Source organism: Flavobacterium aestuarii, from assembly GCF_040049115.1.
Classification (GTDB): Bacteria; Bacteroidota; Bacteroidia; order Flavobacteriales; family Flavobacteriaceae; genus Flavobacterium; species Flavobacterium aestuarii.
Window position 1 is genome coordinate 1 of the sequence record NZ_JBDLZZ010000015.1, and the last position, 57,671, is coordinate 57,671.

Consider the following 57,671-nt stretch of genomic DNA (forward strand, 5'->3'; position numbering starts at 1 on the left):
TTTGCCCTTCAAATACTCCCATATTTACTGATTTTAAAGACTTAAATATACAGAAATTAAATGACTAGCTCAATTAAATTTTTCGAAAAATGCTTTTTCTTTTAATAAATGGACGATTTTCGAAAAATTGGTTATTTCCTTTTCAAATAAATCAAAAGCTTTATTGGTAATCGTTACGACTGTAGCATCTGTTACAGCCATAACGGATTCATCAGAAGGAGTTTTGTCTGAAAAACTTTCCATCGCAACAGCAAAATGTCCCTCGCTTGTAAAGTACGGTATGTATTCATTTCCTTCGGAATCTATTTTCATTACCTTGAAAACACCTTCCAATACGAAACCAATCTTTTTACAGATTTTATCCTTTTCACAGTATACTTCTCCTTTTTTCAGGTTTTCTATAAACAAATGCTGTTTCATAAACATTTGCTCTTCTTCTGAAATTGGAAGAATGGAATTAAAAACAGATAAAAGCTGATTCATGATTTAGAATAAATTTAGGTCATAAAAATACCGCAAATTCACAAATTTTACATCTCAAAAAACTGAAATAATCTGCGAATTTGCGGTAAAATATAATCTGGTGAAACTTTGCAGTTACATCCTATAAATTAGAAAAGAAATCATTCCCTTTATCATCAGTAATAATAAAAGCAGGGAAATCTTTGATCGTGATTTTGCGAACAGCTTCCATTCCTAATTCTTCGAAATCAACAACTTCAACTGAAAGAATGTTTTCTTTGGCCAAGATAGCTGCTGGCCCTCCGATGGAACCCAAATAGAATCCGCCGTAGGTTTTACAGGCATTCATTACGTCTTTGGTTCTGTTTCCTTTGGCAAGCATTACCATGCTTCCTCCATTCTTTTGGAATTCCTCAACATAAACGTCCATACGGCCAGCCGTTGTTGGCCCAAAACTTCCCGAAGCCATTCCTTCTGGTGTTTTTGCAGGTCCTGCGTAATAGATTGGGTGATTTTTAAAGTATTCCGGCATCGGTTTACCGGCATCCAGTAATTCCTTGATTTTAGCGTGAGCAATATCACGGGCAACGATTAAAGTTCCGTTTAATTTCAATCGTGTTTTGATTGGGTATTGAGATAATTTTTTAAGAATATCGGCCATCGGCTGATTCAAGTCAACCTCTACTGCTTCTTCCAAATGCGGCGGTGTTTCAGGCAGCAGACGTTTTGGATTTACTTCCAATTGCTCTACAAAAATACCGTCTTTGGTGATTTTTCCTTTGATATTTCTGTCGGCCGAGCAGGAAACGCCCAATCCAACCGGGCAGGAAGCAGCGTGTCGCGGTAAACGGATTACACGAACGTCATGCGTAAAATATTTTCCTCCAAACTGTGCTCCGATAGCACTCTGCTGGCAGATTAGCTGTACTCTTTTTTCCCACTCCAAATCACGGAAAGCCTGACCAGCCATGTTTCCAGATGTCGGTAAATTGTCAAAATAACCTGCAGATGCTTTTTTCACAGCAGCCAGATTCGCTTCCGCAGAAGTTCCTCCAATCACTAAAGCCAAATGGTAAGGCGGACAAGCTGAAGTTCCTAAATCCATTATTTTCGCACGAATGAAGGCATCAAGTGATTTTTCGTTCAATAATGATTTTGTCTGCTGGTACAAATAGGTTTTATTCGCCGATCCTCCTCCTTTTGCCAAAAACAAAAACTCATAAGAAGCTCCTTTTTTAGCATAAATATCAATTTGTGCCGGAAGATTTGAACCTGAGTTTTTTTCCTCAAACATGCTGATTGGCACAATCTGAGAATAACGCAGGTTACGTTCCTGATAGGTATTAAAAATCCCTTTAGAAAGCCATTCGGCATCATCGGCTCCTGTATATACGTTTTCGCCTTTTTTGGCCATTACAATCGCTGTTCCTGTATCCTGACAAGAAGGTAATTCTCCATCAATAGCCACAGCAGCATTCTGCAATAAATTATAGGCCACAAAGCGGTCGTTATCGGTTGCTTCGGGATCATCAAGAATTGCTCTTAATTTTTCCAAATGCGAAGTACGAAGCATAAACGAAACATCTTTCAAAGCTTCCTGAGCCAAAAGTTCCAAGCCTTTTGGGTCAACAGTAAGAATTTCTCTGTCTCCAAGCTGTTCTGTTTTTACAAAATCCGAAGTGATTTTACGGTATTGTGTATCGTCTTTTAAAATAGGATAAGGATCCTGGTATATAAAGTCCATAGTTTTTTTTTAATGATTGCCAAATATAAGGATTGTTCAAATAATCTTAACTGATTTATATCACGTTCGGTAAAGAAATTATTAAAAAATTAAGATTGATTGTCTGTTTTTTGGGGTATTAGATTTAGTGTTTCATAACAAGTTCAGTTCTGCCATCGGTTACACACGAGGGATTACAATATCATAAGTTTTAATTCACTCTCGCAGAGACGCTGAGCCGCAAAGTTAAGATTGGATTTCTTTGCGGCTTTGCGACTTTGTGAGATTTATTTTGGACAAACTCTAGCTAGGAATTCTTGTGGCTAATTAAATGTTTCGCTAGATAGATTTTTTTGTAATTTTACTAAAACGCTATTTTATCAAACCAGTAATTTATTGTATAATAGCTAAATAGCGATAATAAAAAATGTAAAACTAAATAATAATTTAACAAAAATGGGAACTAAAAAAGAGCTGTTACAAGAAAAAAGTACCGAATTATTTCAGATATTAAAAACCCGTTTTGAAAAAAATAGCGACAGACACAAAGATCTCGAATGGAAAAGCATACAAGCAAAACTGGAAGCCAATCCTGAAAAATTATGGTCTCTTAATGAAATGGAAATAACTGGCGGAGAACCAGACGTTGTTGCATATGATAAGAATACAGGCGAATATATTTTCGTCGACTGCTCCGTAGAAAGTCCTTCTGGCCGAAGAAGCTACTGCTATGACCGTGAAGCTCTAGATAAAAGAAAAGAAAATAAACCCAAAGAGACCGTTATCGACGCAGCATCAGCAATGGGCGTTGAGCTTTTAACCGAAGATCAATATCGTGACCTGCAAAAACTAGGAAAGTTTGACAATAAAACATCCAGCTGGATTGTAACACCAGCTGATATCAGAAAACTTGGCGGTGCTCTTTTCTGCGATTTTAGATACGGAACGGTGTTCGTATATCACAATGGCGCAGATTCCTACTATGCAGCAAGAGGATTTAGAGGTTCGCTACGAGTTTAGAACTTATATCAGTTTATTTTCTAAAAACCAAATTATGTACTCATTCCGAATATTATTTAAATTAAGTGAATTCCAAAGATTTGTATCATTAGGTAATATTTTTTGCAGAATTAAATTTACATCCAAGTTAACTATTTGATAGCTTTTGTTTTGTTTAATTTCTACTTTATGATCTGACTTATTGATTTGAGCATAATTTATTGAAATTGGCTGACCGCAATTTTTAAAAAAATCTAAAGTGTAAATTTTATTTTCTTCTTTAAAAGAAGTAATAATTCTTAAACTATTCCAAGCATCTACTGTTAGTAAAGTATTGTTTATGTTTGATTTCTCAATTTTTACAAACTCTTCTAAATACTTATAAGCTTGTATTTGAGAATAAATATTTTCAATATCTTTCTTTAGATAGTGATCACTCTTTTTAGCAATTTCAATAATTTCACTTTTTGTTGGTTTTGTGAAATTTTGCTTTAAATATTCTTCAGTAAAATTTTCTTTATTAATGTTTAATGATGTTAATAGATTTTGTATCTCATTTTTTGACACAAATTTATATTTTGAAGTTTTTAAGATTGTGGAATCTTTTGAGAAAATTTTGCCATTTGTTTTTTCATCAATTTTTAAATGTTTTGAAATTTTAAAATCACCTTTTTCGGTTTTAGTCAATTCAAATATTTCAACTCTTGAATAAACACCATTTTTTCCCCAAGAATTACTTCCTTTAGAATAGGTCAAATTGATTTTACTGATATTTTCAACGTTTTGCGAAAAAATGATTTGTCCCAAAAGGATTAAAATGATTTGAATAAAATTTTTCATAGGATTCGATTATCACCTTACGTAGTATGATAATATAATTTAAATTTTTAGAATAGAGTTATATTCCGCTGTTGTATTCAGAACACTGACTGCTTTTTTAATTTCAGGATTGTTTTTGATGTAATAATCATAAAGACCTTCCTGATATTGATAGCGTTTGATGATTTCGTCCAATAATAACCCTTTTATTTCCTTTTGATTTTTATCCAATAAGGCATTCTCCGATTTTTGAAGCGCAGTAAGAAGCTGCTGGTATTCCAGCGTAATGGCTTCATCCAGTTTTTCTTTTTTGGCGGCAGCCAAAGTGTTTTTCAAAGCGATTTCGGTTTCAGTATCAAAATTGAATTTTTGCGCTTTTAGATATTGTTTGAAATCGGCATAATCCGCATCAGTGATAACGGGAATTTTAGTTCCTAAATTTGGATTTTTGTAATAATATTTGGTTGCATAATCAAAAATACCGTCATTTTTTAATAACGCATTAGCGATTGGACTTGTTTTGGTTTCTTCCATTTCGATATCAGGCAAAATTCCGCCGCCATCATAAACCGTTCTTCCTTTTCGGGTTTTAAAAGCATTGTAATTTTTAGAATCAGTTCGTGTTGCTACACCATTTTTGTCTTTATGTGCATAATCCAAAGCTTGAATACATCTGCCGGAAGGCGTGTAATAACGCGAAATAGTCACTTTCAGCTGAGTTCCATAAGTCAGATCCACAGGTCTCTGCACCAACCCTTTTCCAAAACTGCGGCTTCCCAAAACAACAGCACGATCTAAATCCTGTAGCGCTCCTGAAACAATTTCAGAGGCAGAGGCGCTTCGCCCGTTTACTAAAATCACTAAAGGAATTGTCGTATCCACAGGTTCCTGCGAAGTTTTATAGGTGTTGTTGTGTTTTTCAATTTTGGATTTGGTAGTAACTATTACTTCATTTCTAGGCACAAAAAGATTACAGATGTTTACCGCTTCATTTAATAATCCTCCAGGATTTCCTCTTAAGTCCAAAACGATTCTTTCGGCTCCTTGCCTTTTTAATTGTTCTAATGCGTCTCTAGTTTCATTTGAAGCTTTTCTGTTGAAGTGAGCCAATACGATGTAACCTGTTTTGTCATCAATTTTGGCAAAATAAGGAACCGATTTGATTTCGACTTCATCCAGTACAATTACAGCCGAATATGGTTTTCCCTGGCGAATGTATTTTACATCGATTTTTGTGTTTTTAGATCCTTTGAAAAGCTGTGAAGCATCGTCCTTGAAGTCGGCCAAAGGTGTATCACCAATCTGAATGATTTCGTCACCGGCTTTGAGTCCAGCTTTATCGGCTGGGAAATTTTTATACGGTTCTTTTAAAATCAGTTTGTCGTTTTCGCGAGTGATTAATGCACCAATTCCGGTATATTCGCCTGTATTATTGATTTTAAACTTAAGTACTTCCTGCTCATTAAAATATACGGTATAGGGATCAAGAGAACTCAGCATTCCTTTAACGGCGTTGTTCATCAGCTCGGCGGGAGTTGTTTCGTCGACATAATTTTTGTTCAATTCTTTGAACAGCGTCGTGAAAATTTCCAATTGTTTGGCAATCTCAAAATAGTCGTCCTTGAAACTTACACCCACAAACAAAAATGCAGATGCAACAACTGGAATAATGAATTTTTTTTGGAAAAAGGTATGCATGATTATGTGTTTTTTTTCTTGAATCGTTTTCTTATAAAATAAAATAGGGCAACTGCTAAAATAATAAAAGGCCAAATTTCCAGTAACCACAAAAAGAAAGTCGAAATACCATAAAAACCAGATTTGATTGAGTTCCAAATTTTGGCTCCATAAGAAATGGTAACACCGCTTTCTTCAGCAATTGTTTTATAGAATTCTATTGTGACAGTGCTCAACGAGACTTGGCTTTGCATGTATCTCAATTGACCTTCTTTTGCCTCAATTTCTTCTCTGATAGCCGAAAGCTGTGCTTCAATTGCCAGCATTTCAGACATTTTGTTGGCTTTTGCCAAAAGTTCAAGATACCTGTTTTCAAGTTTCTTTTTGGCTTTTAATCGGGCATCAATATCGATGTATTCTTCCGTTACATCTTGTGAATTAATCTCTTTATTGTCAAAATAGTCTACTCCATTCGAAATGTCTTTTATGAAAGAATCAAAATTATCACTTGGAATGCGAACCGTTATTCGTCTGTAAATGGAAGCATATTCTTTTCCTTGACTATCGTTCTGTATAAAGGCTTTTCCTTTTTTTACGGCATTTTTTATCTGTTCATAGGTAGTTTCCAGATTATCGGTTTGAAATCTAAGATTGCCAGTCCTGATTATTTTTTTCTCAATGACTTTATCTTTTTCATTTGGTGATACGGAATAATCATCAGAGTTTACAGACTCTGCTTTTGCTGGTAATTTTACTGCTTGTATTGACATATCGGCAGAAACTTCGGCCTCAGCTTTTTTACAGCTTAATGCAACAAAAAATAAAAGAGCAATTATTAATTTTGATTTCATAGGAGCATAATTTATTTTAAAAATACAAAATTAATTTAGATTACAACTAAGCGATAGAATTGCTCTATGAAATGGATATTTATTCGGATTGTTCTTCTTCTTTTTTTATCTGCAGTGCAAATTTCTCAAACAACTGTACCGTTTTGGTATTGATTTCTTCAAAAGTCAAACGGTCCTTGCATTGGTAAAAAAGCATAAACGAATACGGCTGGTCCAGATTATCTAAGAGTAAATGTTTGTTGAGTCTGTAAGTTTCGCGTAATACTCTTTTGAAATAATTACGATCTACGGCTTTCTTGAAATATTTTTTGGAAACCGAAACGCCTATTTTTATTTTTTCGCCTTCGCCAAAAGTTCCCGTATTATAAACCAGCCGCAACGGATATTTAGCCACCGATTTGCCTTCGGTAAATAATAAGCCGATGGTAATTTTGCTTTTGAGTTTTTCGTTTTTAGGATACGTGAAGTTCATTTTAAAAAATAACGCTGTTATAGCAGGCAAATGTACAATTAAACACTAAATTGAATAATTGTTATAGTTTAAAATTGAACAATAAAAGGAGATTTATTATTTTTGAGTATAATTTTTATTGTAATGAAGAAGATTTTATTATACCTCATAACATCAATATACTATTCGGTTTATTTTGTAATAATGTGTGTTATGCAGCCCATCGAATGGATTGCTTTTAAGCTTTTTGGAAATACCGGATTGCAGGCAGTTTTTAATTCTGTAGCTTTTATCAGTTTAAAATGCAATCATATTTTAGGAACCCGTTTTTCTTTTGAAAACATAGATTATATTCCAAAAAATGTTCCGGTTATATTTGTAGCCAATCATCAGAGCTTGTTAGACACTGCTGGGATTATCTGGTATCTGCGAAAGTTTAATTGTCTTTTTGTTACTAAAAAAGAACTGGCAAAGGGGATTCCGAGTGTTTCTTATTTTCTGCGCAATGCAAGATATGTACTTATTGACCGAAGCAATCCCAAACAGGCTATTCCACAGATAAAATCATTAGCAGAATATATTGAAAAAGAAAACGTTTCAGCGGTTATTTTTCCCGAAGGAACCCGAAGCAAAGACGGAAAACCAAAAGAATTTGCCGAGAGCGGACTTAAAATTTTATGTAAGTATGCACCTTCTGCCTACATTGTTCCGATAACTATCAATGATTCCTGGAAAGTGTACCGATACGGTTATTTTCCGTTAAGTTTTGGAAATCATATTAAATTTACTGTTCATAAGCCGTTAAAAGTGGGTGATTTTTCATTTGATGAAATAAAGAAAAAGACTGAGGATGCTATTGTTCAGGATATAAAGATTTAAAAATCTGTTTAGTATCGGCTTTTATTTTTATTTAAGATTGAACTAAAGTCTTAATCAAAATCCAGCTGTTTTGGAAAAAGACTATAAGTAAAGTATAATTTACTACTTTTGCACTAAATTTAATAGTATGCAGAAGTTAATTTCGTATCCCTTATCTTTTATTGTCTTAATATTGGTATTGTTGACTTTGGTGGTATTTCACCCAATTCAATGGATTTGTCTGAACGTATTTGGTTATCAGGCGCATAAAAAAAGTGTCGATTATCTCAATTTTGTACTGCTGAAAATCGTTATACTTCTAGGAACAACTTTTACTTTTGAAAACAGGGAAAGTATCCCGAAAGGAGTGCCTATTATTTTTGTAGCCAATCATCAGAGTCTTTATGATATCATTATGTCGATTTGGTATTTAAGAAGATTTCATCCAAAATTTGTAAGTAAAAAAGAATTAGCAAAAGGGATTCCGAGTGTTTCCTATAATCTGAGACACGGCGGATCAGTAGTTATAGATAGAAAAAACCCAAAGCAAGCGATACCAGAGATCAAAAAAATAGCTGAATATATAGAAAAGCATACCCGCTCAGCAGTCATTTTCCCAGAAGGAACCCGAAGCAAAGACGGTAAACCAAAGGAATTTGCAGAAACAGGTTTAAAAATATTATGCAAAAATGCGCCATCGGCATATATAGTTCCCATAAGTATCAATAATTCATGGAAACTCGTAAAATATGGAACTTTTCCCTATGGTTTGGGAAATCATATTACCTTTGTAGTGCACGAAGCATTTGCAGTAAAAGATTTTGAGTTTAAAGAGATCATGGAAAAAACCGAATCGGTTATTGTAAACGGAATAAAAATTTAATAATAAATACAATGTCTATAAAAAACATTCGTCTGGAAGTAATGCAGTTTCTGGAAAACAAGGTTGACAGTTTTGTGGATCAATACCTGATACCTGTAGAAAAGATTTGGCAGCCTTCTGACTTTTTGCCCAACTCTGAAAGCGATAATTTCCTTGAAGAAGTAAAGGAACTTAGAGAAATTTCCAAAGATCTTCCTTATGATTTTTGGGTTGCTATGGTTGGAGATATGATTACCGAAGAAGCCCTGCCAACCTACGAAAACTGGCTGATGGAAGTAGAAGGAGTTGATAATGAAGGCAGAAACGGCTGGTCAAAATGGGTTCGTGAATGGACTGGTGAAGAGAACCGTCACGGAGACTTATTGAATAAATACCTGTATTTGTCAGGCCGTGTGAACATGCGTGAAATCGAAATGACTACTCAGCACTTAATCAACGATGGTTTTGATATTGGAACCGGAAGAGATCCTTATAAAAACTTCGTTTACACTAGTTTTCAGGAATTAGCGACTTATATTTCTCATAACCGTGTGTCGCAGTTGGCCAAAAGCTACGGAGATAAGAAATTATCCAAAATGTGCAAAATGATTGCTGGCGATGAAATGCGCCACCACCATGCGTATAGCCATTTTGTTACCGAAATTTTTAAAGTGGATCCAAGCGAAATGATGCTGGCTTTTCAATACATGATGAAACAGAAAATCGTTATGCCTGCTCACTTCCTGAGAGAATCCGGAGAAAAAATAAGTTCTGCCTTTGTACATTTTTCTGATTCGGCACAGCGAATTGGGGTTTATACCGCAAGTGATTATGTTGATATCATGCAGAAATTAATTGAAAAGTGGGAGATTGACAAAATTGGAAGTTTAACTGATGAAGCGGAGAAAGCCCGTGATTACTTAATGAAACTGCCTGCTAGAATGGCTAAAATTTCGGAAAGGTTAGTAATCCCAACAGAATCATTTCAATTTAAATGGGTAGAACCGGCAAGATTGTAGATTTAAGATTGCAGAACTCAGTTTTTAGATTTTTTTAAAATTGAGATTGCAATTGATTTTTGATATTAAACTTAACATTGCTGATTTTTGAGGTTCATACTTTAAAAATCAGCTTTTTTTATAAATACAGACAGCTATGAGTAATCCCGATTTAATAAATAAAACGATTCTTTTTGTAAAGGAAAAGTTAGAAAATGCCGAAGGAGGACACGATTGGTTTCACATCCAGCGCGTTTATAAAAATGCATTACTAATTGCCAGTGGTGAAACCTGCGATGAGACCGTTGTCAAACTTGGAGCTTTGCTTCACGATATCGCCGATAGTAAATTTCATGACGGTGATGAAACCGTTGGGCCAAAAGTTGCTCGTGAGTTTTTAGAAAAAGAAGGTGCTTCAGAAGATACGATTGCACATGTTGTCCAGATTATAGATAACATCTCTTTTAAGGGTGGAAATAACGAAAAGACCTTCTCGTCTATAGAATTGGATATCGTTCAGGATGCGGATCGTTTGGACGCTATTGGAGCCATTGGAATAGCCAGAGCTTTCAACTATGGCGGATTCAAGAACAGAGCGATGCATAATCCTCAAATTTCCCCAAATTTGAGTATGACCAAAGAGGAATACAAAAACAGTCAGGCACCAACAATCAATCATTTCTATGAAAAGTTATTATTGCTAAAAGACAAAATGAATACTCACACAGGAAAAGAAATTGCCCAAAAAAGACATGATTACATGCAGGGATTTTTAGCGCAGTTTTACGCAGAATGGGATGGGGAATTGTAGATATTAGAATTCAGATTGCAGAGTTCAGATAGCAGGTTTTTCTTGAATCGTTTAAATTTGAATGAATTGCCGTAGAGATGCACCGCAGTGCATCTCAGATATTGATTTCAAAATTTTAAAACCAAATAATTATGTCAGACAATAATTTAAAATGTTCCGAAGCCCAAATGCGGATCCGGAAACCGGCTTCCGAAGTTTTTCAGGCATTTATTGATCCTGAAGTGACCAAATATTTTTGGTTTACTAAAGGCAGTGACAAATTAGAAGTGGGGAAGACAGTAACTTGGGAATGGGAAATGTATAATTTTTCGACTCAGGTAGTCGCCAAAGAAATTGTGAAAAATCAAAAAATTACTGTTGACTGGTTTACCTCTGAAAAACCTACAACTATTGATTTTAGCTTTAAGCCATTAAGCGATGATACCACTTATGTGTCAATCAAGCATTACGGTTTTGATGTAACTGGAGACGAACTTCTATTGGCAATAAAGAATTCTACAGAAGGTTTTGCCTTTGTTCTCTCAGGATTGAAAGCGTATTTGGAACACAACATCAACCTGAATCTTATCATAGACAAATTCCCGAAAGAACTTATGTGAAAGAATTAGATTACAGGTTTAAGACTACAGTAATCAGTTCTACTGTAGACTATTATCTAAATTCTGCCGTCTGCCAACTGAACACTGAATACTACTAAAGCCCTTTGTCTTTCATCTCCAGAATCACATCCGAAGCATTCTTGAAAGTCGGTGTCTGTTCAGTAATTGTTCCTGTTCTTTTTTTGTTGAGTTTAAAAGTGATGTCGTTTTCTGTTGTGAATAATATTGCGGACAAAAAAGGATTATTCATATAGGGAGCCAGCACAAAAAAAGTTTCTTCCAGCGAATGAAAACTTTCAATTTCTTCGGTTTTGTAGCGTGCAATAATCGAAAGTTTGAACTCATCATTTTCCAATAAAACGGGACGGACATAAATATTCTTCAAATCAGTATCGCCAATGGTTTTGGCCAAAGTTAATTTGGCAAAGGTTTTATCAGCAATGCTTTCTTTTACTTTTTTCCAAAATTCGGCAAATACAGGCTGGAAGGACATATCTATTCGTTTTTATTTTTTAATATTTAATTTGATGCATTTTGATTAAATCTAACAGGTTTTTAAAAACACAAGTGTTCGGAGAAACGTAAAACTTGTTGAATAACATATTATCCTCAAAGTATGTCATTCCGACGTAGGAGGAATCTCCGTAAGTAATTCCGCAATCAAAATCCTCAATCTTTATCGAGCTTCTGACGAAGATTCCTCCTTCGTCGGAATGACAATATTACACAAAAAAATGTTTCTTGATTGATTCAACTTTTCTGAACACTGCCAACTTTTAATTATTTCCCCTTAAAAACAGCTTTTCTTTTCTCTAAAAATGCTTTTGTTCCTTCGTTGAAATCTTCGGTTCCAAAACAGCGCCCGAAGTTTTTTATTTCTGTTTCAAAACCATTTTTGCCATCCGCATAATTAGCATTGACAGCTTTTATGGCTCTACCAATGGCAAAAGGAGAGTTTTTCATTATTTTTTGCGCAATCGAAGTACTAAATTCAAGTAATTCAGCTTGTGGGACTACGTGGTTTACTAATCCGTATTGTTTGGCTTCATCGGCTGTAATCATTCCGGCGGTCATAATCATTTCCATAGCGCGGCCTTTCCCAACTAATTGTGGCAAACGCTGCGTTCCTCCATAACCTGGAATTACGCCAAGCGAAACTTCTGGAAGCCCCATTTTTGCATTATCTGAGGCAACTCTAATATGACAAGCCATAGCCAATTCCAATCCTCCGCCCAAAGCGAATCCATTTATGGCTGCAATAACCGGAGTTTTTAGGTTTTCTATATAATTAAAAAGCAATTCATGTCCCTGAAAAGCCAGTTGTGCTCCTTCTTCGATAGTGAAATGGGCAAATTCTGAAATATCGGCACCAGCAACAAATGCTTTTTCGCCACTTCCGGTAAGAATAATAACTTGAATTTCTTTGTTTTTACCCAATACTTTAATCGCTTTATGCAAATCATTAATCGTTGCAATATTCAAAGCGTTTAGTTTGCTTGGTCTATTGATGGTAACAGTTGCAATGTTGTTTTCTATTGTAATTAAAAGGTTGTCGTAGTTCATGGTGTTTTGTTTGTTTTAGGTATTTATAAGAGGAAGTGTAACCGTAAAAATAGTGCCTCTTCCAAATTTCGTTTCAAAGGTAATTGTTCCGTTATAGTTTTCGATAATGTTTTTGATGATTCCCAGACCTAGCCCCATTCCACTGTTTTTTGTGGTGAATTTAGGTTCAAAAATGTTGTCAATATGTTCTGGTTCTATTCCTGTTCCATTGTCTTTTATAGAAATGATCACTTGGTCTGTTGTTTTGCTTATGGAAACCAATATCATTTTGGTTTCTTGCTCCTCTGGAATTGCCTGAGTAGCATTTTTGACTAAATTGGTAATAATTCGAATAAGTTGTGTCCGATCTATTTTTGAAATAATTTCCTTATCGGAAGATTCAAAAACAATATAATCTTCATTAAAGATATCCAAAGTCAAATCGATAACTTCTACAACATTAAGTACTTCATTATGTTGTGCAGGCATAGAAGCAAAATCCGAAAAGGCAGAAGCAACGGAGCTCATCGTGTCAATTTGCTGTATTAATGATTCTGAAAAATCGTTTAATTTTTGTTTGATATTAGGGTCTTCAGGATTAAATTTTCTTTGAAAACTCTGAATAGTAAGCTGCATCGGGGTAAGCGGATTTTTGATTTCATGAGCCACTTGTTTTGCCATTTCTCTCCAGGCTAAATCCCTTTCGTTTTGAGCCAGTACAATTGCATTTCTTTCGAGTTCTTCGGTCATTCTGTTATAAGCCATCACAAGCATGTTGATTTCTTTAATCTTGGTCGAAAATGGAATTTTTTCATTCTTTTGATTCAGACTGGTTTCCCTTAATCTTTCGGCAAAATCATAAATAGGTTTTGTGATAAATGAAGAAAGAATGTAAGCCAATCCAAAGGCGATCGCAATCATCAACGAATAAACTTGTACTAACCGAATGAGGAAACTGTTCAGTTCTTTTTCATAATAGCCATCATCCGGAATATTGGGTAGTTTTAATATAGCAATAGGTTTGAATTTTTTGTTTTTTATCAAACTATAGGAAGATCTATATTTGACCCCGTTAATGGTTTTGACCTCAAGAAATCTTTTATCAATGGAGGAATTTACCAATCGAAGTATAAATTTTGAAACTTTCGGCAAATTTTTCTCAACCGAAAAAGATTCCTTAGAGGATTTTATTAGTTTTCCGTCCAATGAATAGATTTGGATCTCGGTATTTTGAATATCTGATATTTCGTGAATTTTATCCTTAAAAATTGCTTTTATATTATCATCTGTTAAAGGATAAGTGGTTGTAGAAAGCATATAATCAATGTGCTTTTTGACATAGTTTTCCATGTTTTCGATTCGCCTTTGATTGTATTTTTTGGCGACATTTTTGTACTGAATAATGGAAATGGATATCAGTAAAAGGGAAGTTGCAATGATTAATACAACCATTGAAATGAAGATTCTAAAACGTAATGAAATTAACGGAATCTTATATCCTTTGAACATGATTATGAATTGTTTTTCTCTCTAATTTTTTTGTAAAATTTAAAACCAAGCATGATAGTAATCGAAAAAAGAATGATACCCACAACCCCATAAACCCAATTCACCGCATTTTTTAAGATGACTAAAAATACGACTGCGAATAAAATTATTGTGGCTACTTCATTCCACAAACGCATAAAATTGGTGGTGTATTTCACTTCATCTCTTTGCAATTGACTGAAAATCTGCTGGCATTTTAACTGATATAAATATAGCACAAAAACGAAGCCAAGTTTTACATGCATCCAGGGCATTTGCAACCAGGCTTTCCCCATTGGGGTAAAAAACAACATCCAAAATGCAAAAATGCTGGCCAGAACAGCACTTGGCCAAGTAATGATATACCACAATCTGTAGCTCATTATTTTGTATTGCTTCTGCAAAATTTCTTTCTCTGGCGAAGGTTTATCAGCGGCTTCAATTTGGTACACAAACAATCGGACGATATAAAATAAACCGGCAAACCAGGTAATTACAAAGATGAGGTGCAGCGATTTGAGGTAGTTATAGCTTTCCATAGGATTTATGATTTTAGATTAACGATTGTAGATTTTAGATTTGCTTACAGCGAATCGTTGATAATAGGTTTCAGGTGCAATAGGACAAAAATCAAAAATCTATATTCGTTAATCTACATTCTACAATTCTTTCGCCCACTCATTAATCCAATTTCCAACGGTTTGGCACCATTCGTCATCATCATTCAAACACGGAATAGCCAGGAAATCTTCACCGCCTTTTGCTTCAAAATCCTCTTTAGCACGCATCGCAATTTCTTCTAATGTTTCCAAACAATCCGAAACAAAAGCGGGAGTTACAACGGCTAGTTTTTTGATTCCTTTTTCGGGCATTTTGTCAATTTCGATATCGGTATATGGCTCTAACCATTTGTCACCAGCCAATCTTGACTGAAAAGTCAAACTGTATTTGTCTTCGGGAAGATTTAGCAGTTTAACCACTTGTCTGGTCGTTTCATAACATTGATGACGGTAGCAAAAATCATGTGCAGGCGAAGGCGTGTTACAGCAAGAACCGTCAATTTTGCAGTGTGATTTGGTCACATCAGTTTTACGGATATGACGCTCTGGAATTCCATGATACGAAAACAATAAATGATCGTAATCAAATCCTGATAAGTGTTTCTGAATCGAATCGGCCAAGTTTTTGATGTAATCCGGTTTGTTATAAAATGCCGGAACATCAGTAAATTTCATGTTTGGAAATTTCTTCTTGCGGATTTCTTCGGCTTTTACCAAAATGGTTAGAGTAGAAGCCATCGCATACTGCGGATACAAAGGAAAAAGCAAAACCTCATCTACGCCTTTGTCATGTAATTCCTGAAGTCCTTTTTCGATAGTCATTGAACCATAACGCATCGCCAGGGCAACCGGAACATTTACCAAAGGCTGTACTTTTTTATGCATTCTTTCAGAAAGAACAACTAAAGGCGAACCTTCGTCCCACCAAATTTTTTGATACGCATGAGCGGATTCTTCTGGACGCTTTCTTAAAATAATACCGCGAACCAATAATACCCGCAACAAATACGGAACGTCAATCACGTATTTATCCATTAAGAATTCGTCTAAATATGGTTTTACGTCTTTTGGGGATGGGCTTTCTGGTGAGCCAAGGTTTACTAATAATACGCCTTTCATGTGTAAGTTTAATTTTTGCCAAAAGTATGTAAAGCTACTTCTAGGGAATATGATAAATGTTATTTTTTAGTTATGATTTGATGTTTAAAATTGATTGTTTTTAGACATTCGAATTAATCGACATCAGATATTTCTTTGGTGTAGTTGCAAATTTCTTTTTGAACGCGGCGATGAAATGACTTCCGGTGCTGTAACCAATTTTTAGTCCCACTTCGTTTACATTGTAAGAACCGCTGTCCAGTAATTGACGTGCATAATCCATTTTGTAATCAAAGAGATAGCCATAAACAGTGTCGCCATAAATTTGCTTAAAACCCATTTTGAGTTTTTTCAGAGTCAAACCCACTTCGTCTGCCAATTCCTGTAAGCCCGGTGGTTCAGCCATATTGGCGATAATGATTTCTTTGGCTTTTTTAATTTTATAGACATTTTCTTCATCAATCAAAAACGGACATTGCTCTGCATTTGGATCTTCTGATCGGTTGAAATAAAGACTCAACAATTCGTAACCTTTGCCTTTGTAATATAAATTTTTAATGGATGGATTTAGATTATAATGAAACAACTGACTCAAAACAATAGCCATCGACGGACTGATATCTCCTTCTTTGTAATATTTTTTGTCTTTGTTCTCTTCGCTCAAAAAAGGAATATGACCGGCATCATTCGAAAATAATCGGTGAAATTTTTGAATCGAAATTAAAATGGAGATTACCCAGGTATTAGGCGCCAATTCCAAATTAAGAGGTAATTCTTTTTGAGGATTGTAGAACAGATACGACTTCTCTTCATTCAAATCCAATACATAACTTCCTTGATTAAAGTTAAATTTTGCTTTCCCCTTTAATCCAAAATGAAATTGAATCAATCCGCTACTGACCTCATGCTGAGCATGAAAGGAAATATCAGAATCATTTTGAAAACGAAGTAGGGTAAAATCCTCTTCAATTGTTATAATATCTTGTGAACTCATAGCGATATTTTTTAAAGAAAAAAACAATTTTATTTTTGCGCTTTTATTTAGAACGACTCTAAATAAATTTAAAAATAACCTTTGATAACGCTACAAAAATAGATGTTTTTATTGTAAAACAACGATTTAAATTCAAAAAAGCACGAAGCGATACAAAAAGAACTTTTAGCGTTGTTTTTATAGAAATGATAGTAATAGTTTTGTAATACTTTATATGAAAGTGAATATATGGAAAATCATAACGTTTCGAAGCATCAGTTTTTTTACTCCATTGGATTGAGTTACAAAAAAGCAGATGCAGAAACAAGAGGTAAATTTAGCCTTGATACTTTAGCAAAAACACGTTTGTTGGAACAGGCAAAAAACGAAGGAATCCAGAGTTTGTTCGTGACTTCAACCTGTAACAGAACCGAAATTTACGGTCACGCCGAACATCCTTATCAATTAATCAAATTACTTTGTGAGAACAGCAACGGAACCGTTGAAGATTTTCAAAAAGTGGCTTACGTTTACAAAAATCAGGAAGCGATTTCGCATTTGTTTCGTGTTGGAACAGGTTTGGACAGTCAGATTTTAGGCGATTTTGAAATCATCAGCCAGATACGAAATGGTTTTGCCGAAGCCAGAGCAATGGGTTTAGCCAACGCTTTTTTGGAAAGATTGGTGAATGCCGTGATTCAGTCCAGTAAAAAAATCAAAAATGAAACCGAAATCAGTTCTGGAGCCACTTCGGTATCTTTTGCTTCGGTTCAATATATTATCAAGAATGTTCCAGACATTGGAAACAAAAATATTTTACTTTTCGGAACAGGGAAAATAGGAAGAAATACCTGTGAAAATTTAGTAAAGCATACCAAAAACGATCATATTACCTTAATCAACAGAACCAAAGACAAAGCCGAGAAATTGGCTGGAAAACTGAATCTGATTGTTAAGGATTACGCAGAACTGCAAATTGAACTGCAAAAAGCAGATGTCGTTGTGGTGGCAACAGGCGCTCAAAATCCAACGATTGACAAAGCGATTCTGAATCTTAAAAAACCGTTACTGATTTTGGATTTATCGATTCCGAAAAACGTTAACGAAAATGTGAAAGACCTTGAGGGTGTTACATTAATTCACATGGATCATTTGTCGCAGATGACTGACGAGACATTGGAAAACAGAAAAGCCCATATCCCCGCAGCTGAGGCTATTATTGAAGAAATAAAGGAGGAATTTGTCGCTTGGACAAAAGTGAGAAAGTTTGCTCCTACGATTAATGCCTTGAAAGAGAAGCTGAATACGATTAAAAATTCGGAATTGGATTTTCAAAGCAAAAAAATATCCAACTTCAACGAAGAACAAGCCGAAATCATCAGTTCAAGAATCATCCAAAAAATCACCACTCATTTTGCCAATCATCTTAAAAATGAAGATACCATGGTAGATGAGAGCATCGATTGGATTCAAAAAGTTTTTCAAATAGAAACGGTTACTAAATAAATTTGCGCCTTTGCGCCTTTGCGAGAAAATGGCAGAAAAAACAATACGAATTGGAACACGCGATAGCGAATTAGCACTTTGGCAAGCCCACACGGTAGAAAAAAAACTAAACGACTTAGGGTACAAAACCGAAATCATTGCCGTAAAATCGGAAGGCGATATTATTCTTGACAAGCCACTTTACGAGCTTGGAATTACAGGGATTTTCACCAAAACATTGGACATTGCAATGATTAACGGTCAAGTTGACATTGCTGTGCATTCGATGAAAGACGTGCCAACAGCTCTGCCAATCGGAATTGTTCAGTCAGCAGTTTTGCAAAGAGCCAATACTTTGGATATCTTGGTTCACAAAGGAAATTTGGATTTTCTTGAAACAAACGGAACTATTGCCACAGGAAGTCTGCGCCGTCAGGCAATGTGGTTGAATAAATACCCTAATCATACTGTAGTCGATTTACGCGGAAACGTAAATACCCGAATGCAGAAACTCAACGATAACGACTGGAACGGAGCTGTTTTTGCAGCTGCAGGATTAGAGCGTATCAATTTAAAACCGACAGATTTTATCAACTTAGACTGGATGATTCCTGCTCCTGCTCAGGGTGCAATGGTAGTTGTTGCTATGGCAAATGATGAGTTTGTTCTGGATGCCGTTTCTCAGCTGAATGATGTCGAAACGGAAGTCTGCACACATATTGAAAGACAATTTCTGAAAATTCTTGAAGGTGGGTGTACAGCGCCAATTGGAGCATTGGCAACATACTCTGAATTGGAAGATACTTTTACTTTCAAAGGGATTTTGCTGTCTATCGACGGAAAACAAAAATTGGAAATCGAAAAAACGGTAGATGTCAGCGAATGGAAAAAATTAGGTTTCAATTGTGCCAAAGAAATTTTAGATAATGGCGGTGCTGAATTGATGGCAGCTATTAAAGCAGCTTTGAAAAAATAATTCAGTTTTCCCAAATCATGAAAATACTCTCTACCAAAATACTTGCCGATTATCAAAAAAAGCCTCTAATTGACGCTGGTTTTGAGTTAGTTGAAAATGATTTTATCAGCACTAAAACCAAAACTTTTGATTTAAAAAATATAAACGAAAGTCTGATTTTCAGCAGTCAAAATGCTGTTGAAAGCATTTTGCAGCACCCTGATTTAGAAAAATTAAAAACTAAAAAAGTGTACTGCGTTGGTTTGAAAACCAAAAACTTACTTGTTGATAATGGTTTTGAAGTTGTGGCTTACACAGGTTACGCCTCTGATTTAGCCGAAATCATCACTTTAATTTACAAATCAGAAACTTTTACTTTTTTTAGCGGAAACCTTCGAAGAGACACATTGCCAAATGCATTAAAAGATGCAAATGTAGTTTTTAATGAAATCAATGTGTATGAAACGACTTTAACACCGCACAAAATAAAAAGTCCTGTTGATGCTATTCTGTTTTTCAGCCCTTCGGGAGTTGAAAGTTATTTGAATAAAAATAGTCTTAAAAAAGAAATGTGCTTTTGCATCGGCGAAACCACCGCATCAGCATTAGAAAATAAAACAAAAAACATCATCATCGCAGATCAGCCAACAATTGAGAACGTGATTGAAGATGTAATCGAAGAATATAAATAGCAATACGCTTTAGGCAATAAGCCATAAGCAAGAAAATTAGACAAACAAAAATGCTTAAAGCCTAAAGCTTAAAGCCTAACGCAAGAAAACAATGATTAAGAACGACCTATTTTTAAAAGCACTAAAAGGAGAAACAGTACAACGCCCACCGGTTTGGATGATGCGTCAGGCAGGAAGATATTTGCCAGAGTTTAGAGCTTTGCGTGACAAATATGATTTTTTCACCCGTTGTGAAACTCCGGAATTGGCCGCTGAAATCACCGTTCAGCCTATCCGAATAATTGGTCCGGATGCTGCGATTTTGTTTTCGGATATTCTGGTTGTGCCAAGAGCAATGGGAATCCACGTAGAATTGAAAGACAATTTGGGGCCGATTATTCCAAATCCAATCCGTACTATGGAGCAGGTTAATCAGGTTTTTGTTCCAGATGTAAATGAAACTTTAGGATATGTTTTTGATGCCGTTAAATTGACCAAAGAAATGCTGAATGATGAGGTGCCATTAATTGGTTTCGCAGGTTCGCCTTGGACGATTTTTTGTTATGCAGTTGAAGGAAAAGGTTCTAAAAGTTTTGATACTGCCAAAGGATTCTGTTTTTCAAACCCTGTAGCAGCGCATACTTTATTGCAAAAAATTACCGATACAACAATTTTATATTTAAAAGAAAAAGTAAAATCAGGTGTGAACGCCGTTCAGATTTTTGATTCTTGGGGAGGAATGCTTTCTCCGGTAGATTATCAAGAGTTCTCATGGAAATACATCAACCAGATCGTCGATGCTTTGGCCGAAATCACTCCGGTAATTGTATTCGGAAAAGGATGCTGGTTTGCTTTGAATGAAATGGGTAAAAGTAAAGCTTCTGCACTTGGAGTTGACTGGACTTGCTCTGCAAGAAATGCCCGTTATTTATCAGGAGGTAATGTAACTTTACAAGGAAATTTTGATCCCTCAAGGTTGCTTTCTCCGATCCCGACCATCAAGAAAATGGTTCACGAAATGATTGACGAATTCGGAAAAGATAAATATGTTGTGAATTTGGGTCACGGAATTTTACCAAATATTCCTGTTGATCACGCCAAAGCGTTTATTGATGCGGTGAAGGAATACGGTCAATAATAGTTGATGGTTGTCAGTTGATAGTTGTTGGGGAAAATCTTCGCGACTATCAACTGACAACTTGCAACCAACAACCAATGAAAAAATGCTAAACAAAGGCTTAAGAGACCAGGAAAGTATTCGTATTGACAACGTGCTCAAAAAGTTGATGTCATTGGTTTATGTGCCTAAGTTTTGGAATTTGGAAGATCTCCTTTATTTAGAAAATGAACTGAAAGATTTGGCTATGACCGTCGAAAGTCTGCAACAATTTGAAGAAGAAAAATTGATTGTTCATTTACAAAGACTTCATTTGGATTGGAGTCAGTTGGAGTTATTTGCCGATTTTTTGGTTGCTTTTTCCAAGGAAAGCCAGTTTGATTTTTCACAAAAAGCCATTGCTGTGTACAATTATATCCAAAAAGAAAGCAAGACTTTTTCGTTTGGAATTTTAAATAAAATAGTTGCTTTAAAAAGTAATATTAATACAAAATAAGTTCCCTGCTCCCCTCTCCTTTGGAGAGGGGTTGGGGGTGAGGAATATGAAAGATAAATTTTACGCATACATACAAACCCTTCAAGACCAAATCGTATCAGGATTAGAAGCGGTTGACGGTCAGGTCAAATTCAAAGAAGACCTTTGGGAACGTCCGGAAGGAGGAGGAGGAAGAACACGCGTAATCGAGAACGGAGCCGTTTTTGAAAAAGGGGGAGTCAATATTTCGGCCGTTCATGGAATACTGCCCGAAACCATGCAAAAAATGTTCAACGTAGGCGAAGCCGATTTTTTTGCCTGCGGACTGAGTTTGGTTTTACATCCAAAAAGCCCGATGGTACCAACGGTTCACGCGAATTGGCGTTATTTCGAAATGTACGATGATAACGGAAATGTAATCCAGCAATGGTTTGGAGGAGGACAGGATTTAACGCCTTATTATTTGTTTGAAGAAGATGCCGTTCATTTTCATCAAACCTGTAAAACCGCTTGCGACAAACACAATCCTGAATTTTATCCAAAATATAAAAAGCAATGTGATACCTATTTTTGGAACGCACACCGTAACGAAGCCCGCGGAATAGGCGGTTTGTTCTTTGATTATTGCAAAGCAAATGAACAAATGTCAATGGAAAATTGGTATAACTTTGTTACTGAAGTAGGAAACAGTTTTCTTGAAGCCTATGTTCCAATAGTGGGAAAAAGAAAAGATTTGCGATACACAGCAGAACAAAAAACGTGGCAGGAAATCCGTCGAGGGCGTTATGTGGAATTCAATTTGGTTCATGACAAAGGCACATTGTTTGGCTTAAAAACCAATGGCAGAATAGAAAGTATCCTGATGAGTTTACCTCCACACGTGCAGTGGGTTTACGATCATCATCCGGAAGCAGGAAGCGAAGAGGAAAAATTGATAAAAGTATTAGAAAATCCGATTGAATGGATATAAAGCTTCGGAGAAGCGTTATGTTTATAGAAAATAATTAGTCGTATTTATTTGAGCTCCATAGGAGCGATACATTTGTAGAAATTGTGAAAATGATTTGATTGGTAACTCCGTAGGAGCGTAATATTTATAGCAATTAATGATCGATTGTTTTTGAACCCCGTAGGGGTGACATATTTATAGCAAAAATGTTCAATATTTTTAAAAGAGCACCAGCGGTGCGACATATAAATTATGGCAAATACCTATTCTCAATTGTATGTTCATATTGTTTTTGCTGTCAAAGAGAGACAAAATTTGATTTCTAACAAATGGAAAGACGAATTGTATAAATATATAACAGGAATAGTTACTAATGAAGATCAAAAATTGATTGCTATCAACGGGATGCCTGACCATATTCATATTTTAATTGGTTTAAAACCGAATAAAGCATTGTCAGATTTGGTAAGGGACATAAAAGCCAATTCTTCTCGATTCATAAATGAGAAAAGATGGATAAACGGTAAATTTGAATGGCAAACTGGATTTGGAGCATTTACATATAGTCATTCTCAATTGACGAATGTTATCAATTATATTCAAAATCAGGAAGAACATCACAAAACAAAAACATTTAAAGAAGAATATGTAGAATTTCTAAAATTGTTCAATGTCGATTTTAAAAATGAATACCTATTCGAAGATATAAATTAAGATGTCGCTCCCTCTGGAGCTATATCCAAAACGGTTAAATAGTCTATAAATATTACGCTCCACTGGAGCTAAAAAAATAAAGATCGCTGATTATGATACGATTTTTGATTTCAGATTTTCTGAGATCATCAATTTGTTTAAATCATAAATCAGCAATCGTTAATCTAAAATCATAAATCATATGTTCCCATTACACAGAGGCAGAAGATTAAGAACCAACGAATCCATCCGTTCATTAGTCCGCGAAACCACATTAAGTCCAGCCGATTTTATGTTCCCAATGTTCATCGCAGAAGGCGAAAACATAAAAGTTGAAATTCCATCAATGCCTGGAATTTTTCGACGTTCGATAGATTTGACTGTTGAAGAAGTTAAAGAATTATTCGCTTTGGGTATTCGTGCGGTAAATATCTATGTGAAAGTCAGCGAAGATTTAAAAGACAACACAGGAAAAGAAGCATGGAACCCAAATGGACTGATGCAACAAGCCATTCGTGCTATTAAAGCGGCTTGCCCTGAAATGATTGTTATGCCTGACGTGGCTTTGGATCCGTATTCTATCTATGGTCACGACGGAATCATTACCAACGGTGATGTAGAAAATGATGCCACCAACGATGCTCTGGTAAAAATGGCCGTTTCGCACGCCCAAGCAGGTGCCGACTTTGTCGCACCATCGGACATGATGGACGGACGTGTATTACGCTTGCGCGAAGGATTGGACAAAGCAGGTTTTTACAATGTTGGGATTATGAGTTATTCGGCAAAGTATGCATCTGCGTTTTACGGACCTTTTCGCGATGCTCTGGACAGCGCACCTAGAGAAGCGGATGTTGTCGTTCCAAAAGACAAAAAAACGTACCAAATGGACTATGCCAATCGCATCGAAGCCATCAAAGAAGCCGTTTGGGATGTCGAAGAAGGTGCCGATATGGTAATGGTAAAACCTGGAATTGCTTATCTGGACATCGTCCGCGAGGTAAAAAATGCCGTGAATGTTCCGGTAACGGTTTTTCACGTATCGGGTGAATATGCAATGATCAAAGCTGCTGCCGAAAGAGGCTGGCTGGACAACGACAAAATCATGATGGAGCAGTTAATGTGTATCAAAAGAGCCGGAGCCAGTTTGATTTCTACTTATTTTGCTAAAGAAGCTGCAATCCTTTTAAACAAACAAAAATGAAGAAATTAGTATTCTTATTAGCAGCTATAACTGTTCTTTCCTGTAAAAAAGAAAGTGAGGAACCTTTTAGAAAATCTACAGAAAAGACGACAGAAGTTAAATCTCCCGAAGTATTAGGAAAAGAAATTTTCGAAGGCAAAGGAAACTGTGTTGCCTGTCACCAAATTGATCAAAAAGTGATTGGACCGAGTATTAAGGAAATTGCCAAAATCTACAAAGACAAAAACGGCAATATGGTTAATTTCCTTAAAGGAGAAAGCGATGCCATAGTTGACCCAGCTCAATTTCCTGTAATGCAGGCCAATTTGGCAATTACCAAAACTTTTTCTGAAGAAGAATTAAAAGCGGTTGAAGCTTATATTAATTCTCATTTGAAATAATAATTTTCTGGAGCTAATCCAGCTGTCCACTATATCTCTTGTGGCGAACCCCGCCACAAGAGGATGCCGTTCCCATCTGGGCTAGGGAATACCAGAATCACAAAAACCATCCCTGAAAATGAGATGGTTTTTGTTTTTTAATATTCGCGCACTTCATGACTGTCTAGTCACTTACTATTTAAACCTTACTTTATCCCTCCAAAAGCCCCAAAACAGGCATTTTTATGTAATATTTCAACACTCGAAAAGCCGACCTTCTTCATTAAATCCAATTGATAGGTCATTGATCTTGGCGTATCTTCTATCTCAATATAATCAAAGACTTTTTGCCGATATTCCTGACCTCCGTGCTGTGTCAAATAATCACCATATCTTTCCCATACGATTTGGTTTACCCCTTCATGATCCTGAACTAACAAATCCGAAATCATTAAACAGCCACCAGCCGTTAAACTGTCATACAATTTCTGAAAAACAAATTCCCAATCGGAGTCTTCTCTTAAATGATGCAGAACGGCTCCGGCCAAGATGATGTCAAAATGATTTTTCGGTAATTCTATATCGCGGATATCACCTTGTATCATTTCGATTTCTCCAGTTGTAGCTTCCGAAACACGTTCATGGGCTTTGTCCAGCATATTTTGGCTTAAATCAATCAAAACAGAGTTCAAATTGGGTACTTTCGAAAGCATTTTCAAAGTATAATTGCCTGCTCCGCATCCAATATCCAAAACATTTACTGCTTTTGGCTTTATTGCTTTTGCAGCTGAGGTCAAAAGTTCCAATGATATTTGGGCATCCATCGTAGCGACTTGGCCTGTTTCTAAATTTGCAAAACGTTCAACATCATTGTCAAAGCGTTCTTTGATTTCGTTTACTGTTGATTTTTCCATGATTGTTTTTATTTTGTTTTACAAACCTATTATTTTTATATATGACTTAAAAATACTTATTTTGTCAATAATTAATACTTAATAGGTATATATGGAATTGCGTCACATCAAATATTTCCTGAAACTAGCCGAAGAACTCAGTTTTGTCCGAGCTGCCGAAAAATTATTTATTTCACAGCCGCCGTTGAGCCGCCAGATTAAAGAATTGGAAACTGAAATTGGTGCACAGCTTTTTGAGCGTAATAACAAGAGGGTCATTCTCACCGAAGCAGGGAAATTCTATGAAAAAGAAATGCGCGAAGTATTGAAAAACATTGAACGCATCAATATTAAAACCAAAAAAATAAGCGAAAATCAAAGCGGTGAGTTTAGGATTGCCTATGTGAGTTCTACTTTTTCAGGAGATATTTCCAAGCTGCTGCAGTTTTTATCCGAAAAATATCCATTTGTTAATTTCCGGTTATACGAAGTACCAACGGTTAAACAGATTGCTGCTCTGGAAGATGGTAAAATTGACTTGGGAATCATTCGAGCTCCGCTGTATTCATCAAAAATTGATTCTCAATTGTGGTTTAAGGACAGTTTTTCCATTGTATTTAACCGAAATAAATACAGTATTACTACTGAAGAGGAACTTGAAAAGCTGAAAGAGGCGACTTTTGTGTTTTTTAATAAAGATTATGCCCCTTATTTTTATAATGTTTTGTTGCAGATTTGTGCTCAATATGGTTTTGAACCAAAAGTAGTGCATGAATCCAATAATATTTCGTCAATTATCCAATTAGTTAAGAATGGTCTGGGTATTTCGATTGTTCCGACTGCAATTGTCAAAAATTATAATTATCCTGAACTGGAATACGTAGAAATCAAAAAGAGGTTTTTGTTTACTCATATTTTATTGGCTACGCAAAAAGGAAGTCAGTCACTGATAGCACAGACTGCCATTGAGTTTTTGAAAAAGGAGAAACACATTTTATAAAGTCGTCAGGTATTTAAATAAAGTTTGTGTAATTTGCAGTTCAATTTTGCAGTCATGGAAACAGTTTACATCAAAACACCTTTAGGAATCGCTGAGATTATAGGCGATGAAAACGGTATTTCAGTTATTTCAGTTTCGAATGAGGGTGAAATTTCAAATGAGATTCCTGAAATTTTACAAGATGCTGTCTCCCAGCTTACCGATTATTTCGAAGGAAAAAGAACCAGCTTCGATTTTAAGCTGAATCCAAAAGGAACCGGTTTTCAGCAGAAAGTATGGAAAGAATTACTTGAAATACCTTATGGTAAAACTTTAAGCTATATGAATTTATCAAAAAAATTAGGTGATATAAAAGCGATTCGTGCTGTGGCTTCCGCCAATGGAAAAAACCCGCTTTGGATTGTTGTTCCGTGCCACAGGGTAATTGGAACGGATGGTTCACTCACTGGTTATGCTGGCGGATTATGGCGGAAAAAATGGCTTTTGGAACACGAAAATCCAACAACTCAGCAAAGTCTTTTTTAGTAAATTAAACACAAATTTCACGAATTAACACTAATTAATTTTATAGATTTATAAATATTAAAACATTAAGAGTTTGTGTAATTGTTTCGCAGTAATTCATTCGTGTTAATTCGTGAAATTCGTGTTTAAATAAATTAAGATGATCGAAAAAATAAACCTCAACAACATTCTTTTCCTTGACATTGAAACCGTACCAGAAACAGCCGATTACAGCTCATTGGACGATGAAATGAAAAATCTTTGGGAACTTAAAACCCAATACCAGCGAAAAGACGATTTTACTGCCGAAGAATTTTACGATCGTGCCGGAATCTGGGCTGAGTTTGGAAAGATTATCTGTATCTCCGTTGGTTTTTTTGTAGTTAAAGGCGATATTCGGAATTTCAGAGTAACTTCTTTCTTTGGCGATGAGGAGAAACTATTGAAAGATTTCAATAATCTGCTGAATAATCATTTCAACGGACCACAGCATATTTTGTGCGGTCATAATGCCAAAGAATTTGATATTCCGTTCTTAGCACGCCGAATGATCATCAATCAGATTCCCATTCCCGACAAGTTGAATTTATTTGGTAAAAAACCTTGGGAGATTCCGCATTTAGATACTTTGGAATTGTGGAAATTTGGAGATTACAAACATTTTACGTCTTTAAAATTAATGTGTAAAGTGCTCGGAATTCCTTCTCCCAAAGGTGATATCGACGGCAGTCAGGTTGGGCATGTTTTTTATGTTGAAAACGACATTGACCGAATAGTCACTTACTGCGAAAAGGATACAATTGCTGTCGCACAGATCTTTTTGAGACTGAGACGCGAAGATTTACTAATTGAAGATGAGATTATTCACGTGTAATTTTGTTTCAAATGACTCATCACGAAATTGCAAATCATAGGCTTGCTTCGCAGAATCTTTTAGAGACGAACAATAAGTCACCTCAGGAAATTGTAAGTCATTTGGGCGCCGTACAGGCTCAGGATTATGCTATGGCAAAATGGGCTGTCGGTTCACGAGGCAGTGCGACTGAAAAAGAAGTTGAAGAAGCAGTTAATTCCGGCAAAATTATACGGACACACATTCTTCGCCCGACGTGGCATTTTGTTTCTGCTGATGATATTTACTGGATGCTGGATATTTCAGGACCAGTGGTTAAACGTCTTTTTGCTTCAATGGCCAGACAGCACGGTTATGATGATAAGAAACTGGATCAGGTTAATTCGGCTATTGAAAAACTTTTGGCTGGAAATAATCATCTAACTCGGGATGAAATCATGCTGGAGCTTAACATTCATAAGGCTTCGGGTGACTTATCTCCTGTTATTATTATGATGAATGCAGAATTGGATGGTTTGGTTTGTAACGGCAGGATGAAAGGCAAAAAAATCACCTATGCACTGCTTGGAGAACGGGTTCCAAAACCCAAATCAGCTTTGACCAAAGAAGAGGCGTTAGCCAAATTAGCAAAGCGGTATTTTGAAAGCCATGGGCCGGCAACTCTGCCTGATTTTTCGTGGTGGTCAGGCTTTTCGCAGACTTCGGCTAAATTGGCGATTAATTCAATCGAATCAGAACTGAATTCGATAGAAATAAATAATCAGAAATATTGGTTTGGAACGAATATTCCGAATGTGGGTGACTTTCGCGAAAGCGTACATTTTTTGCCCGCTTTTGATGAGATTTTGATTTCGTATAAAAATCGGGAAGCTTCCATACTATTAGAACATCAGTCAAAAGCATTTACTAACAATGGCATTTTTAAACCTATTATTCTCGAAAATGGGAAAGTCATTGGAGACTGGAAAAGAACCATCAAAAAAGACCATGTAAAAATTGAAACACGTTTTTTTTCTGCTGTTGATGAAAGTAAAAAAAGAATTCTTTTTGAAGCGATTAAACCTTTTGAAGATTATCTGGAAACAAAAATCAGCATTGAGTGACGTTTTATTTTTTATAATAATTTTTAAACTTATTTCTAAAATTTACTTATAAGTTATTTAATTACAATCATTTGTGTAAAATATAATATTTTGACTGAATAGTCAGTCTTGCAAATATATGTATTAAATGTCTTCTTTACAAATGGAAAGGATCTGTGATTAGCGCAAATAGCAATTTTCGGTAATATGAACGATATTGCAATTACAATTGATTTATTACATTTACAAAAAATATAAATTATGGTATTGAGCAGATTCTGGTTAGTTATTTTTATTTCATCGATTGTCTTTATTGTTGTCAGTCTGTTTACTGCCAATACGTATACCATAGATTATGTTTTGAACGGAAAAAAAGACGATCCTGTTCTTATTTCTGAAAAATATATTGAACAGGTTCCTGCTTTTATCAAAGACAGCATCAAGAAAGCGGAGGATCAGACGATGATTATCAACCGTGATACGCTTAATGCGGACACTACTTATGTTTATAAAAACAAAACCGTAAAAATCTTCAGCGGTGTTCAAAAATCAGACGGTTTACTGCCAACGTGTAAGAGTACTTTACTTGATCTGATTCTGCCGCTTATTGCATATCTGGCCTTCTTCTGCGGACTGATGGAGCTTTTAATTATTTCCGGTGCTTCGGGAAAACTGGCAAAATTATTGAGTCCGGTGTTTGTAAAAGTGTTTCCGAGTATACCAAAAGATCATCCATCTATTTCTTATATGACTTTGAATTTTGCTGCTAATTTTCTTGGATTGGATTCGGCTGCAACGCCTTTTGGATTAAAAGCGATGGAAAGCCTGCAGGAAATAAATACCGAAAAAGACCGTGCGAGTGATGCCCAGATTATGTTTATGTGCCTGCACGCTTCGGGACTAACGCTGATTGCCACTTCAATCATTGGTTACCGCGCTGCTGCAAATGCAACAAACCCAGCCGATGTGATGCTGCCTTGCATTATCACTTCGTTTATCGGAACGATCGCTGCTTTTCTAATCGTTGGCATCAGACAGAAAATTAATTTCAAAAGTGCTTCTCTGGTTGTCGTACTAATGGGATTAATTGCTGCAATTGTAGGTTTGCTAATGTATGTAAACCACTTGGATTTAATAGGGAAAAACTACTTTACCTCTAATCTTTCGGCTTTAATATTAGTTGGGATTATTGCCTTTACTTTGGTCTTTTCATTTATAAAAGAGAAGAAATTCACAGAAGCTAAAACCACCGTTTTTGAAGCTTTTGTATCGGGAGCGAATAATGGAATCAAAACCGGAGTTACTATTTTTCCTTATGTTTTGGGGATGTTAGTAGCGATTTCGCTGTTTAGAAACAGCGGATTATTTGAAATTATCAGCAACTGGATTGCTTTTACTTTTTCGAATATGGGCGTGAGCAAAGAAATCACCGATGCCCTGCCGGTAGCTTTGCTTAGACCATTCAGTTCTGCCGGTTCAAGAGGATTTTTGATCGATTCTATGAATACTTTTGGTGCAGATTCCATGACGGGAAGGTTAAGCAGTATTTTTCAGTGCAGTGCCGAAAGTACTTTTTATGTGATTGCTGTTTATTTTGGATCTGTGAATATCAAAAATACCCGTTACGCTCTAGGAACGATGCTTCTGGTTGATGTGATTTGTGTGATTACGGCAATTTTTGTCGCTAGCTGGTTTTTTTAAATCTTGGAAGTGAAAAATGCAATTTTATAAACAGATAAAGACTTCATAATTATTTATAAAATTTGTTTTTTTCTTTAGAATCGAAAGAAGATTAGGAGTTTTAATATATTTTTCATTCTTTTGAAAAATATACAATAATTTACAAATCATTAAATATTAAAAAAATGTCAAAGTACACAAAATACATCGCCATCGGCTTACTTATCTTATTTTTAGTTACTAGTTTATTAGCTTAATTTTTTTCAAAAACCCATACATTCTACTATGAAATATTCGATTTTAGCTCTCGCAGCTGTTCTTTTTATGTCTTGTAATGATAAGAAAAAAGAAGAAACTATAACACCAGAAACTACCACTAATGCTGTTTCTAACAATGAAGCAGAAATTAAAAAATATATTGCAGACAATCATTTAAATGCAAAACGTTCTGAATCGGGTTTGTATTATGTAATTGAAGAAGAAGGAACAGGAAAACAGCCAACAGCCGACTCTGAAGTTACAGTGGCTTACAAAGGATATTTTACTAATAAACAAGTTTTCGATCAAAGTGATGAAAAAGGAATTTCTTTCCCTCTACGAAATGTAGTTCCAGGCTGGACCGAAGGAATTCAGTATTTCAAGGAAGGCGGTAAAGGAATTCTATTGATTCCTTCCGATTTAGGATACGGCCCAGAGGCACAAGGTCCAATTCCAGGAGGATCAGTACTGATTTTTGATATTAAACTGAACTCGGTTAACTAATACTGAAAAAAACACACAAGCTGCAGAAACTATGAAACTGTAGCTTTTTTTAGTTTTAAATCTCTGCTCAATTTGAAACTATTTTAAATAAAATCACTAATAATAAAATTTAAAATCTAGATATGAAATATTCATTATTTGCCATTTTAGCGGTTTTCTTCTTGTCCTGCAACAATGATCCCGAAGAAAAAAAAGATTATAGTGCTCAGAATGAAGCTGAAATACAAGCTTATGTTGCAGAAAATCATTTAGATGCAAAAAGAACAAGTTCTGGCTTATATTATGTAATAAATGAAGCAGGCACAGGAAAACAGCCCACAGCGGCTTCAAATGTGACAGTGTCCTACAAAGGTTATTATACCAACAAAAAAGCTTTAGATCAAAGTACTGATGCTGGAGTTACTTTTAATTTGCAACAAGTTATAAAAGGCTGGCTTGAGGGAATTCCTTTCTTTAAGGAAGGAGGCAGCGGTATACTGCTGATTCCAGCTCATTTGGCGTATGGCAGTGATGATTATAAAGGTGCTCCGGCTGGTTCTGTATTGATTTTTGAAATTAAACTGCTTGCCGTTGAATTCAGCGCTACTAATGATGCAGAAATTGTAAAATACATTGCTGATAATAACCTGAATGCTGTAAAAACAGCTTCTGGACTGTATTATGTAATTGATGAGCCAGGAACAGGCAAACAGCCAACAGGAACTTCAAATGTAACTGTAGCTTACAAAGGCTATTTTACAAATAAAACTGTTTTTGATCAAAGCAAAGATGCCGGCATTTCGTTAAGTTTACAACAGGTAATAAAAGGCTGGACTGAAGGAATTCCCTATTTTAAGGAAGGCGGAAGCGGTAAACTTTTAATTCCTTCGTCTTTAGGATATGGAAGTTATAAATACAATACAATCCCGGGCGGATCTGTTTTGATTTTTGACGTTAAGCTAATTTCAGTTAATTAATAAATCCATGAAAACACAGCGCATTATTATCTTATTGTTTTTGATATTAGGGCAGCAGGTACAGTCGCAGCAGACAGAATTATGGAATAATAAAAAGTGTGCCGTTGTACTCACTTATGATGATGCGCTCAATGTAAATCTTGATATAGTGATTCCGGCTCTAGATTCATTGGGTCTTAAAGGGACATTTTACTTGATAGGGGAATCACCAGCGGTGAGTAAAAGAATACCAGAGTGGAGAACAGCAGCAAAGAAAGGTCATGAACTGGGCAATCATTCCTTAATGCATCCCTGTGATGCTACATTTCCAGGGAGATCTTGGGTTGGACCTGATAAAGCTCTGGATAAGTACACAGTATCAAGAGCTGTAAACGAAATCAGGGTAACCAACACTCTTTTGCAGGCTATTGATGGTAAAACAGAACGTACTTTTGCCTTTCCATGCGGAGATACTAAAATAGGTTCGGTAAATTTTTATGATGATTTAAAAAATGATTTTGTTGCAGCACGAGGGGTGCAGCAAAATTTCCAGCATATTAAAGAGGTTGATTTAAATGATATTAATTGTTTTTATATTGACGGTCATTCAGGCGAATACATGATTGATCTGGTTAAAAAAGCAATTGAATCTCATACTTTGCTGGTGTTTTTATTTCATGGTGTTGGCGGGGAACATGCTATTAATGTTTCGGCTAAAGCTCATAAAGAATTACTGCAGTTTATGAAGTTGCATGAAAAGGAAATCTGGAATGCTCCTATGGTTGATGTTGCCAAATTTATCAAGAAAAACCAAAAGTCATAATTTCGATTAATTACTTTTAGTACTTATAATTATAAAGCTTTGCATTATGTAAAGCTTTTGTTTTTTAATTCAAATATCATCTGAAGTGTAAATAACCTGAACTTGATTATTAATTGGCATTAAAACATTTTGTTCTAATGGAGCTATAGAAACCTTAAATGATTATTGATTTCTATAAACATTTTGCCACTCTGAGGATTGCCTCAGTTTGCCTTTGACAATATTCAAGCTCCGCAGGAGTATAATATTTTATAGAAAACAATGGTTGTGTTATCTAAGCTCCATAGGAGCAAAATATATTATTAATCGGGTTCAGTTAATAGCAAAAAATCCAAATCTTTCCTGCTAGCTATGAATGCGATGAAACTTTTGTGGACTGGGTTCAATCCACAAGATTATTTCGTCAGTCTGCTGTCGCTCTTGTGAAACGGGAACAGGTTCTATTTATCCAAAAACATCCATTTTTCTGCTCCTAAAAAATTATGCAATGTTATTTTCGGAGTTATTTTTTATAAGAACACTTAACGCAAATGCTCCCGCCGAAGCCGTGAAAACGGAATAATCCAGCGAGGCTTTGCAATTTATGGCGAATGCCATGGATAAGGCAAATCCGAGCAATAAAAAGCCACTGCATTTCGCTATTAGCTGGCTTTTGAAAGTCGTTAACAACGCAATTGCAAAAGCGATTTCCAGAAAAGTTGCTATTCCGCCAATTATGGAAGCTAGATTGTACGTCAAAAAAGGTAATAGCGCATTGGTATATTTTGCAAAAGCTTCCCAATTGCCCCAAGCTGATAATTCCTTATTCCAGAAGCCAAAACGGTCTGCGACTGCCGATAAAAATCCGATACTTAACGAAATTCTCAAAAACCATTCGATTGTTTTTTCTTGTTTCATATATGTAAAATTTATTTGTTAAAGGTCATATATGGTATCGCTTTAAAGATTGGTGTTTGTCTTCAACAAACAGGTTTTTAATGGCGATTTCATAGCTGTTTATTAAAGTGAAAAGCATTGATGGTAAAATTTTCCTTGAAATAAAATTTGTGTGCCACTGTTCTCACGTGTCCGCTGTCCAATTGTACCGATTCGCATTTTTGCTCTCTGGCGATATCATAAATATGGTCCAGCAGGGCAGATGCATATCCTTTGCCTCTGCTATTTTCGACAGTTGAAAGATCGTCTATGTACAGCATTTTACCGCAATAGAGCATCGTCCAAAAGCGGTAGCCCACTACGGCCACGGTTTTGTCATTATCGACAAGGTAAAGAAGTGTGTATCCTTCCTTTTGCATTTCGCTGATTTGCTGGACAAACTCGCTTTCTTTCAGCATAGGGCGTAAAATAGACATAGCCTCCCAGCAGGAAGCTATATCTTGGTCTGTAATTGCAGTCTTGATTTCGATCATTTTATTATTCCGGAATTAATAATGTGGCTCTGCCTATTCGGTTCCAAGCGTTAATACAGGCAATAGCCATAATTGCATGTGAAACTTTTTCTTCGCCCAAAACCTCAATTGCCTTATCGAAAGTTTCGTTTGAAACTCCGTTATGTGAAATCAAGGTAGTTTCATCGGTCAAGGCTAGAACGGCTCTTTCTTCTTTAGTGAAATAAGGCGAATCTGCCCAAGCATTCAAGGCCAGCAATCGTTTGGAACTTTCGCCACCCGCCAGCGCATCATTGCTGTGTGACTGTATACATAACGCACAGCCATTGATTAGTGAAGCTCGTACTTTGATTAGATGATATAATGTTTTTGGCAAATTCGTTTCGCTCACGTATTTGTCCAGCTGAATAAGGGATTTGTAAGCACTTGGCGTCACCGTGTTGATGTCAATTCTTTGTGTTTGCATTTTTCTTTTGTTTAAATTACAATACAAAACTATGAGGATGGCTTTCGCCAAAAAATGGACAAAACTTTAAAAATGGTGGACTTTGCTATTCGGTCAAAAGGGAACGCAAATGGTCTTTAGCACGAGTGTCTGTTTGTTTTTTGAAAAACCTCGAAAAATAATGACTGTCATCAAAACCTAATTTGTAAGCGACTTGTTTTACGTTCAGGTTTTCGTAGTTGAATAATCGCTTGGCTTCCAGAATAATCAAGTCATTGATGAGCTGTTGCGTAGTTTCGTTGGTGTTTTTCTTGGTAAGTTCATTCAGCTTTTGCTCGGAAATCAGTAACAGTTGAGCATATTCTTTGACGGTGAGGCGTTTTTCGAAGTTGTCTCTTATCAAGTTTAAAAACTGCAAAAATAAGGCATCGGGTTTGTAAAGCGGTCTTTGCTGTTGCGCTATTTTGCATCTGCTTACTTCGATAATCAATAATTTCAGGATAGAATGCAGGCTGGTTTCGTATTCAAAGGGTTTGTTTTCCAATTCACCTTTCAATGAATCGTAATAATCCGAAATCCTGCTTAAACTGTTTTCATTCGGAATCCGAATGAGTTCGTTTAATCCGAAATGACAGTACAAACCGTTGTGGTAAATGAGTTCAACGGATTTTTCATCCTTGCAGAAGAAGTCATACGTAAACTCCAAAATACTGCCTACACAATTATTGATTTCTATAAACTGATAATATTGTTTGGGCGTAATGGTCAAAAAATGACCGCCAGTAATTTCATAAAGCTGATTGTCGATGTCAATCTTTATTTCCCCCGACTTACAAAAAATCAATACAAATTTGTACTGCCTCTCGGGCAAGGTCATTAGTATTGTATCGTCAATTGGTATTAAGTCGAAAGTCATCGTTGTGAGATAAAATTAAAATTGTTTTATTGGTCTCAGATTTAGGTTAAAAAGTTCCCTTGCTACAAGAGGTTTGGGATTAAAAATGCATAATCTTTCGGATTTGCCTATACTTCCCAAGTACAAGACCATTTTCAAATTAAACCAAATGCCCATCTCTTGCAGCAAGTGTTGTCGGTAGTTTTTATTTAGCAACCTTGATTTCATTTAAAAACGTTTTCCATTTCTCTTTTTCAATTATAAAGGAATATTGGAAACCACTTTCAAAAATGCGTATTTTATTTTTGAATTCTAATGTGTCAGCAAAAAATGAGTCTATTTTTTTTGAGTCTTTATAGAAATCAATACAATAATTAGTTTCTGGACAGCAACAATAATCTGTATAATTTGAATTCTCAAATAATTCTTCAAACCTTTTAATTCCTTCTAATTTTTCAGTTTTATAAATCTCTTTATTTTCGAAGCAAGAGTCATTTCTGTTTATTTCAGTTTGATTAAGCTTTTTTGGTCTAATTATTATTTTATTTGAGTTCGAAATTGTAGAATTAAACGAATAACTATTAGCAACTTTATAAAAACTATTTTCAATCTTACCATTGCAACTTTGCAAAAGCATTACAATAAATATCAAAACTATTTTTTTCATTTTCTAAATGCTAATGTTCTGTTATACTCCTGAAGCAAAATTACCGCCAACTATGTACTATAGTATATTTACTTTTAATTCTACAACTCTTTTAACCACAAATTTTCACACACGAGCGAAGCGAATTGACGAAGTAAATTGATTAGTGCTAATTAATAATCTGTGATTAATAAATCTGCAACCTTAATTCTTAATCATTTCGATATGCGGAATATCATCTTCGAGATACATTTCACTTGACTGCACAAAACCTTGATTTTCATAGAATTTCTTGAGATACAATTGTGCGCCAATGGTTATTTGGCTTTCGCCAAAGTGTTCCAGTATACCAGCAATTGCATTCTGCATCAAATCGTGTCCCCATTTCCTATCTCTGTAATCCGGATCTACCACCACTCTTCCGATGGATGCGTTATCAAAAGTAATTCCAGCCTTGAAAAGTCTTGCGTGTGCGACAATTTTATCGTCATAAATTCCAAAAAGATGCAGAGCGAGTTTGTCTTTGCCGTCAATATCCAAATAAACGCAATTTTGCTCCACTACAAAGACCCTGCTTCGCAATTGGAGCATATCATATAATTCGGTTACAGTTAATGCCTCAAAAGGCTTTATTTTCCATTTTATGGACATGGAGTGAGATATTTATATTTTTTAAATATTCTTAAGTTGAAAAAATCAACCACAAATTACGCAAATTTTCACAAATTATGGGTTATGGGATTGAAAAGCTATTTTGCAAAGGAACACAAAGGTTTACACTGAGAGGCACAAATTAGTAGATTGGCTAATTTTAACTTTTAAATGCCTTTGGTATTTTCTTTGAGTATCTATGTGAAAGTAAAAATCAATTTATTTTAATGCCTTTAATAATCGATTCCAATTCATGCATGTAATCACGTTGTTTTCTTGAAGGTATGTAACAAAATCCTTCAAGATAAATAATTCTGCTATTTTTTGGATCTACAATAAGGTAATTTACAAAGGCCCCAAACATGAAACTGTCTTTCAATCGCCATGTGCCTTTGGTTTCGTAGGCCGATTTGCCATCAATAGTGATGTTCGACAAATAAAGCGGATACGACTTGTCAATATACTGATTGGAAACAAGTTCCTTGCCTCTTATGTACAAAGCGCCTATGGAATCGTGAATTTTTATAACTTTTTCAAGTACATTATCTTCCGATTTAATGATATTAATGGGCAATTGAGTAATCAGCAAACTTGAACTTCCACTCGGACATTCTTTTAAAAGCCAAACAAAACTCTCATTCTTTAAGGCATACGCATAGTTTTTGGGGATTTTTAAGCTGAGCTTAAATTGTTTTTGAATTGCATTTGAATCGGTTAAGGAATCTTTCAGCAGAAGCTGATGTGCCTTAATCTCTTCTTCTTGAATAATTTTAATAATTTGAGGTGTTTTCCTTTCAATAATATCCAATAAGTCCAAATTACTTTTACCAGTGATATGGATAACAATCTGCGGATTGGCGTATTGATTTTTCTTGATGGTGAAATTATTCTCCATTCCCTGCTTAACAACAATTATCGACCTGCTTTTGGTAACAAAACCCTCCATTACGTTAATTGGATATTGGTTGATATCAAACTGAGGCTCTTCCTTGGACAGGCCTTCAACAGGATTTGCAAATTTATTTCGAATGCTGTCGCCAATAATGCCATTCCAAAGCTGATCATCAATTACTACAGAGATAGAATTGATCTTGCCAGTCGATTTTCTTGGCATATCGTCGTCTTGCTTTTTGCATGAAAAAAACAAAATCGATAAAAAGGAAAGATATAAAAAAAGGTTTTTATTCATTGAATGGACAATTGATCATCAAAAATAAAAAAAGCCTTTTGAAAAATTTGGTTTTATTCCTTGGAAATGTTTTTTAGCTGAATATTTCTGAAATCAATCGGAGAACCTTCATAATTCAGTGAAATTTTACCTTCCCTTGAAGAAGCTTCGGTACATTCGTTTACCAATTTCCCGTTCAGGTATTGGGTAATTTTTCCGTTATAGGAGCGAATTAAAACCTGATTCCATTCCCCGTAAGGATTTTCATTGGCACTAAATTTAGGAGAAGTGACACTTGCCCCTGCTTCGACTAATTTGCCGTTTACCAGCGCAGTTATATTATCCAAGAAAATAAAGTCTCCGGTTGTGTTTTCCTTCATTTGAAATTGAATACCTTTTGGCCAGATATTGTCAGGGGAATCAGTTGGTATATTGTACATCACACCACTATTTTTCTTTGCCTTGCTCTTATTGTATTTTTCTTCGATGTTCCATCTAAATTCCAGACTCAACTCAAAGTTTTTATAGCTTTTATAGGTCATCAAATAACCGATGTTGTCGCCATGCATTCGAATCATTCCATCGGTAAACTCATATACGTCGGAAGATTTAATTCTTTGTTTACTCGTTTTGGTAAAAGCATACCAATCATTTTTTGAAAATTTTTCCTGAACAGCACAAGAATTCAAGAACATAACAAATGCAAAAGCTATGGCAATCTTTTGAAGCATTAAGAGTTGATTATTATAGTGTGCTTATCCTTTTATTTTTAGATCCATGCCAGGTTTTAAATCATCACCGGAAATGTTGTTCCATTTCTTTAAATCAGATACCGTAACGCCAGGATATTTTTTGGAAATACTGAATAAAGAATCCCCTTTTTGCACTAAATAATTAACATCATTATTTTTAGATGTATTTAGATCTCTTTTTTTGAATGAATCTACAGTAGCATTATTGGTATTAATAGCAATTTCATTTTTTGCTACAGTTAAAATGTTTCCAACTGCTAAGTTGTTAGAATGCAGGTTGTTCCAGTTTTTTAAATCAGTAACAGAAGAACCAAATTTTTTGGCAATGTTTCCTAAGTTATCTCCTTTTTGAACTTCATATTTAATATCTGTAAGTTCAGGCACTGCTGGAGCTGTCACTGCAACTGCTTCAGTTGTTTCAGCAGGAATATTGCTTACTTGTAAGGAGGTACCCAATTTTAAGCTTGCAGAAGTCAAATGATTCCATTCTTTAATTTCGGCAACTGTGGTATTATGCTTTTTAGCAATAGTGTTGAGGTTGTCACCTTTTTGAACTACATAAAAAGCAGTGGAGTTTGCTGCTAATGTATCCGTTTTATCAACAGTGTTTTTAGACTCTGTTGTTGCAACACTAGTGTTGTCTTTTACAATAACAGCTTTGGTTTTATCCTGTGCCAATGCTAAAGCTGTGTTAGTGCTGCTATCTTTATCAATAATAATTTTTAATGATTTTCCCGAAGCGACCGCATTTCCTTTAATATAATTCCATTTTTTCAAATCAGAAACGGATACATTGTTGTTCTTGGCTATTTCGCTTAAATTATCACCACGCTTGACTTTGTAATATTTTATTTTAGCAGTGGATGCTAAAGCGGTAGAATCTTTTATGAAAGCTGTTTTTTTATACTGATTGCTTTTTTCTTTTTTGTCCATTTCGTATTGTACGTAAGCATAAATTTTATCTTCATTGGAAGTAAAAACGGCAACTTTGCACGAAGGAAGTGTCAAGTAATGATTTTTTCCAGTATAACTAGGAATAACATTGCGTTTATAAGATGGATTTAGAGCTTCCAATTGCTCAACTGGAATGTCTAATAAGTTGGAAATCTGCGCAAAAGACATTTCTTTTTTAACCATTACTGTATCAGTTGCAAAGTGTCTGACCAAAGCTTTTTTAGGAACTATGCCATGCTCTTTGTGATATTCATAGATGTACATAGTTGCCAAGAAAGCTGGGACATACCCTTGAGTTTCTAAAGGCAGATGCTTTTTGATATCCCAAAAGTTTTGCTGGCCGCCAGAACGCCGAATGGCTTTATTTACATTTCCTGGCCCTGAGTTATAAGATGCCAGAACCAAGTTCCAATCATTAAAAATTGTAAACATATTGGTCATATATTGTGCGGCAGCGGCTGATGCTTTTAGAGGGTCTGAGCGTTCATCAACATAGGAATCGATATTTAAACTGTATTGTTTCCCAGTGTTATACATGAATTGCCACAATCCTGTTGCGCCAACTCGGGACACGGCTTTTGGATTTAATGCCGATTCTACAACAGCTAAATATTTAATTTCTAAAGGAATATTTTGTCTTGCCAGCGCTTCTTCAAAAATGGGGAAATAATATTCGGCAACTGCCATCTGGTTAGCGAAAGCTTTTTTTCTGTTCTTAAGGAAAGATTTAATTAGATTTTCTAAGCCTTGATTGTACTCAATTTTAAAAGGTGATTTAGCATCCATCGAAGCAAGCCTTTCTTTCAGCAGTTCGGTAGGCAGCTCTTTATCAATATCCTTATCCGTATTTACAGTATTAATTTCAGCAGCTAAATCATTATATATATCTAAGGATGTCCCTATCTGATTCATCCATAAACTATCAGTTTTTACAGTACGATCATATTTTACAAAAGAACTTTTAATAGAATCTAAAAAGGTAACTGGCTTTTGAATACTTTCTGCATTTAGAGTTTTTTCAGTATTCTGAGAAAAAGAAAAAGAAGCAAGCATTAAAAAAAACGAAAGTGTGGTATTTTTTATTGTCATAACAGTTATTTAATTTGCTATTATTCAAGTTATTACAAATGATGTTTATGCAAACATAGAATGTATTTTGTGAAATAAATCATAAATGTTGTTAAATATACAAATAAAATCGACATTTAACCTAATTTTTAGATTATTGTGAGGAAAAAACTTCAAAAAATGCATTTTTTTATTTTAAAAGAATTTTTACAATCTTAAAAAAGAAAGCAGAATACGACAAAAACCGATTTTGACATAATTTAAAAAAATAAGCCTTAAAAATTCCTGTATTGTACAAAAAAGAAAACCTTAAGCTGCAAGGGCACAGCTTAAGGTTTTATATTTATAATCATCTGGTTTTTTAAAATTCTAAAAAACGAAAATGAATTACTTGTAGAATTTTAGTCTAAAATAGCAGCAATTCCTGGTAAAGTTCTGCCTTCAAGCATTTCTAGCATAGCACCACCACCAGTAGAAACATAACTCATTTTGTCTTCGAAACCAAATTGTTTTACTGCTGCAACAGAATCTCCTCCGCCTACAAGTGAGAAAGCACCATTTTCAGTAGAAGCGGCAATATAATTTCCTAATGCAATAGTTCCTTTTGCAAATGTTTCCATTTCAAAAACACCCAGAGGACCGTTCCAAAGAATAGTTTTAGACTCTAAAATAACTTTTTCAAAATTAGCTAATGATTTTGGACCTGCATCAAGACCTTGCCATCCATCAGGAATTTCATTTACATCAACAATCTGAGTATCGGCAGTATTCGAAAAATCGTTTGCAGCAACTACATCAACAGGAATATGAATCTGAACTCCTTTTTCTTTCGCTAATTTTAAAATATCAAGTGCCAATTCCTGTTTGTCATCTTCGCAAATGGAATCACCTACTTTTCCGCCTAATGCTTTTACAAAAGTATAAGTCATACCCCCACCAATAATCATATGGTCTACTTTGTCAAGAATATTTTCGATCACAGTGATTTTTGACGAAACTTTAGATCCTCCAAGTACAGCTGTTACTGGTTTTTCGCTGTTTTTTAAAACTTTGTTCAAGCTATCAATTTCTTTGGCTAATAAAGTTCCGAAGCATTTATTTTCTGGAAAAAATTGAGCGATAATTGTTGTCGAAGCGTGTGCTCTGTGGGCAGTACCAAAGGCATCATTTACATAAATATCACCAAGTGATGCTAATTCTTTAGCAAAAGCTACATCTCCAGCCTCTTCTTCGTCATGAAACCGCAAATTTTCTAATAATAATACTTGTCCAGGTTTCAGGTTTTTAGCGGCTTCCTGTGCTTCAGCTCCAACACAATTAGACACGAATTGTACAGGTACTCCCAAAATTTCTGAAGCCGATTTCAGGATATGTTTCAAAGAATATTTGTCTTGTGCTCCTTTTGGTCTCCCTAAGTGTGACATCAAAATTACGCTCCCGCCATTTGATAAAATTTGGTCTATAGTTGGTTTGGCAGCTTCGATACGTGTAGCATCTGTTACATTAAAATTTTCGTCTAAAGGAACATTAAAATCTACTCTTATTATTGCCTTTTTATTATTAAAATCAAAGTTATTCAAAGTCTTCATGGTTCTTTTTTTTAATTGTTTTTTGAAAGAATAACAAAGATATAACTTTTAAATAAGTATTAAATTTCAAAATTCTAAAAAAAATATGAAATTACTAACGAAATCGATGTAAATTCAAAATAAATACAAATATTTAAAAGTGTGTTGCACATATGAATGAACCAATTGGATTTCTGAAATCAATTTATGCCTGAAAGTGTTACAAACAAAAAAGCAGTTCAATCGAACTGCTTTTTTGTTTGAATATTTTTTATCAATTAATGAAAGTTGAAACCAAAAACAGCTCCTAATCCAAACTGATAAGAAACTGCGTAATCCTGTACTGCAACAGGTCCCCAGTATCCCCAGTAAGTATCAGTACCGGCTGCTGCCCAAGTGGATATAAGATTAGCTTGTAAACTGATAGAAACAATGGAAGCAGTTTTGATTTTTACACCACCTTTCAGTTCCCATGCAAAGTTAGTATCACTTCCTCCATAAGGGCCTTCAGTAATTGCCATACCAAGTCCTCCTCCTAAATAAGGAACGGCATTGTTTCCATTGTCAAAGTAATGATTACCTCCAATCAAGATGTAATTGAAAGCTCCGTCACCGTTTTTATCAGGATATCCAACAATACCGTTAGGTACATCAATATCCATAGAGGTGTCAAGTCTTAAATATTTAAGCTCTATTGATGATGATTTTTGAGGAAAAAATTCAAATCCTGCACCATAAGTAAGACCATCGCCAATTTCAAGCTGGCCATAATCAAAATCTACGTTGTTTGCAAACGTGTAACTGCCATAAATGTTACCTACTACAGATCCTCTGTCTTGAGCCATCATACCGGCTGAGAAGAGAAATGCAATTAATAATAATCTCAAATTTTTCATAATTTATCTTGTTTGTTTGTTTGTAACAAATGTAATTAAAAAATTAAAAATATTACAAATTATATGTTAATGAAATGTGTCAATTGTATAATGATTAAGTGGATATGTGATTTTATTTTTTTTGTTAAAATCTCATTCCTGTTAAAAATTTAATCAAAAAGCATTTTGTCAGCTTATTGCCATTTCTGGAATTTCGCCATCTATAATCAACGAAGCTTCGGTAGATGCAATAATATGTTCTACAGTAACTCCTGGTGCGCGTTCCAGCAGTTTAAAGCCTTTTGGCGTTATTTCGAGAACGGCCAATTCAGTAACGACTTTTTTCACACAGCCCACACCAGTGAGCGGCAAGGTGCATTTTTTCAGTATTTTGGATTCGCCTGCTTTGTTGACATGCATCATTGCTACAATAATATTCTCTGCCGAAGCAACTAAGTCCATTGCTCCGCCCATTCCTTTAACCATTTTTCCAGGGATTTTCCAATTAGCGATATCGCCGTTTTCCGAAACTTCCATAGCGCCCAGAATAGTCAAATCAACTTTCTGGCTGCGGATCATTCCGAAACTAAAAGCCGAATCAAAAAAACTGGCTCCCGGAAGCGTTGTAATGGTTTGTTTTCCTGCATTAATAATATCAGCATCTTCTTCTCCTTCAAAAGGAAAAGGTCCCATTCCGAGAACACCATTTTCGCTCTGAAATTCAACCGCTATATCTTCACGAACATAATTCGCCACTAAAGTCGGGATTCCGATTCCGAGATTTACAAAATAACGGTCTTTTACTTCTTTTGCAATTCGCTTTGCGATTCCTATTTTATCTAATGCCATGTGTTTTCTGTTTAAGATCAAAAAATTCAGGATTGTCTGTGTTATTATGTTCTGCAGTCTACAATCTATTCTCTTTTTCTCGTTGTGCGCTGTTCAATTCTTTTTTCAAATTTTTCTCCTTGGAAGATACGCTGTACCATAATTCCTGGAATATGAATCTGATTTGGATCTAAAGTTCCAGCCGGAACCAATTCTTCGACCTCAGCGATTGTGATTTTTCCGGCTCCAGCCATGCAAGCATTAAAGTTTCTTGCAGTTCCTTTGAAAATTAAATTTCCAGCAGCATCACCTTTCCATGCTTTGACAATAGAAAAATCGGCTTTGAAAGCTTCTTCCATAATGTGCATTTTACCGTTGAATTCACGAACTTCTTTTCCTTCGGCTACTTCAGTTCCGTAGCCAGCTGGAGTAAAAAAAGCTGGAATTCCGGCTTGAGCCGCACGGCATCTTTCGGCCAAAGTTCCTTGCGGAATCAGGTCTACTTCGAGTTCGCCCGAAAGCATTTGGCGTTCGAATTCGGCATTTTCGCCTACGTAAGATGAAATCATTTTTTTGATTTGTTTTTTTTGCAGAAGCAGTCCAAGTCCAAAATCATCGACTCCCGCATTATTAGAAATGCAAGTCAGGTTTGCGGTTCCCTTTTGAACCAATTCTGCAATGGAGTTTTCGGGGATCCCGCAAAGTCCAAAGCCGCCGAGCATCAGGGTCATTCCGTTTTCGATTCCCTGCAGTGCTTCCTGAACACTATTTACTTTTTTGTTAATCATGATAATTTTATTACTATATCGATTTCGTAATTAATTTGTAAAAATGATTTTAGGAATCAAATGTAGTAAAATAATCATGTTTGTTTCGCTTTCTATTCTTTGATTTCTGCTTTTTTTTGCGTGGAGGATTACTTCATTCTTTAATTATTTTGATTGGAGTCCAGTGAATTTCATTGAAACAGGCTGCCGAGGCAGTGCGGATAGCCCGACTGCAATAGAAAAAGGAGCCGGATAGCTATGCTAAATCTGGCTCCTTGTTCTAGTGTTGACACATCCTAAATATTTAGGCGGATCTTTTTTTTATAATGAAAACTCCTCGGTATCTTGTTCTGGTGTGGCAGTAGAATCTTTTACTACCGCTGGTCTTGGAGTGTAACAATCGACTTTAATGGATAAATTGGAAGGTCTCTCGAAAGATTCTTTGGAAACCTTGAGGTTTTCGTCCTTATAGCATTTGTTCATAAAATAGCCCCAGATAGGCAATGCCATAGCAGCTCCCTGCCCGTAAGTAAGGCTCTTGAAATGTGCCGAACGGTCTTCGCAGCCTACCCATACTCCGGTTACAAGGTTTGGTACCATACCCATAAACCAGCCATCGGATTGGTTTTGTGAAGTTCCTGTTTTTCCAGCAATTGGATTCTTGAACATATATGGATAACCTGTCCAGCGCTTATCTCCATTTCCTCCTCCTTGAGTACGTAATCTTGCACCAGAACCGCTTTCGGTTACACCTTCCAGTAATTTAATAATGGCAAATGCAATGTCTTTATTCAGTACATCATGGGATTCAGGGATTGGTTCGTAAATTACTTCACCGCTTTTGTTTTCGATTTTGGTTAAGAATTGAGGTTTGGTATAAACTCCTTGATTGGCAAATGTGCTGAAAGCTGCTACCATGTCTTCGACAGTGATTTCAACAGCTCCCAAGGCGATCGAGGGCTGTGTAACGATTTCTGATTTTACGCCTAGTTTGTGAGTCAGATCTATTACGGCTTCGGGGCTGACTTTATCAATTAGTTTAGCCGAAACTGTATTTATCGAGTATGCCAATGCCTGTTTTAGTGTTACCATTCCGCGATAATTGTTATCAGAATTTCTTGGTTCCCAGTCTTCGGTTACATGGTGACGCCCTTTTCGAATCATAAATGGACCGTCAAGAATAGAATCACAAGGGGACATGTTTAATTGCTCAATAGCTGTCGCATATACAAAAGGCTTGAATGTAGAACCTACTTGTCTGGCTCCCTGTCCTACGTGATCGTATTGAAAATATTTGTAATTAATTCCACCAACCCAGACTTTAATGTTGCCAGTTTGCGGTTCCATGGACATTACTCCAGCCTGTAAAAAATGTTTGTAATAACGGATAGAATCCATTGGTGTCATTATCGTATCTCTTTCTCCTTTCCAGGTGAAAACCGTCATTTTGGTTTTTTCGTTAAAGGTTTTGATGATTTCATCGTCACTTTTATCCTGATCTTTTAGAACAGCCCACCTGTGAGATGATTTCATGGCTTGATTGATGATACGATCAGTTTCTGCTTCAGAGATATTGACAAAAGGAGCATTTTTGTTTTCTTTATTCTGAATAAAAAACTCTTCCTGCATATTGGCCATGTGTGCCGAAACTGCTTCTTCGGCATAAGCCTGCATTCTTGAATCAATGGTAGTATAGATTTTCAGGCCATCTTTATAAATATCGTAGTCTGACCCATCAGGTTTTTTATTTTCTTCTACCCATTTTTTCATGTATTCGCGAAGGTATTCTCTAAAATAAGTTGCAGTTCCTTCTCTGTGGCTTTCCAGTTTGAAATGAAGTGTAATTGGAAGGCTTTGTAGATGTTCTTTTTGATCTTTGGTAATGATATTTGCTTTTTCCATCTGGTGGAGCACTACATTTCTTCGGTTCTTAACTCCAACTGGATTTTTGACTGGATTGTATAAACCTGAATTTTTGAACATTCCAACCAATATTGCCGATTCATCTATAGTAAGATCTTTCGGTGCTTTGGAAAAATAGGTTTGTGCAGCTGAACTAACGCCAACGGAATAATTACCAAAATCATACACATTGCAATACATAGCAATGATTTCGTTTTTGGTATATTGTCTTTCCAGCCGAATGGCAATAATCCATTCTTTCATTTTTTGTACAATACGGAAAGGAAGAAATTTAGATCCTTCACCATGAAATAACTGTTTGGCTAACTGCTGTGTCAAAGTACTTGCTCCGCCACTTGTTCCTAAACTGGCAATAGCTCTTAATGTTCCTCGCCCATCAATGCCAGAATGTTCATAAAAACGGGCATCTTCGGTTGCTATTAGTGCCTGAACCAGATTTTTTGGCAAGTCTGAATATTTTAATTGAGAACGGTTTTGCTTAAAATATTTACCGAGAATAACTCCATCAGAAGAAATTACTTCGGTAGCTAAATTTGAATCTGGATTTTCTAAATCTTCAAATGAAGGCATGGATCCAAAAAGGCCCCATGAGGCAAAGAGGAAGAATAAAGCAATAATTCCCAGCCCGTAGAAGAAAACTTTCCAAAATTTTCTGGCATAATATTTTACATCTTTGTTGATGTTTTTTGTCTGAGGGTTGTTTTTTTTGATAGCCATAATCGTGTTCTATTCTTTATTTTCTATTCTAAAACCAACTTCGGTAATTCCGTCTAAAAAAGTAACGCCCGGCACTTTTCCGTTTTCTCTCACCGCCTGCTTAATATGTACTTTGTATTTTCCTCTAAAGCGGACATTTTCTTTGTAATAGAGCTTGCTTTCTTTTAAATCTGTAAAACCGTCTCCTAATAATGTACCATCAGGTGCCGCCATCTGGTATTCTAAGGTGTCTACTTTGGTATAGCCATTTGGACTTTCCAATGAAACGATCAGGAAGAGGTTGCTGTATTTGTAATTGTTATTGTCTCTTATATTAACAAATAAATTGTATCTTTTGGCTGAGTCTAAAACAGGCAGGTCAAAAGTAACTATACTGTCTTTGTTCCAAGCACTGCCTACTGATTTGTACTCATCAAAAACTCTTTTTTTATCACATGAAAAAAGGAGTATTGTTGCAAAAAATAATAAAAGACTATTCTTTATTCTCATTTTTCTTAATAATTATTGGTTTTCTAGGCTCTGCTGTTTTATTTTCTGCAGAAGGCGGACGATTGTTGTTGTTTTTATTACGGTTTTTATTTTTATTGCGGTTTCGGCTGCCATTTGGGTTCGGGTTTTCTTTGGCCGGAACTTCTTTGCTGGCATTATTTGCATTTGGAGTATTTTGACCTGTGTTTTTTTGAATGGCAGGCTGTTTATTTGGATTGTTTGGTACAATGGCCTTTTCACCAGCAGGTCTTGGTTTTTTGTTTGGTTTTTTCTTTCTTTTTGGCTGATCAAAACGTGTTAAGCTTTCCTGGCCCATTGCATTGTTGAAATTTTGTTCTGGTTCGGCAACAACTTCTATCGCATAGTCTTCCAGCGATGAAACTTTATTTTTTAATTTATTTTCAGCAATAATTTCTTTGACCTGTTCGATTTTTAAAACATGCCAATTGGCAAAATTATTAGTGTAGGCAAACCACATCAATCCTTTAAAAATATCCTGTTTTTGGCAAACGGCATCACCTTTTTCGGTAACTAATTTGGTTTCAAATTCAGGAAAGTGTTTTAAGGCGTCCATGTAGGTGTCCAGCTCATAATTCAGGCAGCACTTTAATTTACCACATTGACCTGCCAGTTTTTGAGGATTCAATGACAATTGCTGATAACGTGCAGCCGATGTGTTTACACTTCTAAAATCGGTTAGCCAAGTGGAACAGCATAATTCTCGTCCACAAGAACCGATACCGCCCAGACGTGCCGCTTCCTGACGGAAACCTACCTGTTTCATCTCTACTCTGGTGCCAAATTCCTTAGCAAAATCTTTGATTAAAAGCCTGAAATCGACTCTGTCATTGGCAGTATAATAAAAAGTAGCTTTGGATCCATCTCCTTGAAATTCGATGTCCGAAATTTTCATTTCCAGTTTTTGGGCAATGGCTAATTCACGGGCACGAACTTTCATTGGTTCTTCCTTGTTTCGGGCTACAGTCCATATGTCTATGTCTTTTTGAGAAGCTTTGCGATAAATTTTAGCAACTTCATTGCTGTTAGGATTTGTTCCTTTTTTCTTCATTTGAATTTTTACCAATTCTCCTGTAAGGGTTACAATTCCTATATCGTGACCAGGTGATGCAACAGTCGCTACAATATCTCCTATGCTCAATGTTAAATTTTCGCTATTGCGGTAAAATTCTTTACGGCCATTTTTGAAACGGACTTCCACACAGTCAAAAGGAGCTTCTCCATTAGGCAGACTCATATTGGAAAGCCAGTCAAAAACCGTTAATTTATTGCAGCTGTCGGTGCCGCAAGTCCCATTATTTTTACAACCTTTTGGTGCACCACCATCTGAAGTTGAACAACTTGTACATGCCATAATGATATATGTAGTATTGCGATTAACGCAATTTAAGTTCTTAAAATGTTTAATCGGTAAAGATAGTATTTTTTTGTTTTATGTTACAAGGGGTACAATTGGCAAAAAAATCATAAATTTATATTAAAGGAAACCCATTGCGATAAAATTCACAATGGGTTTTTTTGTATAAATGAAATTAAGAATCTAAATTTCCTTAACCGTAATAATTTTCACCGGACAAGCTTTGGCCGCCAGTTCACAGCTTTCGGCTATCGTATGATCAGCCGATTTTAGAGTGAAAAAACCTTTGGCGTTTACACTTTTAATCAATACCGATTTTCCGTCTTTTTTAGACATCTGGAATTGCACAGGTGCCATTTCTACACAATAATTACAGCCTATGCATTTGTCTCTCTGCAGTGTTACAATAACCATTATGCCTCGACTATCTTATATAATTTGTCAGACATTCGGATTCGGAAAGGCAGTTTGAAAGTGCAATCGTCTCCCTTTGTGGCTTTTTCAGATGCTTTATCATTCACAAACATTTCTTCGATAATCATTTCCTGCGCTCCGGTGCTTGGGCCAGTAACGAGGATTTTATCACCGATTTTAATATCGTAAGCTTCGATTTTGAATTGACCGATTTCCGCTTTTGGGAAAAAGTGAGTCCCTTTCCCTACATACACTTTTTTCTGTGTTGCCATCGATCCCGAAACATCGCTCCATTCTCCCAATTCCTGACCCAGATAATAACCCGACCAAAAACCGCGGTTGTATACGGTGTTCAAAGCTTCCATCCAAACGGCAATTTTTTCTTTGGTAAAAGTACCTTCGTAATAACTGTCGATCGCTTCGCGATAGGTTTTGATTACTGTTGCCACATATTCAGGAGCACGGCCTCTGCCTTCTATTTTTAAAACCTGTATTCCTGAATCCATCACCTGATCCAAGAAATCAAGTGTGCACAAATCTTTTGGAGACATCATATATTCGTTGTCCAATTCGATTTCGAAACCGGTTTCCTGATCGATAACTGTATATTTTTTACGGCAGTTTTGTTTGCAGGCACCACGATTTGCCGATGAGTTATGTGAATGCAAACTCAAATAGCATTTTCCCGAAACTGCCATGCACAAAGCGCCGTGACCAAAAATTTCGATTTCCACCAATTTACCGTTTGGCCCTTTGATTTGCTCTTTTTCAATTTGTTCCGTAATTTTTTTAACCTGGCGTAAACTCAATTCACGGCTCAAAACCATCGTATCGGCAAAAAGGCTATAGAATCGTATAGTTTCTATATTGGTAATATTCAATTGGGTCGAAATATGAACTTCCATTCCGATTCCTCTTGCCATTGCAATGACTGCTTGGTCAGAAGCAATAACTGCGGTGATATTGGCTTCTTTGGCTTTATTCAATAATGTTTTTACGACAGATAAATCGTGGTCGTAAATAATGGTGTTCAGTGTCAAATAACTTCTTACGTTTTTGGCTTCACAGCGGCGGGCAATTTCAGGTAAATCATCCATTGTAAAATTTACTGTAGCACGGGCGCGCATGTTCAATTGCTCTACACCAAAATAAACGGAATCAGCTCCGTTGTCAAGTCCTGCTTGTAATGACTCAAAATTCCCTGCGGGAGCCATGAGTTCAATTTTGTTTGTTGATGTCATGATAAACTATTCTATAATCTTATATATTTTATCCGATAGCCTGATTCTGAAAGGAACTTCAAAAGTAACTTTATCGCCAATTTTAGCTGTAGAAGTTTCAGCTCCGTTTACGATAATTTTGTTTAACACCAATTCCTGATTACCGGTTGTTGGCCCAGAGATTAAGATTTTATCACCGCTATTCAGTTTATGGTTTTCTATGGTGAACTGAGCAACGCTTGCTTTTACGTAAAAATGTTCCGCTTTGCCAAGAAGTACTTTTTTTACTTTTACTTTTTGACGGATGTCGACAGTTTTTTCTGCAGGAGCCAAAGCTGTGTTTGGTAAATCACCAGAATGTTTAAATTTCAGGTTCTCTGATTTTCCTTTTCTGAAAACCTTGTTTCCTACCTGCTGTCCGGTTCTCAATCGCACCTGATCTGCCAAAGGAAGATGAATAATGTCAAGGCATTCCGTAGAACAGCAGTTCTCCATCGCTGCTTTACAGTCATCACATTGGATAAACAATAAATGACAGCCGTCATTTTCGCAATTGGTATGATTGTCGCATGGTTTTCCGCATTGGTGGCATTGCGAAATAATATCATCGGTAATTCTTTCGCCCAGACGATTATCAAACACAAAGTTTTTACCAATGAATTTGCTTTCAAGACCTTCTTCTTTCAGCTGTTTAGCGTAATTAATAATTCCGCCTTCCAATTGGAAAACATTTTTAAAACCTTGGTGTTTGAAATAAGCACTCGCTTTTTCGCAACGGATTCCTCCGGTGCAGTACATTACCAGATTTTTATCTTCTTTATGATTTTGAAGCTGTTCGTTGATAATCGGCAGACTCTCTCTGAAAGTTTCCACATCGGGAGTGATGGCGCCTTTAAAATGTCCCACTTCACTTTCGTAGTGATTTCTAAAATCCACCACAATCGTGTTAGGATCATCAAGAATTTCGTTGAATTCCTTGGCTTTCAGATGAACGCCAATATTAGTAACATCAAAAGTATCGTCGTTCAAACCGTCAGCAACAATTTTGTGACGCACTTTGATAGTCAGTTTCAAAAATGAATGGTCATCATGCTCTACCGCCTCGTTCAAACGGATGCCTTTCATAAAATCATAAACTTCCAGAGTCGCTCTAAAAGCCTCCAGATTTTCGGCTGGAATACTCATTTGAGCATTTATACCTTCGTTGGCAACATAAATTCGGCCCAAAGCATCGAGTGCATTCCAGGCTATAAATAAATCGTCTCGAAATTTTTTGGGATCTTGAATTTTGGCATACGCATAGAAAGACAATGTAAGACGCTGCTTTCCGGCATCGTCAATCATTGTGGCTCTTTCCTCTGCGCTTAAGGTGTTGTACAGTTGCATGCTATAAACAGTTTAAGTTGAGAAAATATAAGTCGATTCTAATTTGAAATCGCGTGCAAAAGTACTGAAAATTTCAAATTTTCAGATGATAATTAATAGAAATTGCGATTTGATCTATTGATGAAATTTTTTTATTTTGGAGATGAAGCAGTTTTTTTAAGGACTATTTCTGAAAACCCTCTAAATATGTGTGAAATTTATTTACTCTGAAGTTTAATTCAAAGGAGTTTTGGGTGAAGGATGGAAGCTAGCCTTTTTTTCCAGCAGGTGTCACCTCCAAATTAGAATTAACAGCACTAACCACCAGATCATCTACAGAAGTACCCCGGCTGATGTGACCCAAAAGAGCCTCAAGATTTTCAGAACGCAACGTGTCACGGACTTCGGATCGGGCTTCGGCAATTTTTAGCGAAATGTTTCTGGATTTCAGATCGATAAATAACTGTTTCAGGAACCGCGCACCCGCCATATCAATTTTAGGCGAAGAACTCAGATCAAGCACCACCGTCCTTAAAGGATTTGCATCATTATCGATTTTTTCCCAAAGCCGTTCTTTGATGTTTTCTACATTAAAATAAAATATAGAAGATTCAATCCTTACAATTAATACGCCTTCAATTTTTTCGTTGTCTGGATGGCGTTCTAAATCCGAATAACGGCTGGTTCCCGGTATTCTGCCTAAAAATGCTACATATGGAGATGAGGTCGCTTTTATCAATAACAATAAAGTGATTATAGCTGCTAATAGAACGCCTGTAAGGATTCCCCAAATGAGTACGCCAACCAATGCAATCATAGAGATGTAAAACTCCTGTTTGTTTATCCTGTAAAGGTGTTTAATTTCGTCCAGATCAAAAAGACCCCGAATCGCTGTAAGCACAATTGATGCCAGAATTACAGTGGGCAAATTTTGTAGAAAGCCTGTTAAAAACAACAGACAAAATGCAATGGCAAGCGAAGCAAATACCAGTGATATTGTTGTTTTTGCTCCAGCATTATCATTCACAGCAGATTGTGATAATCCGCCTGCAACTGGATAGCCTTGTCCTAAAGCTGCTGCAGCATTGGCAACACCAAGAGCCAATAATTCCTGACGAGGATTTATTGTATATCCGTTTTTTTGTGCCAATGTCCTTCCAGCCGAAACACTTTCGATATATGATAATAAAAAACAAGCCAGTGCTAGTGGCAAAACGCCATCTACATCCTTAATACGCAAAGCTGGCAAATGAAATTCAGGCAGTCCAGTGGGAATTACGCCCACAGTTGAAAACCCGTGGTTAGCTAATGATGTGGTTGAAATAAGTACAATAGACAAGACTACAATTAGCAATGCGATGGGTTTGCCAGGCAGTATTTTTTCACCGGCAATTAGAATGATAATCGCCGTAATACCAAAAAGCAATACAGATGTATTCATGTCTGGAATCTGCTGAAAAAGTGTTATGATACGATCCAGAAAGTTTTCGCCACCGCCTTTTACTCCAAAAAGCTTGGGCAATTGGGTAAGCCCGATTGTTATAGCCGCACCCGCTTTGAATCCCACCAAAACGGTCTCGCTGATAAAATTGATAATACCGCTTAATCTTAAGAAATAGGCGAGTATTGCCAGTACCGAAAAAACTAAGGCCGTAAGTGAGGCGATATCGGCCCAGCGCTGCACATCGCCTTTGGCCATAGCAGCAATTGTAGTTCCAATTAGTAATGAAATTGCCGAGGTGGGACCAATAGCCATTTGCCTGCATGTTCCTAAAATTGAATAAAACAATCCCCCGATAAGATAACCGTAAATTCCGTATTGTGGAGGCAATCCTGCAAGAGTAGCATAAGCCATTGATACAGGAATACCATAAGCGGCCAGTGTTATACCAGCAATAAAGTCGCTTTTTAAATCTTTTTTTTTGTATTCTTTTACCCAGCTTGTAATTGGGAATAATCTAGAAATCATATTTTAAATTCTAAAGAGATTTAATCTTCCTCGTTTAGCAATGCTTGTTTAACAGCCTGCAGCTCGGCTATTTTTGCTTCACTGACTTGTGGATATTCCAGATCCAGTTCTTCCAGTGCGGTTATAATTGCCGATGCAACGGCTATACGGGCATAGGATTTATTGTCGGCTGGAATCACATACCAAGGAGATTTTTTGGTTGAGGTTTCTTTTATTAAATCTTCATAAGCATGCATATAATCATCCCAATAACCTCGCTCTTTGGCATCGGAGGCACTGAATTTCCAATTTTTTTCTGGGTCATCTACACGTTCTATAAAGCGTTTTTTCTGTTCTTTCTTGGAAACATTCAGGAAAAATTTGAGTATTATAGTTCCGTTTCTATTCAGGTATTTTTCGAAGTTGCGAATGTCCTCAAAACGGTTTTCCCAAATGTCTTTGGTGAATAATTTTTCTGGCAGTTTCTGGCTTTTCAGAATCTGTTCATGAACACGGACCACTAAAAGTTCTTCATAGTAAGAGCGGTTAAAAATACCAATACGTCCACGCTCTGGCAGATGTTTTTGGCAGCGCCACAAAAAATCATGATCCAAATCCTCAGAACTGGGTGCTTTGAATGAAAACACCTGGCATCCCTGTGGATTCACGCCTGACATGACATGTTTAATGGCTCCATCTTTGCCCGCTGCATCCATCGCTTGAAAAATAAGCAGTACAGACCATTTATCCTGAGCATACAATACATCTTGAAGGGCAGCCAATGCTTCAACTCCAATTTCCAGAGTCTGCTTTACTAATGGCTTTCCTTCTTCGCCTAAATTGAAACTGGCTTTAGTTTCATAGTCTTTCAGTTTAAAGCCATCACCATCGCCAACACAATACTGTTTTGAGAATTTTTTGGCTCTCTGGACCAATTCTTTTTTGGTTAAGGTACTCAAATCAATTAGTTTTTCTTCAAGCTCTTCCGATTCTTTTTTATTGGACTTTGACATGATTTTAATTTAATGTTAATGAAAGATGAATTAGATTGAAATTGTAATAAATGTTCTCAGGATAATAATTTAATGAATTATTAATCAACTAATTTACTAAAAAATAAATTACAGGTATTATTTTTAAAAAAAAACAATATAGCACATCGGGGCAATTTTAATGTTATTGAAAACAATCTGTCAAATATATACGACATTTTTTACAAAATATTCAAGCTGTGTCTGTTCAACGGAAAAAGATGCAAAATGTATTTTTTTTTTGTAATTATTTAATAGTTTGTAACCTCCTTTTTGTAATTTAGTCTTAAAATATTGAGGTTTTTTCGGTTTTTATTATTTCTATTAATTTTAACAATAATTTTATGAATGGGTTTAAAAAGAATAAAATATTATTTTTTGTTATAGCTTTTCCAACTTTATTTATTTCCTGCAAAAAGGATGTTGCTCCAGAGGCAAAGCCTCTAGAAATTTCAGTGGTAAAAGTAATACAGCAGGACGTTAGGCTTGAATCTGGATTTACTGGACAGACTTTTGGCCAGTCGGATATTCAGATAAACCCAAGGGTTGATGGTGTAATTGAAAGTCTTAATTTTAGGGAAGGAACAGTAGTTTCCAAAGGCACATTGCTATATACCATTGATCCATTGCCTTACCAAGCCAAATTAAATGAGGCGGAAGGATCATTAGCAGAAGTAGAAGCCAGAATGGCAAAAACCAAATCAGATTATGATATGATGGTGCCGTTAGCCAAAATGAATGCTGTCAGCCAAAGAGAATTAATAGGAGCCAAATCAGCTTATAACGCTTCTTTAGCTTCATTGAAGGCAACCAAAGCCAATTTGGAAAATGCAAGAATCGAGTTAGGATATTGCAGAATTGTTGCTCCAATTAGTGGATTAATCGGAATCTCAAAAGTAAGAGTTGGCGATTATGTTCGTCCGGGTGCAGCTTCTGTTTTAAATACAATTTCAGACTTGGGAGATGTAAGAGTCCGTTTCACAATGAGCGAACAGGAATTTCTTCGCATTTTCAAAGAAATCAGCAAGAAAAATTCGGATTTAGTTGGAGCTGGAAAATCAGTTTCATTGGAGTTGTCGGATGGTTCAATATATCCAGAGACAGGAAAAATCAGTTTTGCAGACAGACAGATTGATCCAACCACAGGAGCAGTAACTTTTGAAGCTGCTTTTGCCAATCCTGACAGACTGCTTCGTCCTGGTCAATTTGTAAAAGCAAAAGTTGTGACCGATGTACGTAAAAATGCAATAATGATACCACAGCGTTCTGTAATTGAAATGCAGGGCGTGTTTCAAGTTTATGTTGTTGACAGTTCCAACAAAGTGGATTTAAAAATAATCCAAGTTGGTCCAGCTTATAAGGATTCATATATAGTTACTGATGGATTAACAGCTAATGATAAAGTAGCGATGGGTGGTACTTCCTTATTAAAAACAGGAAGTATTATAACTCCGAAGATTATAGACTGGACTCCAGGCAAAGCAGAGAATTAGTCATTAAGCACTAAATAATAATTTAGAAATATCATTTATGGGAGAATTTTTTGTTAGAAGACCAATTGTAGCAATGGTACTTAGTATCATAATCGTGATGCTCGGATTGCTTGCTTTGCAAAAGACACCAATATCACAATATCCAGATATCAATCCACCCGTTGTAAAAATCACAACTAGTTTTACAGGAGCAAATGCTTTAAATGTGGAACAGGCTGTTGCTACTCCAATAGAGCAAAAAGTAAATGGTGTAGAGCAGATGCTTTACATAAAATCAACCAATACATCAGATGGAGCTTGTACCATCGAAGTAACTTTTGACGTAGGAACCAATCTGGATAATGCAAATATGCTTACCCAGAACCGTCAGGCACAGTCGGCTCCTTTTATGCCTTCCAGTGTTAAACAGCAGGGAGTGGTGGTGAAAAAGTCATTATCATT

The 57,671-nt window shown here is 35.9% G+C and carries 59 protein-coding genes and 1 pseudogene (1 of these 60 running past the window's edge); 26 read left to right on the forward strand and 34 right to left on the reverse strand.

Annotated features, from left to right (window positions below):
• Positions 1-69 precede the first annotated feature (69 nt).
• Both ABEG11_RS14665 and ABEG11_RS14670 read right to left on the reverse strand, forming a co-directional pair.
• Positions 70-483, reverse strand: coding sequence for a Crp/Fnr family transcriptional regulator (locus tag ABEG11_RS14665; protein WP_348824920.1), 414 nt, complete (start codon positions 481-483; stop codon positions 70-72).
• A gap of 121 nt (positions 484-604) precedes the next feature.
• Positions 605-2,206 (reverse strand): fumarate hydratase, encoded by a 1,602-nt coding sequence (locus ABEG11_RS14670; protein WP_348824921.1) that lies wholly within the window; start codon positions 2,204-2,206, stop codon positions 605-607.
• 435 nt (positions 2,207-2,641) lie between these two features.
• On the opposite strand from ABEG11_RS14670, the gene ABEG11_RS14675 reads away from it, so the two are divergent.
• Positions 2,642-3,205, forward strand: coding sequence for a DUF4256 domain-containing protein (locus tag ABEG11_RS14675; RefSeq protein WP_348824922.1), 564 nt, complete (start codon positions 2,642-2,644; stop codon positions 3,203-3,205).
• A 3-nt stretch (positions 3,206-3,208) separates the two neighbouring features.
• Here ABEG11_RS14675 and ABEG11_RS14680 read toward each other — a convergent pair whose 3' ends face one another.
• The 4 genes from ABEG11_RS14680 to rnpA all read right to left on the reverse strand — a co-directional run bounded on the left by ABEG11_RS14680 (position 3,209) and on the right by rnpA (position 7,003).
• Positions 3,209-4,024 carry a hypothetical protein gene (locus tag ABEG11_RS14680; RefSeq protein ID WP_348824923.1) on the reverse strand — a complete coding sequence of 272 codons (816 nt, stop codon included), beginning with the start codon at positions 4,022-4,024 and terminating at the stop codon, positions 3,209-3,211.
• Positions 4,025-4,063: 39 nt separating this feature from the next.
• Positions 4,064-5,701, reverse strand: coding sequence for a S41 family peptidase (locus tag ABEG11_RS14685; RefSeq protein ID WP_348824924.1), 1,638 nt, complete (start codon positions 5,699-5,701; stop codon positions 4,064-4,066).
• Positions 5,702-5,703: 2 nt separating this feature from the next.
• Complete coding sequence (locus ABEG11_RS14690) at positions 5,704-6,531, reverse strand: DUF4349 domain-containing protein (RefSeq protein ID WP_348824925.1); 828 nt, start codon at positions 6,529-6,531, stop codon at positions 5,704-5,706.
• A 79-nt stretch (positions 6,532-6,610) separates the two neighbouring features.
• Positions 6,611-7,003 carry a ribonuclease P protein component gene (gene rnpA, locus ABEG11_RS14695; protein ID WP_348824926.1) on the reverse strand — a complete coding sequence of 131 codons (393 nt, stop codon included), beginning with the start codon at positions 7,001-7,003 and terminating at the stop codon, positions 6,611-6,613.
• Between the two features lie 123 nt (positions 7,004-7,126).
• Here rnpA and ABEG11_RS14700 point away from each other — a divergent pair, with 123 nt between their 5' ends.
• The 5 genes from ABEG11_RS14700 (at position 7,127) to ABEG11_RS14720 (ending at position 11,110) form a co-directional block, all read left to right on the forward strand.
• Positions 7,127-7,861, forward strand: coding sequence for a lysophospholipid acyltransferase family protein (locus tag ABEG11_RS14700; RefSeq protein WP_348824927.1), 735 nt, complete (start codon positions 7,127-7,129; stop codon positions 7,859-7,861).
• Between the two features lie 127 nt (positions 7,862-7,988).
• Positions 7,989-8,723 carry a lysophospholipid acyltransferase family protein gene (locus ABEG11_RS14705; RefSeq protein ID WP_348824928.1) on the forward strand — a complete coding sequence of 245 codons (735 nt, stop codon included), beginning with the start codon at positions 7,989-7,991 and terminating at the stop codon, positions 8,721-8,723.
• Positions 8,724-8,734: 11 nt separating this feature from the next.
• Positions 8,735-9,721: an acyl-ACP desaturase gene (locus ABEG11_RS14710; RefSeq protein WP_194642882.1), complete on the forward strand. Its 987-nt coding sequence runs from the start codon at positions 8,735-8,737 to the stop codon at positions 9,719-9,721.
• A 136-nt stretch (positions 9,722-9,857) separates the two neighbouring features.
• Positions 9,858-10,511, forward strand: coding sequence for an HD domain-containing protein (locus tag ABEG11_RS14715; RefSeq protein WP_348824929.1), 654 nt, complete (start codon positions 9,858-9,860; stop codon positions 10,509-10,511).
• 131 nt (positions 10,512-10,642) lie between these two features.
• Entirely contained in the window at positions 10,643-11,110 is a 468-nt protein-coding gene (locus ABEG11_RS14720; RefSeq protein WP_348824930.1) for an SRPBCC family protein, read from the forward strand.
• A 94-nt stretch (positions 11,111-11,204) separates the two neighbouring features.
• Here the strand turns inward: ABEG11_RS14720 and ABEG11_RS14725 are convergent, their stop codons facing one another.
• The 6 genes from ABEG11_RS14725 to ABEG11_RS14750 all read right to left on the reverse strand — a co-directional run bounded on the left by ABEG11_RS14725 (position 11,205) and on the right by ABEG11_RS14750 (position 16,831).
• Positions 11,205-11,603 carry a hypothetical protein gene (locus ABEG11_RS14725; RefSeq protein ID WP_348824931.1) on the reverse strand — a complete coding sequence of 133 codons (399 nt, stop codon included), beginning with the start codon at positions 11,601-11,603 and terminating at the stop codon, positions 11,205-11,207.
• A 287-nt stretch (positions 11,604-11,890) separates the two neighbouring features.
• Complete coding sequence (locus ABEG11_RS14730) at positions 11,891-12,673, reverse strand: enoyl-CoA hydratase/isomerase family protein (RefSeq protein WP_348824932.1); 783 nt, start codon at positions 12,671-12,673, stop codon at positions 11,891-11,893.
• Positions 12,674-12,688: 15 nt separating this feature from the next.
• Complete coding sequence (locus tag ABEG11_RS14735; RefSeq protein WP_348824933.1) at positions 12,689-14,104, reverse strand: sensor histidine kinase; 1,416 nt, start codon at positions 14,102-14,104, stop codon at positions 12,689-12,691.
• 59 nt (positions 14,105-14,163) lie between these two features.
• On the reverse strand, positions 14,164-14,718 hold the full coding sequence (locus ABEG11_RS14740) for a CopD family protein (protein ID WP_348824934.1): 555 nt from the start codon (positions 14,716-14,718) through the stop codon (positions 14,164-14,166).
• A gap of 120 nt (positions 14,719-14,838) precedes the next feature.
• Positions 14,839-15,858 (reverse strand): ferrochelatase, encoded by a 1,020-nt coding sequence (hemH, locus tag ABEG11_RS14745; RefSeq protein ID WP_348824935.1) that lies wholly within the window; start codon positions 15,856-15,858, stop codon positions 14,839-14,841.
• 100 nt (positions 15,859-15,958) lie between these two features.
• Positions 15,959-16,831 carry an AraC family transcriptional regulator gene (locus tag ABEG11_RS14750; RefSeq protein WP_348824936.1) on the reverse strand — a complete coding sequence of 291 codons (873 nt, stop codon included), beginning with the start codon at positions 16,829-16,831 and terminating at the stop codon, positions 15,959-15,961.
• 228 nt (positions 16,832-17,059) lie between these two features.
• Here ABEG11_RS14750 and hemA point away from each other — a divergent pair, with 228 nt between their 5' ends.
• From hemA to ABEG11_RS14795, 9 genes are all read left to right on the forward strand, one after another.
• Positions 17,060-18,316, forward strand: coding sequence for a glutamyl-tRNA reductase (gene hemA, locus ABEG11_RS14755; protein WP_348824937.1), 1,257 nt, complete (start codon positions 17,060-17,062; stop codon positions 18,314-18,316).
• Positions 18,317-18,344: 28 nt separating this feature from the next.
• Complete coding sequence (gene hemC / locus ABEG11_RS14760) at positions 18,345-19,271, forward strand: hydroxymethylbilane synthase (RefSeq protein WP_348824938.1); 927 nt, start codon at positions 18,345-18,347, stop codon at positions 19,269-19,271.
• 17 nt (positions 19,272-19,288) lie between these two features.
• Complete coding sequence (locus ABEG11_RS14765) at positions 19,289-19,942, forward strand: uroporphyrinogen-III synthase (protein ID WP_348824939.1); 654 nt, start codon at positions 19,289-19,291, stop codon at positions 19,940-19,942.
• Between the two features lie 91 nt (positions 19,943-20,033).
• Positions 20,034-21,059, forward strand: coding sequence for a uroporphyrinogen decarboxylase (hemE, locus tag ABEG11_RS14770; RefSeq protein WP_348824940.1), 1,026 nt, complete (start codon positions 20,034-20,036; stop codon positions 21,057-21,059).
• An 85-nt stretch (positions 21,060-21,144) separates the two neighbouring features.
• A complete protein-coding gene (locus ABEG11_RS14775) occupies positions 21,145-21,534 on the forward strand; it encodes a hypothetical protein (RefSeq protein WP_348824941.1) in 390 nt (129 codons plus the stop codon).
• Positions 21,535-21,580: 46 nt separating this feature from the next.
• Positions 21,581-22,483, forward strand: a complete 903-nt coding sequence (hemF, locus tag ABEG11_RS14780; protein ID WP_348824942.1) for an oxygen-dependent coproporphyrinogen oxidase — start codon at positions 21,581-21,583, stop codon at positions 22,481-22,483.
• A 231-nt stretch (positions 22,484-22,714) separates the two neighbouring features.
• Complete coding sequence (tnpA, locus tag ABEG11_RS14785) at positions 22,715-23,176, forward strand: IS200/IS605 family transposase (protein WP_348824943.1); 462 nt, start codon at positions 22,715-22,717, stop codon at positions 23,174-23,176.
• Between the two features lie 181 nt (positions 23,177-23,357).
• On the forward strand, positions 23,358-24,359 hold the full coding sequence (hemB, locus tag ABEG11_RS14790; RefSeq protein ID WP_348824944.1) for a porphobilinogen synthase: 1,002 nt from the start codon (positions 23,358-23,360) through the stop codon (positions 24,357-24,359).
• Positions 24,356-24,739 carry a c-type cytochrome gene (locus tag ABEG11_RS14795; RefSeq protein WP_348824945.1) on the forward strand — a complete coding sequence of 128 codons (384 nt, stop codon included), beginning with the start codon at positions 24,356-24,358 and terminating at the stop codon, positions 24,737-24,739. The genes hemB and ABEG11_RS14795 overlap by 4 nt, the downstream gene beginning before the upstream one ends.
• A gap of 185 nt (positions 24,740-24,924) precedes the next feature.
• Here the strand turns inward: ABEG11_RS14795 and ABEG11_RS14800 are convergent, their stop codons facing one another.
• Entirely contained in the window at positions 24,925-25,632 is a 708-nt protein-coding gene (locus ABEG11_RS14800; RefSeq protein ID WP_348824946.1) for a class I SAM-dependent methyltransferase, read from the reverse strand.
• 91 nt (positions 25,633-25,723) lie between these two features.
• On the opposite strand from ABEG11_RS14800, the gene ABEG11_RS14805 reads away from it, so the two are divergent.
• The 9 genes and pseudogenes from ABEG11_RS14805 to ABEG11_RS14840 all read left to right on the forward strand — a co-directional run bounded on the left by ABEG11_RS14805 (position 25,724) and on the right by ABEG11_RS14840 (position 33,250).
• Positions 25,724-26,611 carry a LysR family transcriptional regulator gene (locus ABEG11_RS14805; RefSeq protein ID WP_348824947.1) on the forward strand — a complete coding sequence of 296 codons (888 nt, stop codon included), beginning with the start codon at positions 25,724-25,726 and terminating at the stop codon, positions 26,609-26,611.
• A 54-nt stretch (positions 26,612-26,665) separates the two neighbouring features.
• The gene (locus ABEG11_RS14810; RefSeq protein ID WP_348824948.1) at positions 26,666-27,136 is read left to right on the forward strand and encodes a methylated-DNA--[protein]-cysteine S-methyltransferase; all 471 of its coding nucleotides are present in this window, start codon (positions 26,666-26,668) and stop codon (positions 27,134-27,136) included.
• Between the two features lie 139 nt (positions 27,137-27,275).
• On the forward strand, positions 27,276-27,989 hold the full coding sequence (locus ABEG11_RS14815; protein WP_348824949.1) for a 3'-5' exonuclease: 714 nt from the start codon (positions 27,276-27,278) through the stop codon (positions 27,987-27,989).
• 11 nt (positions 27,990-28,000) lie between these two features.
• On the forward strand, positions 28,001-29,071 hold the full coding sequence (locus ABEG11_RS14820) for a winged helix DNA-binding domain-containing protein (protein ID WP_348824950.1): 1,071 nt from the start codon (positions 28,001-28,003) through the stop codon (positions 29,069-29,071).
• 240 nt (positions 29,072-29,311) lie between these two features.
• Positions 29,312-30,751, forward strand: a complete 1,440-nt coding sequence (locus tag ABEG11_RS14825; RefSeq protein WP_348824951.1) for a nucleoside recognition domain-containing protein — start codon at positions 29,312-29,314, stop codon at positions 30,749-30,751.
• A gap of 264 nt (positions 30,752-31,015) precedes the next feature.
• Positions 31,016-31,492 (forward strand): FKBP-type peptidyl-prolyl cis-trans isomerase, encoded by a 477-nt coding sequence (locus tag ABEG11_RS14830; RefSeq protein WP_348824952.1) that lies wholly within the window; start codon positions 31,016-31,018, stop codon positions 31,490-31,492.
• A gap of 122 nt (positions 31,493-31,614) precedes the next feature.
• Positions 31,615-32,046: pseudogene (locus ABEG11_RS19110) on the forward strand (FKBP-type peptidyl-prolyl cis-trans isomerase); the annotation flags it as partial.
• Positions 32,035-32,448 (forward strand): FKBP-type peptidyl-prolyl cis-trans isomerase, encoded by a 414-nt coding sequence (locus tag ABEG11_RS19115; RefSeq protein WP_435302848.1) that lies wholly within the window; start codon positions 32,035-32,037, stop codon positions 32,446-32,448. The pseudogene ABEG11_RS19110 and the gene ABEG11_RS19115, both read left to right, overlap by 12 nt.
• A 7-nt stretch (positions 32,449-32,455) precedes the next feature.
• Positions 32,456-33,250 (forward strand): polysaccharide deacetylase family protein, encoded by a 795-nt coding sequence (locus ABEG11_RS14840; RefSeq protein WP_348824954.1) that lies wholly within the window; start codon positions 32,456-32,458, stop codon positions 33,248-33,250.
• A gap of 480 nt (positions 33,251-33,730) precedes the next feature.
• On the opposite strand, the gene ABEG11_RS14845 is transcribed toward ABEG11_RS14840, so the two are convergent.
• The 21 genes from ABEG11_RS14845 to ABEG11_RS14945 all read right to left on the reverse strand — a co-directional run bounded on the left by ABEG11_RS14845 (position 33,731) and on the right by ABEG11_RS14945 (position 55,719).
• Positions 33,731-34,147 (reverse strand): DoxX family protein, encoded by a 417-nt coding sequence (locus ABEG11_RS14845; RefSeq protein WP_348824955.1) that lies wholly within the window; start codon positions 34,145-34,147, stop codon positions 33,731-33,733.
• 89 nt (positions 34,148-34,236) lie between these two features.
• Complete coding sequence (locus ABEG11_RS14850; RefSeq protein WP_348824956.1) at positions 34,237-34,659, reverse strand: GNAT family N-acetyltransferase; 423 nt, start codon at positions 34,657-34,659, stop codon at positions 34,237-34,239.
• A 4-nt stretch (positions 34,660-34,663) separates the two neighbouring features.
• A complete protein-coding gene (locus tag ABEG11_RS14855) occupies positions 34,664-35,104 on the reverse strand; it encodes a carboxymuconolactone decarboxylase family protein (RefSeq protein WP_348824957.1) in 441 nt (146 codons plus the stop codon).
• A gap of 85 nt (positions 35,105-35,189) precedes the next feature.
• The gene (locus tag ABEG11_RS14860; RefSeq protein ID WP_348824958.1) at positions 35,190-35,999 is read right to left on the reverse strand and encodes a helix-turn-helix domain-containing protein; all 810 of its coding nucleotides are present in this window, start codon (positions 35,997-35,999) and stop codon (positions 35,190-35,192) included.
• Positions 36,000-36,183: 184 nt separating this feature from the next.
• The gene (locus tag ABEG11_RS14865) at positions 36,184-36,645 is read right to left on the reverse strand and encodes a hypothetical protein (protein ID WP_348824959.1); all 462 of its coding nucleotides are present in this window, start codon (positions 36,643-36,645) and stop codon (positions 36,184-36,186) included.
• Between the two features lie 183 nt (positions 36,646-36,828).
• Positions 36,829-37,275: a GNAT family N-acetyltransferase gene (locus ABEG11_RS14870; RefSeq protein WP_348824960.1), complete on the reverse strand. Its 447-nt coding sequence runs from the start codon at positions 37,273-37,275 to the stop codon at positions 36,829-36,831.
• 214 nt (positions 37,276-37,489) lie between these two features.
• Positions 37,490-38,389 (reverse strand): DUF4837 family protein, encoded by a 900-nt coding sequence (locus tag ABEG11_RS14875; RefSeq protein WP_348824961.1) that lies wholly within the window; start codon positions 38,387-38,389, stop codon positions 37,490-37,492.
• 128 nt (positions 38,390-38,517) lie between these two features.
• Positions 38,518-39,174, reverse strand: a complete 657-nt coding sequence (locus ABEG11_RS14880) for a 3-keto-disaccharide hydrolase (RefSeq protein WP_348824962.1) — start codon at positions 39,172-39,174, stop codon at positions 38,518-38,520.
• A 24-nt stretch (positions 39,175-39,198) separates the two neighbouring features.
• Positions 39,199-41,238 carry a LysM peptidoglycan-binding domain-containing protein gene (locus ABEG11_RS14885; RefSeq protein ID WP_348824963.1) on the reverse strand — a complete coding sequence of 680 codons (2,040 nt, stop codon included), beginning with the start codon at positions 41,236-41,238 and terminating at the stop codon, positions 39,199-39,201.
• Between the two features lie 380 nt (positions 41,239-41,618).
• On the reverse strand, positions 41,619-42,806 hold the full coding sequence (locus tag ABEG11_RS14890) for a phosphoglycerate kinase (protein ID WP_348824964.1): 1,188 nt from the start codon (positions 42,804-42,806) through the stop codon (positions 41,619-41,621).
• Positions 42,807-43,063: 257 nt separating this feature from the next.
• Complete coding sequence (locus tag ABEG11_RS14895) at positions 43,064-43,681, reverse strand: hypothetical protein (protein WP_348824965.1); 618 nt, start codon at positions 43,679-43,681, stop codon at positions 43,064-43,066.
• 168 nt (positions 43,682-43,849) lie between these two features.
• On the reverse strand, positions 43,850-44,509 hold the full coding sequence (locus ABEG11_RS14900) for a 3-oxoacid CoA-transferase subunit B (RefSeq protein ID WP_348824966.1): 660 nt from the start codon (positions 44,507-44,509) through the stop codon (positions 43,850-43,852).
• A 65-nt stretch (positions 44,510-44,574) separates the two neighbouring features.
• A complete protein-coding gene (locus tag ABEG11_RS14905; protein WP_348824967.1) occupies positions 44,575-45,276 on the reverse strand; it encodes a CoA transferase subunit A in 702 nt (233 codons plus the stop codon).
• A gap of 300 nt (positions 45,277-45,576) precedes the next feature.
• Positions 45,577-47,895 (reverse strand): penicillin-binding protein 1A, encoded by a 2,319-nt coding sequence (locus tag ABEG11_RS14910; RefSeq protein WP_348824968.1) that lies wholly within the window; start codon positions 47,893-47,895, stop codon positions 45,577-45,579.
• A gap of 9 nt (positions 47,896-47,904) precedes the next feature.
• On the reverse strand, positions 47,905-48,384 hold the full coding sequence (locus tag ABEG11_RS14915; RefSeq protein ID WP_348824969.1) for a gliding motility lipoprotein GldH: 480 nt from the start codon (positions 48,382-48,384) through the stop codon (positions 47,905-47,907).
• Positions 48,368-49,756: a PSP1 domain-containing protein gene (locus ABEG11_RS14920; RefSeq protein WP_348824970.1), complete on the reverse strand. Its 1,389-nt coding sequence runs from the start codon at positions 49,754-49,756 to the stop codon at positions 48,368-48,370. The genes ABEG11_RS14915 and ABEG11_RS14920 overlap by 17 nt, the downstream gene beginning before the upstream one ends.
• 186 nt (positions 49,757-49,942) lie before the next feature.
• On the reverse strand, positions 49,943-50,173 hold the full coding sequence (locus ABEG11_RS14925) for a ferredoxin (protein ID WP_348824971.1): 231 nt from the start codon (positions 50,171-50,173) through the stop codon (positions 49,943-49,945).
• Entirely contained in the window at positions 50,173-51,414 is a 1,242-nt protein-coding gene (locus ABEG11_RS14930) for a peptidase U32 family protein (RefSeq protein ID WP_348824972.1), read from the reverse strand. Before ABEG11_RS14930 ends, ABEG11_RS14925 begins: the two co-directional genes overlap by 1 nt.
• 6 nt (positions 51,415-51,420) lie before the next feature.
• The gene (gene trhO / locus ABEG11_RS14935) at positions 51,421-52,779 is read right to left on the reverse strand and encodes an oxygen-dependent tRNA uridine(34) hydroxylase TrhO (protein WP_348824973.1); all 1,359 of its coding nucleotides are present in this window, start codon (positions 52,777-52,779) and stop codon (positions 51,421-51,423) included.
• A 247-nt stretch (positions 52,780-53,026) separates the two neighbouring features.
• On the reverse strand, positions 53,027-54,727 hold the full coding sequence (locus ABEG11_RS14940) for a SulP family inorganic anion transporter (RefSeq protein WP_348824974.1): 1,701 nt from the start codon (positions 54,725-54,727) through the stop codon (positions 53,027-53,029).
• A 20-nt stretch (positions 54,728-54,747) separates the two neighbouring features.
• Positions 54,748-55,719: a polyphosphate kinase 2 family protein gene (locus tag ABEG11_RS14945; protein WP_348824975.1), complete on the reverse strand. Its 972-nt coding sequence runs from the start codon at positions 55,717-55,719 to the stop codon at positions 54,748-54,750.
• Between the two features lie 362 nt (positions 55,720-56,081).
• Between ABEG11_RS14945 and ABEG11_RS14950 the strand changes: the two genes are divergently transcribed.
• Positions 56,082-57,230, forward strand: coding sequence for an efflux RND transporter periplasmic adaptor subunit (locus ABEG11_RS14950; protein ID WP_348824976.1), 1,149 nt, complete (start codon positions 56,082-56,084; stop codon positions 57,228-57,230).
• 37 nt (positions 57,231-57,267) lie between these two features.
• On the forward strand, positions 57,268-57,671 hold the start of the coding sequence (locus tag ABEG11_RS14955) for an efflux RND transporter permease subunit (RefSeq protein WP_348824977.1). 2,770 nt of this gene lie beyond the right edge of the window; 404 of the gene's 3,174 nt are visible here — the first part of the coding sequence; it begins with the start codon at positions 57,268-57,270; its stop codon lies off the right edge, out of view.

Coding starts and splice junctions, on each gene's coding strand:
- ABEG11_RS14665 (WP_348824920.1), bottom strand. CDS start 483: ATGAATCAGCTTTTATCTGTTTTTAATTCCATTCTTCCAATTTCAGAA.
- ABEG11_RS14670 (WP_348824921.1), bottom strand. CDS start 2,206: ATGGACTTTATATACCAGGATCCTTATCCTATTTTAAAAGACGATACA.
- ABEG11_RS14675 (WP_348824922.1), top strand. CDS start 2,642: ATGGGAACTAAAAAAGAGCTGTTACAAGAAAAAAGTACCGAATTATTT.
- ABEG11_RS14680 (WP_348824923.1), bottom strand. CDS start 4,024: ATGAAAAATTTTATTCAAATCATTTTAATCCTTTTGGGACAAATCATT.
- ABEG11_RS14685 (WP_348824924.1), bottom strand. CDS start 5,701: ATGCATACCTTTTTCCAAAAAAAATTCATTATTCCAGTTGTTGCATCT.
- ABEG11_RS14690 (WP_348824925.1), bottom strand. CDS start 6,531: ATGAAATCAAAATTAATAATTGCTCTTTTATTTTTTGTTGCATTAAGC.
- rnpA (WP_348824926.1), bottom strand. CDS start 7,003: ATGAACTTCACGTATCCTAAAAACGAAAAACTCAAAAGCAAAATTACC.
- ABEG11_RS14700 (WP_348824927.1), top strand. CDS start 7,127: ATGAAGAAGATTTTATTATACCTCATAACATCAATATACTATTCGGTT.
- ABEG11_RS14705 (WP_348824928.1), top strand. CDS start 7,989: ATGCAGAAGTTAATTTCGTATCCCTTATCTTTTATTGTCTTAATATTG.
- ABEG11_RS14710 (WP_194642882.1), top strand. CDS start 8,735: ATGTCTATAAAAAACATTCGTCTGGAAGTAATGCAGTTTCTGGAAAAC.
- ABEG11_RS14715 (WP_348824929.1), top strand. CDS start 9,858: ATGAGTAATCCCGATTTAATAAATAAAACGATTCTTTTTGTAAAGGAA.
- ABEG11_RS14720 (WP_348824930.1), top strand. CDS start 10,643: ATGTCAGACAATAATTTAAAATGTTCCGAAGCCCAAATGCGGATCCGG.
- ABEG11_RS14725 (WP_348824931.1), bottom strand. CDS start 11,603: ATGTCCTTCCAGCCTGTATTTGCCGAATTTTGGAAAAAAGTAAAAGAA.
- ABEG11_RS14730 (WP_348824932.1), bottom strand. CDS start 12,673: ATGAACTACGACAACCTTTTAATTACAATAGAAAACAACATTGCAACT.
- ABEG11_RS14735 (WP_348824933.1), bottom strand. CDS start 14,104: ATGGTTGTATTAATCATTGCAACTTCCCTTTTACTGATATCCATTTCC.
- ABEG11_RS14740 (WP_348824934.1), bottom strand. CDS start 14,718: ATGGAAAGCTATAACTACCTCAAATCGCTGCACCTCATCTTTGTAATT.
- hemH (WP_348824935.1), bottom strand. CDS start 15,858: ATGAAAGGCGTATTATTAGTAAACCTTGGCTCACCAGAAAGCCCATCC.
- ABEG11_RS14750 (WP_348824936.1), bottom strand. CDS start 16,831: ATGAGTTCACAAGATATTATAACAATTGAAGAGGATTTTACCCTACTT.
- hemA (WP_348824937.1), top strand. CDS start 17,060: ATGGAAAATCATAACGTTTCGAAGCATCAGTTTTTTTACTCCATTGGA.
- hemC (WP_348824938.1), top strand. CDS start 18,345: ATGGCAGAAAAAACAATACGAATTGGAACACGCGATAGCGAATTAGCA.
- ABEG11_RS14765 (WP_348824939.1), top strand. CDS start 19,289: ATGAAAATACTCTCTACCAAAATACTTGCCGATTATCAAAAAAAGCCT.
- hemE (WP_348824940.1), top strand. CDS start 20,034: ATGATTAAGAACGACCTATTTTTAAAAGCACTAAAAGGAGAAACAGTA.
- ABEG11_RS14775 (WP_348824941.1), top strand. CDS start 21,145: ATGCTAAACAAAGGCTTAAGAGACCAGGAAAGTATTCGTATTGACAAC.
- hemF (WP_348824942.1), top strand. CDS start 21,581: ATGAAAGATAAATTTTACGCATACATACAAACCCTTCAAGACCAAATC.
- tnpA (WP_348824943.1), top strand. CDS start 22,715: ATGGCAAATACCTATTCTCAATTGTATGTTCATATTGTTTTTGCTGTC.
- hemB (WP_348824944.1), top strand. CDS start 23,358: ATGTTCCCATTACACAGAGGCAGAAGATTAAGAACCAACGAATCCATC.
- ABEG11_RS14795 (WP_348824945.1), top strand. CDS start 24,356: ATGAAGAAATTAGTATTCTTATTAGCAGCTATAACTGTTCTTTCCTGT.
- ABEG11_RS14800 (WP_348824946.1), bottom strand. CDS start 25,632: ATGGAAAAATCAACAGTAAACGAAATCAAAGAACGCTTTGACAATGAT.
- ABEG11_RS14805 (WP_348824947.1), top strand. CDS start 25,724: ATGGAATTGCGTCACATCAAATATTTCCTGAAACTAGCCGAAGAACTC.
- ABEG11_RS14810 (WP_348824948.1), top strand. CDS start 26,666: ATGGAAACAGTTTACATCAAAACACCTTTAGGAATCGCTGAGATTATA.
- ABEG11_RS14815 (WP_348824949.1), top strand. CDS start 27,276: ATGATCGAAAAAATAAACCTCAACAACATTCTTTTCCTTGACATTGAA.
- ABEG11_RS14820 (WP_348824950.1), top strand. CDS start 28,001: ATGACTCATCACGAAATTGCAAATCATAGGCTTGCTTCGCAGAATCTT.
- ABEG11_RS14825 (WP_348824951.1), top strand. CDS start 29,312: ATGGTATTGAGCAGATTCTGGTTAGTTATTTTTATTTCATCGATTGTC.
- ABEG11_RS14830 (WP_348824952.1), top strand. CDS start 31,016: ATGAAATATTCGATTTTAGCTCTCGCAGCTGTTCTTTTTATGTCTTGT.
- ABEG11_RS14840 (WP_348824954.1), top strand. CDS start 32,456: ATGAAAACACAGCGCATTATTATCTTATTGTTTTTGATATTAGGGCAG.
- ABEG11_RS14845 (WP_348824955.1), bottom strand. CDS start 34,147: ATGAAACAAGAAAAAACAATCGAATGGTTTTTGAGAATTTCGTTAAGT.
- ABEG11_RS14850 (WP_348824956.1), bottom strand. CDS start 34,659: ATGATCGAAATCAAGACTGCAATTACAGACCAAGATATAGCTTCCTGC.
- ABEG11_RS14855 (WP_348824957.1), bottom strand. CDS start 35,104: ATGCAAACACAAAGAATTGACATCAACACGGTGACGCCAAGTGCTTAC.
- ABEG11_RS14860 (WP_348824958.1), bottom strand. CDS start 35,999: ATGACTTTCGACTTAATACCAATTGACGATACAATACTAATGACCTTG.
- ABEG11_RS14865 (WP_348824959.1), bottom strand. CDS start 36,645: ATGAAAAAAATAGTTTTGATATTTATTGTAATGCTTTTGCAAAGTTGC.
- ABEG11_RS14870 (WP_348824960.1), bottom strand. CDS start 37,275: ATGTCCATAAAATGGAAAATAAAGCCTTTTGAGGCATTAACTGTAACC.
- ABEG11_RS14875 (WP_348824961.1), bottom strand. CDS start 38,389: ATGCCAAGAAAATCGACTGGCAAGATCAATTCTATCTCTGTAGTAATT.
- ABEG11_RS14880 (WP_348824962.1), bottom strand. CDS start 39,174: ATGCTTCAAAAGATTGCCATAGCTTTTGCATTTGTTATGTTCTTGAAT.
- ABEG11_RS14885 (WP_348824963.1), bottom strand. CDS start 41,238: ATGACAATAAAAAATACCACACTTTCGTTTTTTTTAATGCTTGCTTCT.
- ABEG11_RS14890 (WP_348824964.1), bottom strand. CDS start 42,806: ATGAAGACTTTGAATAACTTTGATTTTAATAATAAAAAGGCAATAATA.
- ABEG11_RS14895 (WP_348824965.1), bottom strand. CDS start 43,681: ATGAAAAATTTGAGATTATTATTAATTGCATTTCTCTTCTCAGCCGGT.
- ABEG11_RS14900 (WP_348824966.1), bottom strand. CDS start 44,509: ATGGCATTAGATAAAATAGGAATCGCAAAGCGAATTGCAAAAGAAGTA.
- ABEG11_RS14905 (WP_348824967.1), bottom strand. CDS start 45,276: ATGATTAACAAAAAAGTAAATAGTGTTCAGGAAGCACTGCAGGGAATC.
- ABEG11_RS14910 (WP_348824968.1), bottom strand. CDS start 47,895: ATGGCTATCAAAAAAAACAACCCTCAGACAAAAAACATCAACAAAGAT.
- ABEG11_RS14915 (WP_348824969.1), bottom strand. CDS start 48,384: ATGAGAATAAAGAATAGTCTTTTATTATTTTTTGCAACAATACTCCTT.
- ABEG11_RS14920 (WP_348824970.1), bottom strand. CDS start 49,756: ATGGCATGTACAAGTTGTTCAACTTCAGATGGTGGTGCACCAAAAGGT.
- ABEG11_RS14925 (WP_348824971.1), bottom strand. CDS start 50,173: ATGGTTATTGTAACACTGCAGAGAGACAAATGCATAGGCTGTAATTAT.
- ABEG11_RS14930 (WP_348824972.1), bottom strand. CDS start 51,414: ATGACATCAACAAACAAAATTGAACTCATGGCTCCCGCAGGGAATTTT.
- trhO (WP_348824973.1), bottom strand. CDS start 52,779: ATGCAACTGTACAACACCTTAAGCGCAGAGGAAAGAGCCACAATGATT.
- ABEG11_RS14940 (WP_348824974.1), bottom strand. CDS start 54,727: ATGATTTCTAGATTATTCCCAATTACAAGCTGGGTAAAAGAATACAAA.
- ABEG11_RS14945 (WP_348824975.1), bottom strand. CDS start 55,719: ATGTCAAAGTCCAATAAAAAAGAATCGGAAGAGCTTGAAGAAAAACTA.
- ABEG11_RS14950 (WP_348824976.1), top strand. CDS start 56,082: ATGAATGGGTTTAAAAAGAATAAAATATTATTTTTTGTTATAGCTTTT.